The sequence below is a fragment of the Kitasatospora sp. NPDC048722 genome (genome assembly GCF_040650235.1).
Classification (GTDB): domain Bacteria; phylum Actinomycetota; class Actinomycetes; order Streptomycetales; family Streptomycetaceae; genus Kitasatospora.
Genome location: NZ_JBEZGX010000015.1, coordinates 57,672 through 115,342 on the forward strand (window position 1 = coordinate 57,672; position 57,671 = coordinate 115,342).

Annotated in this window: 47 protein-coding genes and 4 tRNA genes (1 of these 51 only partly in view); 29 read left to right on the forward strand and 22 right to left on the reverse strand. The window is 72.5% G+C overall.

The genetic code is table 11. The features are described from left to right. The 4 genes in view from yidC to rpmH are tightly spaced (at most 18 nt apart) and all read right to left on the reverse strand, a layout consistent with a single transcriptional unit that may run on beyond the window. Positions 1-485, reverse strand: partial view of a membrane protein insertase YidC gene (gene yidC, locus AB0C76_RS13900; protein ID WP_359964156.1) — the start only. 673 nt of this gene lie to the left of the window's left edge; only the first 485 of its 1,158 coding nucleotides appear in the window; its start codon is at positions 483-485; its stop codon lies off the left edge, out of view. Then, positions 482-853 (reverse strand): membrane protein insertion efficiency factor YidD, encoded by a 372-nt coding sequence (yidD, locus tag AB0C76_RS13905; RefSeq protein ID WP_359964158.1) that lies wholly within the window; start codon positions 851-853, stop codon positions 482-484. The genes yidC and yidD overlap by 4 nt, the downstream gene beginning before the upstream one ends. After that, positions 850-1,278, reverse strand: coding sequence for a ribonuclease P protein component (gene rnpA, locus AB0C76_RS13910; protein ID WP_359964159.1), 429 nt, complete (start codon positions 1,276-1,278; stop codon positions 850-852). The genes yidD and rnpA overlap by 4 nt, the downstream gene beginning before the upstream one ends. 18 nt (positions 1,279-1,296) lie before the next feature. Next, the gene (rpmH, locus tag AB0C76_RS13915; protein ID WP_030059672.1) at positions 1,297-1,434 is read right to left on the reverse strand and encodes a 50S ribosomal protein L34; all 138 of its coding nucleotides are present in this window, start codon (positions 1,432-1,434) and stop codon (positions 1,297-1,299) included. 365 nt (positions 1,435-1,799) lie between these two features. Here rpmH and dnaA point away from each other — a divergent pair, with 365 nt between their 5' ends. The 13 genes from dnaA (at position 1,800) to AB0C76_RS13980 (ending at position 17,000) form a co-directional block, all read left to right on the forward strand. Next, complete coding sequence (dnaA, locus tag AB0C76_RS13920) at positions 1,800-3,596, forward strand: chromosomal replication initiator protein DnaA (protein ID WP_359964161.1); 1,797 nt, start codon at positions 1,800-1,802, stop codon at positions 3,594-3,596. Between the two features lie 976 nt (positions 3,597-4,572). After that, the gene (dnaN, locus tag AB0C76_RS13925) at positions 4,573-5,703 is read left to right on the forward strand and encodes a DNA polymerase III subunit beta (protein ID WP_359964163.1); all 1,131 of its coding nucleotides are present in this window, start codon (positions 4,573-4,575) and stop codon (positions 5,701-5,703) included. Positions 5,704-5,863: 160 nt separating this feature from the next. Further along, the gene (gnd, locus tag AB0C76_RS13930) at positions 5,864-6,739 is read left to right on the forward strand and encodes a phosphogluconate dehydrogenase (NAD(+)-dependent, decarboxylating) (RefSeq protein WP_359964165.1); all 876 of its coding nucleotides are present in this window, start codon (positions 5,864-5,866) and stop codon (positions 6,737-6,739) included. Between the two features lie 37 nt (positions 6,740-6,776). Next, positions 6,777-7,910: a DNA replication/repair protein RecF gene (gene recF, locus AB0C76_RS13935; RefSeq protein ID WP_359964167.1), complete on the forward strand. Its 1,134-nt coding sequence runs from the start codon at positions 6,777-6,779 to the stop codon at positions 7,908-7,910. Between the two features lie 185 nt (positions 7,911-8,095). After that, entirely contained in the window at positions 8,096-8,635 is a 540-nt protein-coding gene (locus AB0C76_RS13940) for a DciA family protein (protein ID WP_359964169.1), read from the forward strand. Between the two features lie 262 nt (positions 8,636-8,897). Beyond that, the gene (gene gyrB, locus AB0C76_RS13945) at positions 8,898-10,922 is read left to right on the forward strand and encodes a DNA topoisomerase (ATP-hydrolyzing) subunit B (protein ID WP_359964171.1); all 2,025 of its coding nucleotides are present in this window, start codon (positions 8,898-8,900) and stop codon (positions 10,920-10,922) included. A 56-nt stretch (positions 10,923-10,978) separates the two neighbouring features. After that, positions 10,979-13,591 carry a DNA gyrase subunit A gene (gene gyrA / locus AB0C76_RS13950; protein ID WP_359964173.1) on the forward strand — a complete coding sequence of 871 codons (2,613 nt, stop codon included), beginning with the start codon at positions 10,979-10,981 and terminating at the stop codon, positions 13,589-13,591. A gap of 225 nt (positions 13,592-13,816) precedes the next feature. Then, positions 13,817-14,467: a DUF3566 domain-containing protein gene (locus AB0C76_RS13955; RefSeq protein ID WP_359964175.1), complete on the forward strand. Its 651-nt coding sequence runs from the start codon at positions 13,817-13,819 to the stop codon at positions 14,465-14,467. Positions 14,468-14,718: 251 nt separating this feature from the next. Further along, positions 14,719-16,113 (forward strand): cyclopropane-fatty-acyl-phospholipid synthase family protein, encoded by a 1,395-nt coding sequence (locus AB0C76_RS13960; RefSeq protein ID WP_359964177.1) that lies wholly within the window; start codon positions 14,719-14,721, stop codon positions 16,111-16,113. 16 nt (positions 16,114-16,129) lie between these two features. Then, a tRNA-Ile gene (locus tag AB0C76_RS13965) sits at positions 16,130-16,206 on the forward strand. A 93-nt stretch (positions 16,207-16,299) separates the two neighbouring features. Beyond that, a tRNA-Ile gene (locus AB0C76_RS13970) sits at positions 16,300-16,373 on the forward strand. 256 nt (positions 16,374-16,629) lie between these two features. Further along, positions 16,630-16,758: a DLW-39 family protein gene (locus AB0C76_RS13975; RefSeq protein WP_014137031.1), complete on the forward strand. Its 129-nt coding sequence runs from the start codon at positions 16,630-16,632 to the stop codon at positions 16,756-16,758. Positions 16,759-16,927: 169 nt separating this feature from the next. Further along, positions 16,928-17,000: transfer RNA gene (locus AB0C76_RS13980), tRNA-Ala, on the forward strand. 70 nt (positions 17,001-17,070) lie between these two features. On the opposite strand, the gene AB0C76_RS13985 is transcribed toward AB0C76_RS13980, so the two are convergent. Then, on the reverse strand, positions 17,071-17,808 hold the full coding sequence (locus tag AB0C76_RS13985; RefSeq protein WP_359964179.1) for a DUF5324 family protein: 738 nt from the start codon (positions 17,806-17,808) through the stop codon (positions 17,071-17,073). A gap of 229 nt (positions 17,809-18,037) precedes the next feature. On the opposite strand from AB0C76_RS13985, the gene AB0C76_RS13990 reads away from it, so the two are divergent. Further along, a complete protein-coding gene (locus tag AB0C76_RS13990; RefSeq protein WP_359964181.1) occupies positions 18,038-18,943 on the forward strand; it encodes a rhomboid family intramembrane serine protease in 906 nt (301 codons plus the stop codon). A 374-nt stretch (positions 18,944-19,317) separates the two neighbouring features. Here AB0C76_RS13990 and crgA read toward each other — a convergent pair whose 3' ends face one another. After that, positions 19,318-19,566 carry a cell division protein CrgA gene (gene crgA, locus AB0C76_RS13995; protein WP_196951174.1) on the reverse strand — a complete coding sequence of 83 codons (249 nt, stop codon included), beginning with the start codon at positions 19,564-19,566 and terminating at the stop codon, positions 19,318-19,320. 174 nt (positions 19,567-19,740) lie between these two features. Here crgA and AB0C76_RS14000 point away from each other — a divergent pair, with 174 nt between their 5' ends. The 5 genes from AB0C76_RS14000 to AB0C76_RS14020 all read left to right on the forward strand — a co-directional run bounded on the left by AB0C76_RS14000 (position 19,741) and on the right by AB0C76_RS14020 (position 23,527). Beyond that, positions 19,741-20,499 (forward strand): DUF881 domain-containing protein, encoded by a 759-nt coding sequence (locus AB0C76_RS14000; RefSeq protein WP_359964274.1) that lies wholly within the window; start codon positions 19,741-19,743, stop codon positions 20,497-20,499. Positions 20,500-20,567: 68 nt separating this feature from the next. Further along, positions 20,568-20,747, forward strand: a complete 180-nt coding sequence (locus AB0C76_RS14005; protein WP_359964183.1) for a hypothetical protein — start codon at positions 20,568-20,570, stop codon at positions 20,745-20,747. Between the two features lie 57 nt (positions 20,748-20,804). Continuing rightward, a complete protein-coding gene (locus tag AB0C76_RS14010; RefSeq protein WP_359964185.1) occupies positions 20,805-21,470 on the forward strand; it encodes an aminodeoxychorismate/anthranilate synthase component II in 666 nt (221 codons plus the stop codon). Between the two features lie 5 nt (positions 21,471-21,475). Continuing rightward, positions 21,476-22,684 carry a class E sortase gene (locus tag AB0C76_RS14015; RefSeq protein WP_359964187.1) on the forward strand — a complete coding sequence of 403 codons (1,209 nt, stop codon included), beginning with the start codon at positions 21,476-21,478 and terminating at the stop codon, positions 22,682-22,684. Between the two features lie 129 nt (positions 22,685-22,813). Then, positions 22,814-23,527: a class E sortase gene (locus AB0C76_RS14020; protein ID WP_359964276.1), complete on the forward strand. Its 714-nt coding sequence runs from the start codon at positions 22,814-22,816 to the stop codon at positions 23,525-23,527. Between the two features lie 129 nt (positions 23,528-23,656). On the opposite strand, the gene pknB is transcribed toward AB0C76_RS14020, so the two are convergent. The 6 genes from pknB to AB0C76_RS14050 form a co-directional block, all read right to left on the reverse strand. After that, the gene (pknB, locus tag AB0C76_RS14025; RefSeq protein WP_359964188.1) at positions 23,657-25,777 is read right to left on the reverse strand and encodes a Stk1 family PASTA domain-containing Ser/Thr kinase; all 2,121 of its coding nucleotides are present in this window, start codon (positions 25,775-25,777) and stop codon (positions 23,657-23,659) included. 260 nt (positions 25,778-26,037) lie between these two features. Further along, positions 26,038-27,495 carry a penicillin-binding protein 2 gene (locus AB0C76_RS14030; RefSeq protein WP_359964190.1) on the reverse strand — a complete coding sequence of 486 codons (1,458 nt, stop codon included), beginning with the start codon at positions 27,493-27,495 and terminating at the stop codon, positions 26,038-26,040. After that, positions 27,492-28,868 carry an FtsW/RodA/SpoVE family cell cycle protein gene (locus AB0C76_RS14035; protein WP_359964278.1) on the reverse strand — a complete coding sequence of 459 codons (1,377 nt, stop codon included), beginning with the start codon at positions 28,866-28,868 and terminating at the stop codon, positions 27,492-27,494. Before AB0C76_RS14035 ends, AB0C76_RS14030 begins: the two co-directional genes overlap by 4 nt. A gap of 160 nt (positions 28,869-29,028) precedes the next feature. Further along, entirely contained in the window at positions 29,029-30,699 is a 1,671-nt protein-coding gene (locus tag AB0C76_RS14040; protein ID WP_359964192.1) for a protein phosphatase 2C domain-containing protein, read from the reverse strand. A gap of 53 nt (positions 30,700-30,752) precedes the next feature. Then, a complete protein-coding gene (locus AB0C76_RS14045; RefSeq protein WP_359964194.1) occupies positions 30,753-31,307 on the reverse strand; it encodes an FHA domain-containing protein in 555 nt (184 codons plus the stop codon). A gap of 46 nt (positions 31,308-31,353) precedes the next feature. After that, positions 31,354-32,208 (reverse strand): DUF3662 and FHA domain-containing protein, encoded by an 855-nt coding sequence (locus tag AB0C76_RS14050; RefSeq protein ID WP_359964196.1) that lies wholly within the window; start codon positions 32,206-32,208, stop codon positions 31,354-31,356. Between the two features lie 436 nt (positions 32,209-32,644). Between AB0C76_RS14050 and AB0C76_RS14055 the strand changes: the two genes are divergently transcribed. Continuing rightward, positions 32,645-32,728: transfer RNA gene (locus AB0C76_RS14055), tRNA-Leu, on the forward strand. Between the two features lie 83 nt (positions 32,729-32,811). Here the strand turns inward: AB0C76_RS14055 and AB0C76_RS14060 are convergent. Together AB0C76_RS14060 and AB0C76_RS14065 are read right to left on the reverse strand one after the other, a co-directional pair. Beyond that, a complete protein-coding gene (locus AB0C76_RS14060; protein ID WP_359964198.1) occupies positions 32,812-33,969 on the reverse strand; it encodes a histidine kinase in 1,158 nt (385 codons plus the stop codon). Continuing rightward, a complete protein-coding gene (locus tag AB0C76_RS14065) occupies positions 33,966-34,619 on the reverse strand; it encodes a response regulator transcription factor (RefSeq protein ID WP_329931371.1) in 654 nt (217 codons plus the stop codon). The genes AB0C76_RS14060 and AB0C76_RS14065 overlap by 4 nt, the downstream gene beginning before the upstream one ends. Positions 34,620-35,018: 399 nt before the next feature. Here AB0C76_RS14065 and AB0C76_RS14070 point away from each other — a divergent pair, with 399 nt between their 5' ends. Both AB0C76_RS14070 and AB0C76_RS14075 read left to right on the forward strand, forming a co-directional pair. Beyond that, on the forward strand, positions 35,019-36,788 hold the full coding sequence (locus AB0C76_RS14070; RefSeq protein ID WP_359964280.1) for a phosphatidylglycerol lysyltransferase domain-containing protein: 1,770 nt from the start codon (positions 35,019-35,021) through the stop codon (positions 36,786-36,788). 281 nt (positions 36,789-37,069) lie between these two features. Continuing rightward, positions 37,070-37,783 (forward strand): hypothetical protein, encoded by a 714-nt coding sequence (locus tag AB0C76_RS14075; protein ID WP_359964200.1) that lies wholly within the window; start codon positions 37,070-37,072, stop codon positions 37,781-37,783. A gap of 59 nt (positions 37,784-37,842) precedes the next feature. Here the strand turns inward: AB0C76_RS14075 and AB0C76_RS14080 are convergent, their stop codons facing one another. Next, positions 37,843-40,608 carry a SpoIIE family protein phosphatase gene (locus tag AB0C76_RS14080; RefSeq protein ID WP_359964202.1) on the reverse strand — a complete coding sequence of 922 codons (2,766 nt, stop codon included), beginning with the start codon at positions 40,606-40,608 and terminating at the stop codon, positions 37,843-37,845. Positions 40,609-40,873: 265 nt separating this feature from the next. Between AB0C76_RS14080 and AB0C76_RS14085 the strand changes: the two genes are divergently transcribed. The 4 genes from AB0C76_RS14085 (at position 40,874) to AB0C76_RS14100 (ending at position 46,289) form a co-directional block, all read left to right on the forward strand. Next, the gene (locus tag AB0C76_RS14085; RefSeq protein WP_359964204.1) at positions 40,874-42,067 is read left to right on the forward strand and encodes a rhodanese-like domain-containing protein; all 1,194 of its coding nucleotides are present in this window, start codon (positions 40,874-40,876) and stop codon (positions 42,065-42,067) included. A 104-nt stretch (positions 42,068-42,171) separates the two neighbouring features. Then, on the forward strand, positions 42,172-42,831 hold the full coding sequence (locus AB0C76_RS14090) for a DUF5819 family protein (protein ID WP_359964206.1): 660 nt from the start codon (positions 42,172-42,174) through the stop codon (positions 42,829-42,831). Positions 42,832-42,974: 143 nt separating this feature from the next. After that, positions 42,975-44,150, forward strand: coding sequence for an HTTM domain-containing protein (locus AB0C76_RS14095; protein ID WP_359964282.1), 1,176 nt, complete (start codon positions 42,975-42,977; stop codon positions 44,148-44,150). A gap of 9 nt (positions 44,151-44,159) precedes the next feature. Then, positions 44,160-46,289, forward strand: a complete 2,130-nt coding sequence (locus AB0C76_RS14100; protein WP_359964208.1) for an FUSC family protein — start codon at positions 44,160-44,162, stop codon at positions 46,287-46,289. A gap of 42 nt (positions 46,290-46,331) precedes the next feature. Here AB0C76_RS14100 and AB0C76_RS14105 read toward each other — a convergent pair whose 3' ends face one another. Beyond that, on the reverse strand, positions 46,332-47,000 hold the full coding sequence (locus AB0C76_RS14105) for a hypothetical protein (RefSeq protein WP_359964210.1): 669 nt from the start codon (positions 46,998-47,000) through the stop codon (positions 46,332-46,334). A 115-nt stretch (positions 47,001-47,115) separates the two neighbouring features. On the opposite strand from AB0C76_RS14105, the gene AB0C76_RS14110 reads away from it, so the two are divergent. Further along, on the forward strand, positions 47,116-47,766 hold the full coding sequence (locus AB0C76_RS14110; RefSeq protein ID WP_359964212.1) for a helix-turn-helix domain-containing protein: 651 nt from the start codon (positions 47,116-47,118) through the stop codon (positions 47,764-47,766). A gap of 14 nt (positions 47,767-47,780) precedes the next feature. Then, complete coding sequence (locus tag AB0C76_RS14115) at positions 47,781-48,539, forward strand: RNA methyltransferase (RefSeq protein WP_359964284.1); 759 nt, start codon at positions 47,781-47,783, stop codon at positions 48,537-48,539. Between the two features lie 19 nt (positions 48,540-48,558). Here the strand turns inward: AB0C76_RS14115 and AB0C76_RS14120 are convergent, their stop codons facing one another. From AB0C76_RS14120 to AB0C76_RS14140, 5 genes are all read right to left on the reverse strand, one after another. Then, entirely contained in the window at positions 48,559-49,884 is a 1,326-nt protein-coding gene (locus AB0C76_RS14120) for a peptidoglycan-binding protein (RefSeq protein ID WP_359964213.1), read from the reverse strand. A 219-nt stretch (positions 49,885-50,103) separates the two neighbouring features. Then, positions 50,104-51,024, reverse strand: a complete 921-nt coding sequence (locus tag AB0C76_RS14125) for a pyridoxamine 5'-phosphate oxidase family protein (RefSeq protein ID WP_359964215.1) — start codon at positions 51,022-51,024, stop codon at positions 50,104-50,106. Between the two features lie 13 nt (positions 51,025-51,037). Continuing rightward, entirely contained in the window at positions 51,038-51,508 is a 471-nt protein-coding gene (locus AB0C76_RS14130) for a VOC family protein (RefSeq protein ID WP_359964217.1), read from the reverse strand. 257 nt (positions 51,509-51,765) lie between these two features. Then, complete coding sequence (locus tag AB0C76_RS14135) at positions 51,766-52,803, reverse strand: hypothetical protein (protein WP_359964219.1); 1,038 nt, start codon at positions 52,801-52,803, stop codon at positions 51,766-51,768. Between the two features lie 274 nt (positions 52,804-53,077). Continuing rightward, positions 53,078-55,243 (reverse strand): protease pro-enzyme activation domain-containing protein, encoded by a 2,166-nt coding sequence (locus AB0C76_RS14140; protein ID WP_359964221.1) that lies wholly within the window; start codon positions 55,241-55,243, stop codon positions 53,078-53,080. Positions 55,244-55,498: 255 nt separating this feature from the next. On the opposite strand from AB0C76_RS14140, the gene AB0C76_RS14145 reads away from it, so the two are divergent. After that, positions 55,499-56,065 (forward strand): CGNR zinc finger domain-containing protein, encoded by a 567-nt coding sequence (locus AB0C76_RS14145; RefSeq protein WP_359964223.1) that lies wholly within the window; start codon positions 55,499-55,501, stop codon positions 56,063-56,065. A gap of 64 nt (positions 56,066-56,129) precedes the next feature. Here the strand turns inward: AB0C76_RS14145 and AB0C76_RS14150 are convergent, their stop codons facing one another. After that, positions 56,130-57,623: an FAD-dependent monooxygenase gene (locus AB0C76_RS14150; RefSeq protein ID WP_359964225.1), complete on the reverse strand. Its 1,494-nt coding sequence runs from the start codon at positions 57,621-57,623 to the stop codon at positions 56,130-56,132. Positions 57,624-57,671: the final 48 nt, after the last annotated feature.

Below are 57,671 nucleotides of genomic sequence, written 5' to 3' on the forward strand. Positions count from 1 at the left end.
GTCTCACTGCTGCTGACGAAGGTCGCGGAGAGCGGGGCACCGAAGATGTGCGCCTTGCCGGCGCTCAGCAGCAGGTCACCGTGGATGACGCCGATGTCGTGGCCCTTGGCCACGTTGGCGAGCACACCGTAGAGAGCGGTGAAGAACGGCGCCTGGACGATGATGGGAAGGCAGCTGGAGAACGGGTTGGTACCCGCATCCTTGTACAGCTTCATCATCTCTTCGGACTGGCGCTGCCGGTCGTTCTTGTAGCGCTCCTGGATGGCCTTCATCTTCGGCTGGATCGCCTGCATGGCCCGGGTCGCCTTGATCTGCTTCACGAAGAGCGGGATCAGGCAGATCCGGATGACGACCACCATCGAGGCGATGGACAGACCCCAGGCCCAGCCACCGTCCGGGTCGAAGACGTTGCTGTACAGCGTGTGGAACTGGACGATGATCCAGGACACCGCTGTGTACAAGGGGTTCAGGAAGGAGAAGGTCACCGGTCAGGCTCCTTGGACATGAGGATCGGCCGCTCGGGGCCAATGGTCGCCGGGCCCTCGGGGGCCGGACCGGCGGGGGTGGTGGCCACCGGCGCCCCGGTGGCGGACCGGCTGCTCAGCCGGTCTCGCAACCGGCGGTGCCACACCGGGTGCTTGCGCGGCGGGACGTGATCGACCCCGCCGGGGCTCCACGGATTGCAGCGCAGGATGCGCCAGACGGTCAGCCCGCCGCCCTTGACCGCCCCGTGCACCTTCACGGCCTCGAAGCCGTAGTGCGAACAGGAGGGGTAGTAGCGGCAGACCGGACCGAGCAGTGGGCTGATCGTCCACTGGTAGACCCTGATCAGACCCATCAGCAGGTACTTCATCGCCCTGCTCCCGTCGGCGCCGTCGTGGCGGGCTCCGCCTTCAGCAACCGCTTGAGCGCCGCGTCCAGGTCGCGTTCGAGGTCCTGGTACGAGGCGGACGCGGCCTGGGGCAGCGCACGCACCACTATCAGGCTACCGGCGGGCAGCCTGGACAGACGATCACGTACGAGGTGGCGCAACCGGCGCTTGACCAGGTTGCGAACGACCGCCGGGCCAACGGCCTTGCTCACGACGAAACCCGCACGCGCCGAAGGAGTCCCCTCGGCGACGTGCGGGCGGGAGTCGCTGGTCCGGTCGGCCTGGCCCTTGGGGTCACCGTCTCTGCTGAGATGGACGACCAACAGGGGCCGGCCGGCCCGACGACCGCGTTTCACCGCGGTCGCGAAGTCCTGGCGCCGCCGCAGCCGATTCTCGGAGGGCAGCACAACAGACTCTGTCGTGGATCAGGCGGACAGACTGGCGCGGCCCTTGCCACGGCGGGCGGCCAGGATGGCGCGGCCGGCGCGGGTACGCATACGCAGCCGGAAGCCGTGGGTCTTCGCGCGACGACGGTTGTTCGGCTGGAAGGTGCGCTTGCTCACTCGGGGGCTCCTGAGGTGAATCGTAGGATGACGGGGAGTCGCTTGGCCGTCACCGTGCGTCCGCGTGATCTCCCCTGATTCGGAAATCCGGCCCGTTTCCCCAGTTCGGCTGGGGTTTGAGGCAATCCACGGCGCCCGTGCTGCGCGCCTTATGGAGCGGGTGGACCCGCGGACATGCGGCAGCGGCCATCGACAACTCGACCTGGTTACGGTACGCGGGACGGGGCACGAGGGTCAAACCAGCCGTCCCGGACGGCCCGGCTCGTCCGGTTTGCCCACAGCCTGTGGACAACGACTTGATCCGGCTCTGTTCGCTGACTACCGTTGCAGGACTTGTCTGGTTTGTTCTTGGAAAGCGTGCACCAGTGGCTGATGTCAACAGCGACCTCGTCCCGGTCTGGGCGAGGGTCGTCGAGCGGCTGGTCAACGACCCGGACGTCGGGGAGATGGACAAGCAGTGGGTGCAGCGCACCCAGCCGATGTGGATGATGCACGACACCGCCCTGCTGGCGACCCCGAACGAGCGGGCCAAGCAGGTGCTGGAGGGCCGGCTGCTGCCGCAGCTGACCGAGGCCCTCAGCCGTGAACTCAGCCGCCCGGTGCGCATCGCCGTGATGGTCGATGCCAACGCCGTCCCCACGCCCCCCGCGCCGGCCCCCCACGCCCCCGCGGAGCCCTACCCGGGCCCCGTCCAGGACGACGGCTACGGCGGCCAGGGCTACCAGCAGCCGTACGAGCAGGACTACGACCGCCCCCGGTACGACACCGGCGGCTACGAGCATCGCCCCGCGCCCTACGGCGGTCCGGCGCCCCGCTCGTGGTCCGGCTACCAGGACCACGACGGCCAGTACCACGACGTCGAGGACGAGCCCGCGCCCCGTGCGGCGCCGCGCCCGATGCCCGGCCCGCCCGCGACCACCCAGGGCGACCTCTTCGGCGGCGCCTACGGCCCCGGCCCGAACGAGCAGCCCCGCACCACCGGTGGCCGCCGCTCCCCCGGCGCACGCCCCGGTGGCGGGCGCCCGTCCGACAAGCCCACACCGGAGCGCGCCACCGAGCGCCCCGCGGTGCCCGGCGTGCCCGCGCCCCCCGGGGCTCCCCCGGCCGGCGGCTCGCGCAAGGACGAGCCGGCCGCCCGGCTGAACCCCAAGTACCTGTTCGACACCTTCGTCATCGGCGCGAGCAACCGCTTCGCGCACGCGGCGGCGGTCGCGGTCGCCGAGGCCCCGGCCAAGGCGTACAACCCGCTCTTCATCTACGGCGAGTCCGGGCTGGGCAAGACCCACCTGCTGCACGCCATCGGGCACTACTCGCGCAGCCTCTTCCCGGGCACCCGCGTGCGGTACGTGTCCTCGGAGGAGTTCACCAACGAGTTCATCAACTCGATCCGGGACGGCAAGGCGGACACCTTCCGCAAGCGCTACCGGGACATGGACATCCTGCTCGTGGACGACGTGCAGTTCCTCGCACAGAAGGAGTCCACGCAGGAGGAGTTCTTCCACACCTTCAACACCCTGCACAACGCGAACAAGCAGATCGTCCTCTCGTCGGACCGGCCGCCCAAGCTGCTGACCACGCTGGAGGACCGGCTGCGCAACCGCTTCGAGTGGGGCCTGATCACCGACGTCACACCACCGGAGCTGGAGACCCGGATCGCGATCCTCCGCAAGAAGGCGATCCAGGAGCAACTCAACGCCCCGGCCGACGTGTTGGAGTTCATCGCGTCCCGGATCACCCGCAACATCCGGGAGTTGGAGGGCGCCCTCATCCGGGTCACCGCCTTCGCCAACCTCAACCGGGCGCCGGTGGACCTGGAGTTGGCCGGCATCGTCCTCAAGGACCTGATCCCGGGCGGGGACGAGGACGCGGGCCCCGAGATCACCGCGCAGGTCATCATGCAGCAGACCGCCGCCTACTTCGGGCTGGGCGTGGACGACCTCTGCGGATCCTCGCGCAGCCGTGTGCTGGTGACCGCGCGTCAGATCGCGATGTACCTGTGCCGGGAGCTCACCGACCTGTCCCTGCCGAAGATCGGCGCGCAGTTCGGCGGTCGCGACCACACCACGGTGATGCACGCGGACCGCAAGATCCGCTCGCTGATGGCGGAGCGGCGCTCGATCTACAACCAGGTCACCGAGCTCACCAACCGCATCAAGAGCTAGTCCTTCCGCGGCCGTTGGGGCCGCCGCCGGCACTGCCGCGGAAGGCCGGCCGCGGCACGACCCGCCGAGGGCGTCAGGAGCGATCCTGACGCCCTCTTGGCATATCCACAGGTGTGCGTCACCCGAATGCGGGGCAGAGATGCCTCGACGGATGCTCCGCCAGTCCACAGCCGGCGTCGAACATCTGACCGGCGATTCGAAAACCGGCTGCGTACGGGGCGCTCGTCCACAGGTGACGGGCTTTCTCCACCGTCCACAGGGTGCGACGCCCGGAGTTATCCAGAATTCCTCCACAGGCGGGCCGCCGCTACGCTCTTCCGCGCAGGTCAGGTGCCTGTGGACTTGTGCACAAGCGTTATCCACAGGGTGTGGACAATTGACGGGCCGCCAGTGGGCCGTTCGGGTTATCCACCGCTCGTCCCCAGGGGTTGGGCGGTTATCCCCAGGTTGTCCACAGCCGCGTCCACAGTTCGACAACTTTGGGGTACCGTTCATGCCCTGGTGTGAAAGGCGTCACGAAAAGTTGACCGGGCCCCGTGGATAAGCGGGTCCGGATCTGGGGACGGCGCTGGGGAAAACCTGTGGATACGTTCGGTGCCCTGTGGGTAACGCTCCGCCGTCCACAGCGGGCCCTGTCCGTCCACAGTCGCCATCCACACCCACTGTGGACAAAATTCTGGGGCTGACCTGCGGAAACGGGGTTATCCACGGTTTCCACAGGCCCTACTACTACCACTACACAGTTAGACCCATCGATGCGTTTCCAAGCAGGTGGGCCCGAAATCTGTGGACAACCGTCGCCCGACATCTGTTCGGGCTGCTTCCGCCCGTCTGCCCCGTCTGTCGGCGGAGTACGTCAGACTGTCCTCGGCAACTGGAAGCGGAGTGGCAGAGCTCGGCGGACAGCCAGACCGACGATCAAGATCAGACGAACCAGAGTGCGAGCGGGAGCGCTCGATCCAGGAGGCGGTTACCGGTGAAGTTCCGGGTGGAGCGTGACGTCCTCGCGGAGGCGGTGGCCTGGGCTGCCCGCAGCCTCCCGGCACGGCCGCCGGTGCCGGTGCTGGCCGGCCTGCTGCTGACGGCACAGGACGGCAGCCTGGCCCTGTCCGGCTTCGACTACGAGGTCTCGGCCCGGGTCGAACTGGAGGCCGACATCGAGGAGGCCGGCACCGTCCTGGTCTCCGGTCGCCTGCTGAACGACATCTCGCGCAACCTCCCCAACAGGCCTGTGGAGATCTCCACCGACGGCCAGCGGGTCAGCGTGGTCTGCGGCAGCTCCCGGTTCACCCTCCCCACCCTCCCGGTGGACGAGTACCCGGCGCTGCCCCAGATGCCCACCGCCACCGGCACCGTCTCGGGCGACGTCTTCGCCTCCGCGGTCAGCCAGGCCGCCGTGGCCGCCGGCCGCGACGACACCCTCCCGGTGCTGACCGGCGTCCGGGTCGAGATCGAGGGCGACCGGATCACCCTGGCCGCCACCGACCGCTACCGCTTCGCCGTGCGCGAGCTGCTGTGGAAGCCCGAGCAGTCGGACATCTCCGCCGTCGCCCTGGTCCCGGCCAAGACCCTGCAGGACATCGCGAAGTCCCTGGGCAGCGGCGACAACGTCTCGATCGCGCTGTCCTCGGGCGGCGCGGGCGAGGGCCTGATCGGTTTCGAGGGCGCCGGCCGCCGCACCACCACGCGGCTGCTGGAGGGCGAGTTCCCCAAGTTCCGCAGCCTCTTCCCGACCGAGTTCAGCGCCGTCGCCGCGATCCAGACCCAGCCGTTCCTGGAGGCGCTCAAGCGCGTCTCGCTGGTCGCCGAGCGCAACACCCCGGTCCGGCTCAGCTTCGAGCAGGGCGTGCTGACCCTGGAGGCCGGTTCGGGTGACGACGCCCAGGCCACCGAGCGGGTCGACGCCGACCTCGAGGGCGACGACATCTCGATCGCCTTCAACCCGGGCTACCTGGAGGAGGGCCTCAAGGCCATCGACTCCGCCTACGCCCAGCTGAGCTTCACCACCCCGACCAAGCCCGCCCTCCTGAGCGGCAAGGCCTCGGTGGACGCCGAGGAGGACAAGGCGTACCAGTACCTGATCATGCCGGTCCGCCTCTCCGGCTGACCCGCACGAGCGATACCCACAGGCCGTACCCACAGCCTGTGGACGGCCTCCCCCGGTCGGCCCGGACCGGGGGAGGCCCTGTGCGTTCAGCGCGTAGGCTCAGGGGGTGTGCGGCAACGGCGCCGCCGGCAGGCACGTCACCACAGGTAAGGACTTGGTCATGGAGCTCGGCCTCATCGGTCTCGGCAAGATGGGCGGCAACATGCGCGAGCGGATCCGCCGCGCCGGCCACACCGTCATCGGCTACGACCGCAACCCGGACGTCTCCGACGTCGAGAGCCTGCAGGAACTCGTCACCAAGCTCCAGGGCCCGCGCGTGGTCTGGGTGATGGTCCCGGCCGGCGCCGCCACCCAGGCGACCGTCGACGAGCTCGGCGAGCTGCTGTCCCCGGGGGACGTCGTGGTCGACGGCGGCAACTCCCGCTGGACGGACGACATCAAGCACGCCGAGGCGCTGGCGGCCAAGGGCATCGGCTTCGTCGACTGCGGCGTCTCCGGCGGCGTGTGGGGCCTGGAGAACGGCTACGCCCTGATGTACGGCGGCGACGCCGAGCACGTCGCGCGGGTCCAGCCGGTCTTCGACGCACTCAAGCCCGAGGGGGACTTCGGCTCGGTCCACGCGGGCGCCGTGGGCGCCGGCCACTTCGCCAAGATGGTCCACAACGGCATCGAGTACGCGATGATGCAGGCCTTCGCCGAGGGCTGGGAGCTGCTGGAGGCCGCCCCCGAGGTCACCGACGTGCGCGAGGTCTTCCGCAGCTGGCAGGAGGGCACCGTCATCCGCTCCTGGCTGCTGGACCTGGCCGTCCGCGCCCTGGACGACGACGAGCACCTGGAGAAGCTGCGCGGCTGGGCCGCCGACTCCGGCGAGGGCCGCTGGACCGTCGAGGCCGCGATCGACCACGCCGTGCCGCTGCCGGCGATCACCGCCTCGCTGTTCGCCCGCTTCGCCTCGCGCCAGGACGACTCGCCGCAGATGAAGATGATCGCCGCGCTGCGCAACCAGTTCGGCGGCCACGCGGTCGAGTCCAAGTAGCCCCCTCCCCACCAGAAGGCGAGCGCAGTCCACAGCCATGCACGTCGCGCACCTGTCGCTCGCCGACTTCCGGTCGTACGCCCGGGCCGAGGTGCCCCTCGACCCGGGCGTGACGGCCTTCGTCGGTCCCAACGGCCAGGGCAAGACCAACCTGGTCGAGGCGATCGGCTACGTCGCCACCCTGGGCAGCCACCGGGTGGCGACCGACGCGCCGCTGATCCGGCTGGGCGCCGAGCGCGCGGTGATCCGCACCTCCGTGGTGGACCGCGGCCGCTCCACCCTGGTCGAACTGGAGCTCACCCCCGGCAAGGCGAACCGGGCCAGGATCAACCGCTCCGACAACGTCCGCCCGCGCGACGTGCTGGGCCTGCTGCGCACCGTGCTGTTCGCCCCCGAGGACCTCAGCCTGGTCAAGGGCGACCCCGGTGAGCGCCGCCGCTTCCTCGACGAGCTGTTGACCGCCCGCGCCCCCCGCCTGGCCGGCGTCCGGCAGGACTACGAACGGGTGCTCAAGCAGCGCAACGCGCTGCTGAAGACCGCCGCGATGGCCCGCCGGGCCGGTGGCGGCAAGGGCGCCGACCTCTCCACCCTGGAGGTGTGGGACGGTCACCTCGCCCGGGCCGGAGCCGAGTTGACGGCCTTCCGGATCCAGCTGGTGGCCGCCCTGCAGCCGTTGGTGACGGCCGCGTACGGGCAGCTGGCGCCCGGGGGAGGCGACACCGCGCTGGAGTACCGCAGTTCCTTCGAGGGCGAGCTGCCGACCAGCCGCGAGCAGGCCGAGGAACAGCTCCTCCAGGCCCTGCAGGCGGTGCGCAGGCAGGAGGTCGAACGCGGGATCACCCTGGTCGGCCCGCACCGCGACGAGCTCGGGCTCAAGCTGGGCCCGCTGCCCGCCAAGGGCTACGCGAGCCACGGCGAGTCCTGGTCGTTCGCGCTCGCGCTGAGGCTGGCCTCGTACGAGCTGCTGCGAGGCGACGGCGGCGAGCCGGTGCTGATCCTGGACGACGTCTTCGCGGAGCTCGACGCGGCCCGCCGGGACCGGCTGGCCGAGCTGGTGGCCGGCGGCGAGCAGGTCCTGGTGACCGCCGCGGTCGCCGAGGACGTGCCGAAGGCGCTGGCCGGCGCCCGCTTCGCCGTGGCCGACGGCGCCGTGCGTCGCGTCGACGCCTGATCCCCGGGCGATCTCCCCCCACGAGATTCCCGCGCCCGCACACGGCCACGCAGTGCGCCTGACCTTCACGATTCCTCCGTAGAGCCCCCCGGTCGCCCCGCCGGTGGGCGGATCCCGACCGTCCCACCGCTCCCGTACGCTGGACCGCTCGACCGTTGTCCACAGGCTGGGGAAAGGAGATCGCCGTGAGCGAGTCCGCGGAGACCTCCCCGCAGCCCGGCGCCGCCCAGCCGACCGGTGCCGACCTCGCCCGTTCGGCGCTGCGGGCGGCCCGGGCGCAGGCGCGCCAGCGCGGCGAGCAGGTCCAGCAGAAGCGCGAGGCGAAGCGGCACGGCCTGCGCAGCGGGGCCCGTTCGGACGGCCGCGACCCGGTGCCGCTGGGCGCGGCGCTGAACCGGCTGCTGACCGAGCGGGGCTGGGAGTCCTCGGCCGCGGTCGGCGGGGTGATGGGCCGGTGGCCGCAGATCGTCGGCCCGGACATCGCCGCGCACTGCCACCCGTCCTCCTACGACGACCAGGCCGCGGTGCTCACCGTGCAGTGCGACTCGACCGCCTGGGCCACCCAACTTCGCTGGCTGGCGCGGCAGTTGGTGGCCCGTCTGAACCACGAGCTGGGCCACGGCACGGTCCGCACCATCAAGGTGCTCGGCCCGGCCGCACCGGCCCGGGGCTACGGCCGGCTGCGCGCCCCGGGCAGCAAGGGGCCGGGCGACACCTGGGGCTGATCGCGGGTGCGGGCCCGTCCTCGGAAGGGGACGACCGGACCACGATCTTCCGGAACCCCTGACGGCCCTTCCAGGCGCTCTGGGCCCCCGGGTCGAGTATCGGGACATGTGCAGAGGGGATTCAGGGCGGCATATCTGCCCTCAAGGGCTGCCAAACGCCCATCTCTGTCAGTCGTACCGGTAGACTGAGAGCCAAACACTGTTGCTAGTGGCAACCGAGTCGAAACGCCGTGGTCGCACGCCCGCCCACACGGGGTGGGGGATGCGGCCCGCGCTGTGCCAGAGAGGGCGCTTCGTGGCCGATTCCGGCAACCCCAGCCAGACCCCAGACCAGACCGACCAGGCTTCCTACACCGGTAGCAACATCCAGGTGCTGGAAGGCCTCGACGCCGTCCGCAAGCGCCCCGGCATGTACATCGGTTCGACCGGTGAGCGCGGCCTGCACCACCTGGTGCAGGAGGTCGTGGACAACTCCGTCGACGAGGCGATGGCCGGGTACGCCGACACCATCGATGTCACGATCATGGCCGACGGCGCGATCCGCTGCGTCGACAACGGCCGCGGCATCCCGGTCGACATCGTCCCGGGCCAGGACAAGCCGGCCGTCGAGGTCGTGCTCACCGTCCTGCACGCGGGCGGCAAGTTCGGTGGCGGCGGCTACGCGGTCTCCGGCGGTCTGCACGGCGTCGGCGTCTCCGTGGTCAACGCGCTGTCCACCCGGCTCTCGGTGGAGATCCACAAGGACGGCCACCGCTGGACCCAGGACTACAAGATGGGCGCGCCGACCGCCCCCCTGGTCAAGGGCGAGACCACCGACAAGACCGGTACGACCGTCACCTTCTGGGCCGACCCGGACATCTTCGAGACCACCGTCTACTCCTTCGAGACGCTCTCCCGGCGCTTCCAGGAGATGGCGTTCCTCAACAAGGGCCTGTCGATCTCGCTGACCGACGAGCGCCCCGAGCACGTGGACGAGGAGGGCAAGCCGCTCACCGTCACGTACAAGTACGACGGCGGCATCGCCGACTTCGTCGCCCACCTCAACTCCCGCAAGGGCGAGGTCATCCACCCCTCGGTGATCGACTTCGAGGCGGAGGACAAGGACAAGGCGATCTCGGTGGAGATCGCGATGCAGTGGAACACCTCCTACACCGAGGGCGTCTACAGCTTCGCGAACACCATCCACACCCACGGCGGCGGCACCCACGAGGAGGGCTTCCGTTCGGCGCTGACCGGCCTGGTCAACCGCTACGCGCGCGACAAGAAGCTGCTCCGCGAGAAGGACGACAACCTCTCCGGCGAGGACATCCGCGAGGGCCTGACCGCGATCATCTCGGTCAAGCTCGGCGAGCCGCAGTTCGAGGGCCAGACCAAGGACAAGCTCGGCAACACCGAGGCCAAGACCTTCGTCCAGAAGGTGGTCCACGAGCACCTGAACGACTGGCTGGACCGCAACCCCAACGAGGCCGCGGACATCATCCGCAAGTCCATCCAGGCCGCCACGGCGCGCGTCGCCGCCCGCAAGGCCCGCGACCTCACCCGTCGCAAGGGCCTGCTGGAGTCCGCCTCGTTGCCCGGCAAGCTGTCGGACTGCCAGTCCAAGGACCCGTCCGAGTGCGAGATCTTCATCGTCGAGGGTGACTCCGCCGGCGGCTCGGCCAAGCAGGGCCGTGACCCGCGCACCCAGGCCATCCTGCCGATCCGCGGCAAGATCCTGAACGTCGAGAAGGCCCGGATCGACAAGGTGCTGCAGAACACCGAGGTCCAGGCGCTGATCTCGGCCTTCGGCTGCGGCATCCAGGAGGACTACGACGAGTCCAAGCTCCGGTACCACAAGATCGTCCTGATGGCCGACGCCGACGTCGACGGTCAGCACATCCGCACCCTGCTGCTGACCCTGCTGTTCCGCTTCATGCGGCCGCTGGTCGAGGCCGGGTACGTCTACCTGGCCATGCCCCCGCTGTACAAGATCAAGTGGGGCAAGGACGACTTCGAGTACGCCTACTCCGACCGCGAGCGCGACGCGCTGATCGCGGCCGGCGTGGAGGCCGGGCGCCGGCTCCCCAAGGACGACGCGATCCAGCGCTTCAAGGGTCTCGGCGAGATGAACGCCGAGGAGCTCCGGGTCACCACCATGGACGCCGAGCACCGGCTGCTGCTCCAGGTCACCCTGGAGGACGCCGCCCGCGCCGACGAGCTGTTCTCCGTGCTGATGGGCGAGGACGTCGAGGCCCGCCGCTCCTTCATCCAGCGCAACGCCAAGGACGTCCGCTTCCTGGACGTGTGACGCCGCCCGACCGGCAGCCGCACGTACCAGTCCGCGTGAAAGGAAACTGACCACCAGTGGTCGACGACAACCGTCCCGACGGCGAACAGCCCGAGACCCCCGCACCCGCCGAGGCCACCGCCCAGGTGACCATGCGGATCGAGCCGGTCGAGCTCGAGACCGAGATGCAGCGCTCCTACCTCGACTACGCGATGAGCGTGATCGTCAGCCGGGCGCTCCCCGAGGTCCGCGACGGCCTCAAGCCGGTGCACCGCCGCGTGCTCTACGCGATGTACGACGGCGGGTACCGGCCCGAGAAGGGCTACTACAAGTGCGCCCGCGTCGTCGGCGACGTCATGGGCAACTACCACCCCCACGGCGACACCTCCATCTACGACACCGTGGTCCGCCTGGCCCAGCCGTGGTCGCTGCGGATGCCGCTGGTGGACGGCAACGGCAACTTCGGCTCCCCGGGCAACGACCCGGCCGCGGCCATGCGCTACACCGAGTGCAAGATGATGCCGCTGGCCATGGAGATGATGCGCGACATCGACGAGGAGACCGTCGACTTCGCCGCCAACTACGACGGCCGCTCGCAGGAGCCCACCGTCCTGCCCGCGCGCATCCCCAACCTGCTGGTCAACGGTGCCACCGGCATCGCGGTCGGCATGGCCACCAACATCCCGCCGCACAACCTCCGCGAGGTCGCCTCCGGCGCGCTCTGGGCGCTGGAGCACCCGGACGCCTCCAACGAGGAGCTGCTGGAGGCCCTGATCGAGCGGATCAAGGGCCCGGACTTCCCGACCGGTGCGCTGATCGTCGGTCACCGCGGGATCGACGACGCCTACCGCACCGGTCGCGGCTCGATCACCATGCGCGCCGTCGTCGAGGTCGAGGAGATCCAGGGCCGCCAGTGCCTGGTGATCACCGAGCTGCCGTACCAGGTCAACCCGGACAACCTCGCGCTGAAGATCGCCGACCTGGTCAAGGACGGCAAGGTCGCCGGCATCGCCGACGTCCGCGACGAGTCCTCGTCGCGCACCGGCACCCGTCTGGTGGTCGTGCTCAAGCGTGACGCGGTCGCCAAGGTCGTGCTGAACAACCTGTACAAGCACACCGAGCTGCAGACCAACTTCGGCGCCAACATGCTGGCCCTGGTCGACGGAGTGCCGCGCACGCTGTCGCTCGACGCCTTCATCCGGCACTGGGTCAACCACCAGGTCGAGGTCATCGTCCGGCGCACCCGGTTCCGCCTGCGCAAGGCCGAGGAGCGCGCCCACATCCTGCGTGCGCTGCTCCGCGCGCTCGACGTGATCGACGACGTCATCGCGCTGATCCGGGCCTCGGCCAGCGCCGACGCGGCCCGCACCGGCCTGATGGAGCTGCTGTCCATCGACGAGCTCCAGGCCAACGCCATCCTGGAGATGCAGCTGCGCCGCCTGGCCGCCCTGGAGCGCCAGCGGATCACCGACGAGCACGACGAGCTCCAGCGCAAGATCGACGAGTACAACGCGATCCTGGCCTCGCCGACCCGCCAGCGGGAGATCATCTCCGAGGAGCTCACCGCGATCGTCGAGAAGTACGGCGACGAGCGGCGCTCGACCCTCATCCCGTCCGACGGCGACCTCTCCATCGAGGACCTCATCGCCGAGGAGGACATCGTCGTCACGATCACCCGTGGCGGCTACGTGAAGCGGACCCGCTCCGACCTCTACCGCTCGCAGAAGCGCGGCGGCAAGGGCGTGCGCGGTGCCCAGCTCAAGCAGGACGACATCGTCGACCACTTCTTCGTGACGACGACCCACAACTGGATCCTGTTCTTCACCAACAAGGGCCGGGTCTACCGTGCCAAGGGCTACGAGCTGCCGGACGCCGGGCGCGACGCCCGCGGCCAGCACGTGGCCAACCTGCTGGCCTTCCAGCCGGAGGAGCACATCACCCAGGTGATGGCCGTCCGCACCTACGAGGACAAGCCGTACCTGGTGCTCGCCACCCGGGCCGGCCTGGTCAAGAAGTCCGCGCTGAAGGACTACGACTCCCCGCGCTCCGGCGGCCTGATCGCGATCAACCTGCGCCAGGACGAGGCCGGCCGGGACGACGAGCTGATCGGCGCCGAGCTGGTCTCCCCCGAGGACGACCTGCTGCTCGTCTCCAAGAAGGCCCAGTCGATCCGCTTCACCGCGACCGACGACGCCCTGCGGCCCACCGGCCGCGCCACCTCGGGCGTCAAGGGCATGGCCTTCCGCGAGGACGACGAGCTGCTCTCGATGAACGTCGTCCGCCCGGGCACGTTCGTCTTCACCGCCACTGACGGCGGGTACGCCAAGCGCACGGCGGTGGACGAGTACCGTGTTCAGGGACGCGGCGGCTACGGCACCAAGGCGGCGAAGATCGTCGAGGGCCGGGGTTCGCTGGTCGGCGCGCTGGTGGTCGACGACACCGACGAGATCATGGCGATCACCCTGTCGGGTGGGGTGATCCGCACGAGGGTTTCCGAGGTTCGTGAAACCGGACGTGACACCATGGGCGTCCAACTGATCAACCTCGGGAAGCGCGATGCGGTCGTGGGCATGGCCCGCAACGCGGAGGCCGAGGACGAGGAGACGTCGGAGGACGAGGTCGAGGGCACCGAGTCCACCGAGATGGCCGAGGGTACGGAGACGGCCGCCGGCGACGAAGCCGGCGCCTGACCGAACCGTTGGCCGGTGCCGTCGCGTCCTCTGTGAGGGGATGCGGCGGCACCGGCCGCCGACCAGTTCCGGGCAATCCCGCCGGGCGCTGGATGTCGAGTGACGAGCAGGGCGGTTCCCCCGTCCTGGCGGGAAGTGCGGGAGGACCAGGTGAGTGGAGCCACGGGTGCTGCGGGAGGAGCCTCCGGCGGCCGTCCGGGCGCGCAGGGCGGGGGTGGGTACGGCGTGCCGCAGCCGCCGGCCGAACACCCGGCCGCGTCCACCTCGCTGATGCCACCGGTCGGCGCGGCGGGCCAGAGCGGTGCCACGTACGGCGGTCAGACGCCGGCGCAGGGCGCCCAGGGCGGGGCCGGCGGGTTCTCCCAGCCGACCACCTACGCCAAGGGGCAGCCGACCCCGGCCCGGGGCACCCGGACGGGCAACACCCCGCCCGGCGGCACGCCCGTCCCCGGGGCCGCGCGCCGTCCCGGCACCGGAGCCCCGGCCGCCGGCCCGGGCCTCGGCCGCACGCGCAAGGCCCGCCTGCGGGTGACCAAGGCCGACCCGTGGTCCGTGATGAAGGTCAGCTTCCTGCTGTCGCTGGCGGTCGGGATCATCGTCATCGTGGCCGCGGCCGTGCTGTGGATGACGCTGGACTCGCTCGGCGTCTTCGACTCCCTGTCCAAGACCCTGAAGGACGTCACGGGTTCGGACAGCAACGGCGGCATCAACATCATGGACTACATCGGCTTCGGCAAGGTGATGACCTTCACCTCGCTGATCGCCGTGGTGGACGTCGTGCTGCTGACCGCGCTGTCCACGCTCTCCGCGTTCATCTACAACGCCGCGGCCGGCTTCACCGGCGGCGTCGAGCTGACCCTCGCCGAGGAGGACTGACCCGGCCGGATCCTGACCCAGGGTCAGAACTCCGTCCGCGGACGGAATGGACGGGCCCCGGAGGCTGTTTCAGCCTCCGGGGCCCGTCGGCATTTCGGGTGACAGCCGGCCGCCCGCGGCGTGCCGCCCGGATTCGGGCCGGCCGCGGTGGGATTTGCTGGATGCCGCCCGTTCCGCGCCAGGGAGTGCCGCAGGCCGCCCCCGGTCCGCCCGATCGGGTCGTGCAGGACGACTGGACGGAGGCGCGCTCGATGGCACAGCTCGCAGGTCAACTGGTCGAGGCCCTGGAAGGGCTGCTGGAGGTCCCGGTCCCGCTGCGGGTCCAGGCCTGGGACGGCAGCGTCGCCGGCCCGCCCGCCGCCCCCACCATCGTCCTGCGCAACCGCCGCGCGCTGCGCCGCCTGCTCTGGGCCCCCGGCGAGCTCGGCCTGGCCCGCGCCTACGTCTCGGGGGACCTCGAGGTCGCCCCCGGCGGCGACCTCTACGAGGTGCTCGACGCCGTCGGCCGGTTCTCCGAGCTGCCGCGGATCCGCACCCTGAGACTCGGCCCGGGCGACGTCGTCGGCCCCCAGGGCCGCCGGGTGCTCGCCGCCGCCCTGCGGGCCGGCGCGGTCGGCCCCCGGCCCACGCCGCCCCCCGAGGAGGCCGGGACGGCCCGGGGAAGGCTGCACAGCCGCAGCAGGGACCGCGCCGCCATCAGCCACCACTACGACGTCGGCAACGACTTCTACGGGCTCGTCCTGGGCTCCTCGATGGTCTACTCGTGCGCCTACTGGACGCCGGACTCGAAGAGCCTGGAGGACGCCCAGGCGGCCAAGCTCGACCTGATCTGCCGCAAGCTCGGCCTGCGGCCCGGGATGCGCCTGCTGGACGTCGGCTGCGGCTGGGGCTCGCTGCTGCTGCACGCGGTCCGGCACTACGGCGTCACGGCGGTCGGCGTCTCCATCTCGAAGGAGCAGGTCGCGCTGGCCCGCCGGCGGGTCGAGGAGGCCGGGCTGACCGACCGGGTGGAGGTCAGGCTCCAGGACTACCGGGAGATCGCCGACGGCCCCTTCGACGCGATCTCCAGCGTCGGCATGGCCGAGCACGTCGGCGAGGAGCAGTACCGGGTGTACGCCGAGGGCCTGTACCGGCTGCTGGCGCCCGGCGGCCGGCTGCTCAACCACCAGATCGCGCGCCGCCCCGACCACCCCGGCGAGAAGCACCGCACCAGCCCGTTCATCGACCGCTACGTCTTCCCGGACGGCGAGCTCTCGCCGGTCGGTTCCACCGTGGCCCGGCTGGAGGAGGCCGGCTTCGAGGTCCGCGACGTCGAGTCGCTGCGCGAGCACTACGCGCTGACGCTGCGCGAATGGGTGGCCAACCTGGAGGCGCACTGGACGGAGGCGGTCCGGCTGGTCGGCGTCGGCCGGGCCAGGGTGTGGCGGCTGTACATGGCGGCCTCCGCGCTCGCCTTCGAGCAGAACCGGATCGGGATCAACCAGGTCCTCGCCGTCCGCAGCACCGAGGACGGCGCCGCCGGCCTGCCGGCGACCCGGGAGGAGTGGCTGCTGCGGCGCTCCGCCGGGGCGCCGCGGCTCGGTGCCGGGGTCCCCGCCGCGCCCCCCGCCGGAACGGATTTGGGGGATCGGCGGTCGGTCCGCTAATCTTTCAGTGCGGCGAGGGCCTATAGCTCAGACGGTTAGAGCGCTTCCCTGATAAGGAAGAGGCCACAGGTTCAAGTCCTGTTAGGCCCACCACCGCGAAGGGCCCGGAGTGGATCACTCCGGGCCCTTCGGCGTTCCCCGGTTTTCGTTCCACGGCCAGGTTCCGGTAACCTCTGCGTGTGGCGAGGGCCTATAGCTCAGACGGTTAGAGCGCTTCCCTGATAAGGAAGAGGCCACAGGTTCAAGTCCTGTTAGGCCCACCTCCCCGAAGGGCCCGGAGTGGATCACTCCGGGCCCTTCGGCGTTTCCCGGCGTCAATCCCGCGGTCCGGGCGCGGGGTTGACGGCAGCGGTGGCTGGTCACGATTGGGACACCGGTGTGTATCATCGGCCGCAAGGGCAGTCTGGCACCCGGCGGCCCCGTAGGCGTTCGAAAAGAACTGGACTCGTCGGCCCGGTCACTCCGGCCGGAACTCGGCTCTTGAGTCCACTTATGCAAGAAGGACGAGGTCCCGCGGTGAAGAAGCTTCTCCTGGTCGCCCTGGTCGCCCTCGGCGGCTTCTTTGTCTACCGTCAGGTCCAGGCGGACCGCGCCGAGCAGGACCTGTGGACCGAGGCCACCGACCCGGTTCCGGCCGGTCGCTGACCTCCGGGCGATCTGACGATCGACGGTCTTCGGGGGCGCTCCGCGCGCCTCCTCGGGTCGGTCGGTCCGGTTCCAGACCGGGCCGGCCGACTCCCCCCTGGGGGGACGGCACCGGTGGGCCGCCGGAACCCGGTACGCTAGTGCCCGTCGGCACCGGCGGTGCCGTAGAGGGGCATTAGCTCAGTTGGTAGAGCGCTGCCTTTGCAAGGCAGATGTCAGGAGTTCGAGTCTCCTATGCTCCACAGTTCGCAGTACCAGCCGATCGGCCGTTGACCTGATTCCGGGTCAACGGCCGATTCGCGTTTCCCGGCGTCAGTGCGGCTTGCGCGGGTCGTGCGGCTTGGGGTGCTCGTCGGCCGGGGGAGCGGGCTCGGCGGCCTCCTCCTCGGGGCCCGTGCCGTTGACCGGCGCGGCCGAGGAACCGGTCGTGTGGGCGCCGGCCGGCTCCTCGGCCTGTGGCGCCGGGGGCTCGACCAGCCACTCCGGGTTGCTGTGCCGGCGCCACCACTGCCAGGCGAGGAGCCCGCCGCCGATCGCCACCGCGCCCGCCACGGCGAGGGCGGCGGCCCAGCGGTTGTGCTGTTCCTTCCGGGCGTTGCGGGCGGCGAGGTCGCTGATCTCGGCGGAGCTGACGTGGCCCTGGAGGGCGGTGAGCGCGGCGGCTCCCCTGGCCTGGGCCTCCTGCGCGACCGGGACGACCGCGGCGCGGGCGTCCCCGACCGCCTGGACGACCCTGGGAGCGACCGTGGAGCGCGCCTGGTCGGCGGCGCGGGCGGCGGAGAGACGGGCGGCCAGCGCGGCCTCCTGGGCCCGGTGGAAGGCCCTCAGGGCGCTCTCCTGGGCGTCCGGCGGGAGGCTGGCGAAGGCGTGGCCGACCTGGGGGGCGAGGTGCCGGTCGTACTGGACGCGGAGGCTCTGGGCGGCCTGGGAGGCCTTCGGCCCGAGCGCGTCGAGGGCGGGGCCCAGGCGCTGCTTGGCGCCGTCCGCGAGGTGCGCGGCGGTGTCCCGGGTCCTGGCGGCCGTCTCACGAGCTGAGTCCAAACGGGTCACGGGTTCTCTCCTCCTGGGTGGCGTCCTATATGCACATATCCACCTGAATGCTGATCATGCATCCTGATTTGTCCGACGGCACCCCGGGGTGGGCCGTCTGCGGGTGTCGCGGGTGCTTGGGGAGGGGCACCGGCGGGGCAGGATCGAGAGTGGGGACGACGTCCGCCGCCGGGGCGGCCGCAGTAGGCTGGCGGCTCCGGTGGTCTTGTACGGGAAGGGGAAACCGCTGATGCTCCCGGACGAGCCGAGGCCGCCGGCCGATGGGGTCCCGGCGTCCACGCCCGAGGCCGTTCCGCCCGGGTGCTACCGCCATCCGCAGACGCCGACCGGCATCTCGTGCACCCGCTGCGGGCGCCCGATCTGCCCGTCGTGCATGGTGCCCGCTTCGGTGGGCTTCCAGTGCCCCGAGTGCGTCAGCGGCGCGCACGCCCAGGTGCGGAGGCCGACCACCCGCTACGGCGGGGCGCTGACGGCCGACGGCGCGCTCGTCACCAAGGTCCTGATCGGGATCAACCTCGCGGTCTTCGTGCTCGCCGCCTACGTCTTCTCGCCGTGGCTGGTCCAGGACTGGTCGCTGTTCAGCGCCGGGCGGGCGATCCCGGGCGGCCCCGGGGGCGTCGCCGACGGCCCGGGCCAGTGGTACCGGCTGCTGACCGCGACCTTCCTGCACGTCCAGGTCTGGCACATCGGATTCAACATGCTGGCGCTCTGGTGGACGGGACCGGTGCTGGAGGCGGTGCTCGGGCGGGCGCGCTTCCTCGGCCTCTACCTGCTCTCGGGCCTCGCCGGCAGCGCCTTCGCGTTCCTGGTGGCCGGCAACCTGATGAACTCGGTCGGGGCCTCCGGGGCGATCTACGGCCTCTTCGGGGCGACGCTCGTGCTGCAGATCAGGACCCGCAGCCCGATCGGTCCGGTGATGGCCCTGCTGGTCTTCAACCTGATCCTCACCTTCTCGATGGCGGGGATCGACTGGCGCGCGCACGTGGGCGGGCTCGCGGTGGGTGCGCTGACCGCGGTTGGCCTGATGTTCGCCCCGCGCGAGCGCCGCGGGCCGGTCCAGGCGCTGACGATGGTGGGCGCGCTGGCCGTCATCCTGGCGATGGTGTTGATCGGGATGGCCCGCTACGGCGCCTGACGCCGCGGGGCGTTGTCCACAACGGGTGCGGGGTTGTGCACAGCCCGTGTGGTGCACCGGGTGTGGACAGCTGTTCTACGCGTGTCCTCCTGTGCGGTTCGCGCTCCCACGACGTGCTGTCCACAGCTGTGGACAGCACGTGGCGCCCAAGTTATCCACAGGCTGGGGACACTTTTCCCCAGTGTGGATAACCATGTGGATAAAGGCGACAGTGCGATTGTGGGGATAACCGCCCGGCCGATCGGCCGGCGTCGGGCATGCCTCGACGCCGTCCCGGGTCGAGCTGTCCGGGACGGCGGAGGGGCCGTGTCAGGGGGTCGGAAGGGCCGAGCGGCGGCGTGATCCGGCCAGGGCGGGGGCGTGGGCCCCGGCCGTCACTTCCACTGGGTGGAGACGCCGAAGCCCGCCGCGATGAAGCCGAAGCCGACCAGGATGTTCCAGTTCCGCCAGCTCTCGACCGGGTAGTTCCCGCTCGTCACGTAGTAGGTGACGATCCACACCAGCCCGATCAGGAACAGTGCCAGCATCAGGGGCGCGACCCACCCGCGGCCCGAACTGATCTTCACCGCGGCCGTCGTCGGCGGGGTGTAGTCGGACTTCTTGCGGAGTCGAGACTTCGGCACGAGGAGCTCTCCTGTCGATGCGCTGTGAGACCGCGCAGGGTGCAGCGGGGGGCGAGTCGGCCGGCGTCGCTCGTGGAGAACGCTGGGGACGGCTCCCGCACGTGCCACCGGCGTCCGTTAGCGTAGTGGCTCGGCGGGTCTTAAGGAGATAAGGGTACGGTGCCTAATTTGTCGATTCCCCCTCGGCCGACCCGTACCCGTCGATCCGGCATCCGAATTGTCGGCCGTGCCCTGACCTGCGCCGTCTTCGCGCTCGCCGGTCTGCTTTTCTACATCAGCGCACAGACCGCCCGCGGGACCGACCTGCGGACCGACAACTCGCTCCTCAGCCTCGGCGACGTGATACGCCAGCGCAGCGCCCAGAACCAGCAGGCGCAGGCCCAGCTCGCCGACCTCCAGGCCCGCGCCCAGGCGCTCACCGAGCAAGGGAGCCAGAACCCGGCCGACACCGCCCGGCTGGACGGCCTCCGGCTCGGCGCCGCGCTGGAACCGCTCCAGGGCGGCGGCCTGACCGTCACCCTCAACGACGCCCCGCCGAACGCCACCGCCCGCATCCCCGGCGTCCCCGAGCCGGGCGTCAACGACCTGGTCATCCACCAGCAGGACATCCAGGCCGTGGTCAACGCGCTGTGGCGGGGCGGTGCCGAGGGGGTGCAGGTCATGGACCAGCGGCTGATCTCCACCAGTGCCGTCCGCTGCGTCGGCAACACCCTGCTGCTCCAGGGCCGGGTCTACTCGCCGCCCTACGTCGTCAAGGCCGTGGGGAAGACCGACGACCTGCGCGCGGCAGTGGACGGGGACCCGACGATCCGCAACTACCTGCGCTACGTCCAGGCGTACGGACTTGGCTGGAAGGTCCAGGAGAGCGGCGACCTCACCCTGCCCGGCTACTCGGGCACCACCGACCTCCGTTCGGCGGGCGGCCAGCAGTAGCGGACCGGCCTGGACGCCGTGGACTGCGGGTCTACTCTTGACCCAGTCTGCTACGTCGAGGGAGCACCATGTACGGCTGGATCTGGCGTCACCTCCCGGGGAACACCCTGGTCAAGGCCGTCGTCTCGCTGCTCCTCATCCTCGGGGTGGTCTACCTCCTGTTCACTTACGTCTTCCCGTGGGCGGAACCGCTACTCCCCTTCGGTGACGTCACAGTGGACGGCGGCGACGGTGCCGCGGCCGGCTGAGCCGGCCGGCCCCGCTCTTCCCCTCAAGTCCCCGCGAGCCACGGAGATAGCGCGCGAATGACCACCCAGCGGACCCAGCCCCGGATCCTGGTCGTCGACAACTACGACAGCTTCGTCTTCAACCTGGTCCAGTACCTGTACCAGCTCGGCGCCACGTGCGAGGTGGTGCGCAACGACGCGGTGACCGTCGAGCACGCCGTCCGCCGCGGCAGCGGCGACGAGGGCTTCGACGGGGTGCTGCTCTCCCCCGGCCCCGGTGCGCCGGAGGAGGCCGGGGTCTGCATCGAGATGGTCCACCACTGCGCGCGGATCGCACTGCCGGTCTTTGGCGTCTGCCTGGGCCTGCAGTCGATCGCCGTCGCGTACGGCGCGGTGGTCGGCCGGGCGCCGGAGCTGCTGCACGGCAAGACCTCACTGGTCGAGCACGAGGACGGCGGGGTGTTCGAGGGCCTGCCCTCGCCGCTCACCGCCACCCGGTACCACTCGCTGGCGGTCGACCCGGCGACGGTGCCGGACGACCTGGTGGTCACCGCCCGCACCGAGAGCGGCGTGATCATGGGCCTGCGGCACCGCGAACTGCCGGTCGAGGGTGTGCAGTTCCACCCCGAGTCGGTGCTCACCGAGGGCGGGCACCGGATGCTCGCGAACTGGCTGGCGGAGTGCGGCCACCCGCAGGCCGTGGACCGGTCGGCCGGGCTCGCCCCGGTGATCGGCCGGGGCTGAGCGGCGTGACCGCACTGCGTCCCGAGGGGCGTTACCAGCCGGAGGCGGGACCGTACGGGGACGGGCGGCAGCCCGCGGACCAGTACGGCCAGGCCGAGTACGGCGAAGGCCATCAGGTCAACGGCCATCAGGTCAACGGCCAGTACGGCTACGGGCAGTACGGCGGCGGCCGGCAGGCCGGCGGCCAGTACGGCGACCAGTACCAGGGCGCCCACCAGGCCCCGCCCGCCCAGCCGGTCCAGCCCGCCCCGTCCGGACAGGCGGGTGCGGAGGACGGCTGGGGCGTCTACGAGCAGGCCGAGCAGGCCGCCGACACGTCCGAGTACCCCTGGCTGCCCGACCAGACCGTGCAGCTCCGGCTGCCCGCCGGGGAGGGACCGGCCGCCGCCGAGGCGGCCCCGCCGACCGGCGGACGGGCCGAGCGCCGGCGGGCCGCCCAGGGGCGCACCTCGGTGCGCCCGGGCAGCGGGCGGCGCCGGGCCTCCGGCAAGGGCGCGGGGCCGCGGGTGCGGCCCAAGGAGTCCCCGGTCGTGATCGCGGCGCGCCTGGTCGGCGAACTGTGCATCACGCTCGGCGTGGTGATGCTGCTCTTCGTCTCGTACCAGCTGTGGTGGACCAACGTGCAGGCCGACGCGGCCGCCGACGGTGCCCGCAGCCAGCTGGAGAAGCAGTTCGACGCGGCGCAGCCCGGCCAGCCGGGACAGCCGGCACCGGATCCGGCGAAACCCGAGACGTTCGAGCCCGGCAAGGGCTTCGCGATCATCTACCTGCCCAAGCTCGGGCTGAAGTTCCCGATCGCCGAGGGCACTTCGAAGTCGGCGGTGCTCGACAACGGCCTGGTCGGCCACTACACCGGCACCGGCATGCCGGCCGACAAGGCGGGCAACTTCGCGCTCGCCGCGCACCGCAACACCCACGGCGAGCCGTTCCGGTACATCAACAAGCTCGGCAAGGGCGACCAGGTCGTGGTGGAGACCGCCACCGCGTACTACACGTACGAGATCACCGGCGGCATCCCGGAGACCTCCCCCAACAACGTCAGCGTGATCAAGCCCGTCCCGAACGGCTCCGGCTACACCGGCCCCGGCCGGTACATCACCCTCACCACCTGCACCCCGGAGTTCACCTCCAAGTTCCGCCTCATCCTGTTTGGCAAGATGACCGAGGAACGGCCGCGCAGCCAGGGCAAGCCGGCCGTGATCGCGGGCGGGTAGTCACCCGGCCGCAGGCGACGGAGGGGAGCACCGGTGACGCAGGACGAGACGGCCGTGGAGGCCTTCCCGCAACCCGGTCCGGGCGGTGCGCCCGGACCGGAGCCGGCGCGGCGCGGGAGGGGCCGGGCGCTGGCCGTCCTCGGGGTCTTCGGCGAGCTCCTGATCACCCTGGGCCTGGTGCTCGGCCTGTTCGTCGCCTACTCGCTCTGGTGGACCAACGTCGAGGCGGACCGCTCGGCGTCCGAGGCCTCCGACAAGCTGCGCAGCGCCTGGGCCGCGGGCCCCACCGGCACGCCCTCGGCGACGCCCGGTGCGACGCCCGGTGCGACGGCCGCCGCGCCCGTCTACGCGGCCGGGGACGGGGTCGGCTTCCTGCACGTCCCCGCGATGGGCAGGGACTACCAGGTGCTGATCCGGATGGGCACCGACACCGACACCCTGGCCGAGGGCGTCGCCGGGGTGTACGAGCAGCCGTACCGCGCCGCGATGCCCTGGGACACGACCGGCAACTTCGCGCTGGCCGCCCACCGGGACGGCCACGGCGCCAAGTTCCACGACCTGGACGCCGTCCACAAGGGCGACGCGGTCGTCGTCGAGACCAAGGACGAGTGGTACGTCTACAAGGTCGACAGCACCCTGCCGGAGACGTCCAAGTACGACACCGGCATCGTCGCGCCCGTCCCGACCGGCTCCGGCTACACCACCCCGGGCCGGTACATCACGCTGACCACCTGCACGCCGGTCTACACCTCGCGCTACCGGATGGCGGTGTGGGGGAGCCTGGTCCGGGTGGACCCCGTGGACGCCGAGCGGACCCCGCCGCCCGAGCTGCGGCACTCCTGAGCCGCTCCTGCCCGCCACCTCGCCGGAGAACGCCCGGGGGCCCGCCGCAGTCGCTGCGACGGGCCCCCGGTGCTGTCGTGACAACCCCCACCAAGCCTCGGGTCCCCTCAGAACCAGGGGAAGAAGGGCTTAGTTGTTGTTCCCCCCTTTGGGGTTGGAGGGTGAGGGGACGGGGTCGCCCCCTTTGGGCGGATCAGCCGGCTTCGTGACCAGGTTCACCTGGGTGTTCGGGTCCAGCATGGTGCCGGCCGGCGGGTTGGTCATGATGACCACGGCGTTCGGGTCCGACGGGCCGGTCACGGCGTAGCCGAGGCCGAGCTTCTGCAGCTGGCTGACGGCGTCCGACAGCTTGACGTTCTGCAGCGGCGGCACCTGGGCCTTTTCCGGCGCCTTGTAGATGACCAGCTGGATCTTCGTGTTGGCCGGGGCCTTGGTGTTGGCCCCCGGGGTCTGCGACGCGACGGTGTCGACCTTGGTCGGGTCGGTCGTCGCCACCGTCTTCGACATGTCGACCTGGAAGCCGGCGCCCTGCAGCTGGGCCGCCGCGGCGTCCTTCTGCATGCCGACCACGGGCGGGACGGCGATCTTGCTCTTGCCCTGCGAGATCGTCAGCTTGATCGGGGCGCTCGGGTCGGCCGGGGTGTTGGCGGCCGGGTCCTGGGCGGTGACGGTGTCCTGCGGGGCGGTGTCGTCGTCCTTGTACTCGGTGGTGACGTTGGTGAAGCCGGCCGCGCTGAGGGCCTGCGTCGCCTGGTCCTTGGTCTTGCCGGTCACCGGCGGGACGTTCGCCTTGGCCGGGCCGGAGGAGACCTGCACGGTGATCGTGCCGTTCTCCGCGACCGGGATGCCGGCCGCCGGGTTCTGGGTGCAGACCTGGTCCTTCTTCACGTTGGCGTCCGGGCAGGCGATCTTGTCGCCCTCGGTCACCACGAGCTTGGGACCGGCCTGCGCGGCCGCCGACTTCGCGTCGGCCAGGCTCTTGCCGACCAGGCTCGGCGCGGCGAGCTTCGCGGGCTCCTTGCTGGCGCCACTGCCGTTGAACATCGCCTGGGCGACGAAGAAGGTGCCGACCAGGACCAGCACCGCGGCGACCGCCAGCACGATCCAGGAGGTGTTGCTCTTCTTCGGCCGGTCGCCGCGCCGACCGCCCTCGGAGCCGTAGCCGTCGTCGTGGCCGCCGCCCGCCGGGGTGCCGGCGTAGGTCTGGCCGTAGCCGTCGTCCGGGTAGCCGCCCTGCTGTCCGTAGCCGGGCTGGCCGACCTGCGGCAGGACGGTGGTCGGACCGCCGGGCTGCTGCGGCAGCACGTTGGTCTGGCCGTACGGGTCGTGCTGCGGGTAGCCGTTCTGGTCGTAGCCGTACCCGGCGGCGCCCATGCCGTAGGCGGCGGCCTGCTGGGCGGCGGCGACCGGGAGGCCGTCGAGGAAGCGCTCGATGTCGTCGCGCATCTCGTCGGCGCTCTGGTAGCGGTAGTCGCGCTCCTTGGCGAGGGCCTTCAGCACGATCGCGTCGACCTCGGGGCGCACCTCGGGGTCGAAGACCGACGGCGGCTGCGGCTCCTCCCGGACGTGCTGGTAGGCCACGGCCACCGGGGAGTCGCCGACGAACGGCGGGCGGACGGTCAGCAGTTCGTACAGCAGGCAGCCGGTGGAGTACAGGTCGGACCGGGCGTCGACCTGCTCGCCCTTGGCCTGTTCGGGGGAGAGGTACTGGGCGGTGCCGATGACGGCCGAGGTCTGCGTCATGGTCATCCCGGCGTCGCCCATCGCGCGGGCGATGCCGAAGTCCATGACCTTGACGTTGCCCTGCCGGGTCAGCATCACGTTGGCGGGCTTGATGTCGCGGTGGACGATGCCCGCCCGGTGCGAGTACTCCAGCGCCTGCAGGATGCCGATGGTCATCTCCAGCGCGCGCTCGGGCAGCAGCCGGCGCCCGGAGTGCAGCAGCTCGCGCAGGGTGGACCCCTCGACGTACTCCATCACGATGTACGGGATGGAGATGCCGTCGATGTAGTCCTCGCCGGTGTCGTACACGGCGACGATCGCGGGGTGGTTCAGGGACGCCGCCGACTGCGCCTCGCGGCGGAAGCGGGCCTGGAACGACGGATCCCGGGCCATGTCGGCCCGGAGCGTCTTCACTGCGACGGAACGGCCGAGCCGGGTGTCATGGCCGAGGTACACCTCGGCCATGCCGCCGCGTCCGAGGACGCCGCCGAGCTCGTACCTGCCGCCGAGGCGACGAGGCTCTTCCATAGTTCCGACCCTCTCCCTCACCCGCCGGTGAGGTTGTGACGTAGGTGTCCCCGCACGCTCTGGGTGACGCCGCGCGGCCCGCGACCGGTTCTCCGGCCGGGTCGTGCGCCGCCTCGCGGGCGGCAACGGGCACACCCGCTGCTGGCGGATACGCTACCGGTCGTACCACGTCGGACCGGAGTCACCCGTGGGCCGATACCAGACCGGTATCCGAACGGGGGTGCCGATCGTGACATTCCACTCACCCGCGGCCCCGCCCGTCACTTGCCGAGCACGGCCTGCATCACCGCCTTGGCGATCGGGGCGGCGAGGCGGCCGCCGCTGATGCCGTCGCGGTTCTGCGAGCCGTCCTCGACCACGACCGCGACCGCGACCGACTGGCCGTCCGAGGTCTTGGCCCAGGACGTGAACCAGGCGAACGGCAGGCCGGCGTTGTCCTCGCCGTGCTGGGCGGTGCCGGTCTTGCCGCCGACCTGGACGCCGGGGATCTTGGCGTTCGTGCCGGTGCCGTTCTCGACCACCGAGACCATCAGGTCCTGCATCTTCTGCGCGGTGGTCGGGCTCATGGCCTGGGAGAACTGCTTCTCGGTGTGCTTGGAGATGGTGGTCAGCGAGGCCGAGCGCTCCTGGTCGACCAGGTACGGCGTCATCAGGCTGCCGTTGTTGGCGATGGCCGCGGAGACCATGGCCATCTGCAGCGGGGTGGCGCGGGTGTCGTGCTGGCCGATCGAGTCCTGGGCGGTGCCGTCCAGGCTCGCGCTGTTCGGGAAGATGCTCTTCTCGGAGCGCACGGGGGTGTCGACGGTGCTGTTGAAGCCGAACTTCTCGGCCTGCGCCCGCATCTTGTCCTTGCCGAGGTCGGCGCCCATCTTGGCGAAGACCGTGTTGCAGGACTGGTCCATGCCGGACTTGACGGTGGCGTTCTCGCACTTCTCGTTCGGGCTCTCGTTCTTGAGAACGGTGCTGGTGCCCGGCAGGGTGTACGGGTCCGGCGTGCTCGTCGCGTCGTCGACGTTCTGGTACAGGCCGTTCTCGAACGCGGCGGTCGCGGTGACCAGCTTGAAGGTCGAGCCGGGCGGATAGGTCTCCTTCAGCGCCCGGTTGAGCATCGGCTTGTTCGGGTCGGCGTTGAGGTCCGTCCAGGACTTGGAGTCGGAGTCCTCGCTGCCGGAGATGGTGCCCGGGTCGTAGGACGGGGTGGAGACCAGGGCGAGGATCGCGCCGGTCTTCGGGTCGAGCGCGACGGCCGCGCCCTTCTTGTTGCCGAGCCCGTCCCAGGCGGCCTTCTGGGCCTTGGCGTTGATCGTCGTGACGACGTCGCCGCCCTTCTTCTGCTCACCGGTCAGCATGTCCAGGGTGTTGCGGAAGAACAGCCGGTCGTCGGTGCCGGAGAGGATGCCGTCCTCCAGGTTCTCCAGCCCGTTGGAGCCGTAGACCTGGGAGGAGTAGCCGGTGACCGGGGCGTACATCGGGCCGTCGACCCAGGAGCGCTTGTACTTGTAGCGCAGGCCGTTGACGAAGTCGGACTTCGTGACCGGCTGGCCGCCGACGATGATGTTGCCGCGCGGGTGGGCGTAGCGGTCGAACTGCTGGCGCTTGTTGTTGACGTTGCTGGCCCAGGCGTCGGCCTGGACGCCCTGCACCCAGTTGGTGCGCAGCATCAGGGCCAGGATCAGCACGAGGCAGAAGATCGAGACCCGGCGGATCGGCTTGTTCATCTGGCGGGGCCTCCCTGGCCCTCGGTGGCGGGGGCGGGTTCGACCCCGGGTCGGCGGGCACTGTCGCTGATCTTCAGCAGGATCGCGATCAGTGCCCAGTTGGCGACCACTGACGAACCGCCCTGGGCGAGGAACGGCATGGTCATACCGGTCAGCGGGATCAGTCCGGTGACCCCTCCGGCGACGACGAAGACCTGCAGCGCCATGGCGGAGGCGAGGCCGACGGCGAACAGCTTGCCGAACGGGTCGCGGGCGGCGAGCGCGGTGCGCAGGCCGCGCTGCACCAGCAGCGCGTAGAGCAGGAAGATCGCCATCAGGCCGGCGAGGCCGAGCTCCTCGCCGAAGGAGCCCAGGATGAAGTCGCTCTTGGCGGCGAAGTTGATCAGCCAGGACCTCCCCTGGCCGAGGCCGGAGCCGGTCACCCCGCCGGAGCCGAGCGCCATCAGCGACTGGCCGATCTGCTCGGTGGAGCCCTTGGGCGGGTGCGGGGCGAAGGCGGCCATCGGGTCGAGCCAGGCGTCGATCCGGGTCTTCACGTGGCTGGTGGTCATGGCGACGGCGGTGGCGCCGCCGACCGACATCAGCAGGCCGAACAGGATCCAGCTGGTGCGCTCGGTGGCGACGTAGAGCATCACCACGAACAGGCCGAAGAACAGGAAGGACGTGCCGAGGTCGTTCTCGAAGACCAGGATCAACAGGCTGAGCAGCCAGATCACCACGATCGGTCCGAGGTCGCGCCCGCGCGGCAGGTAGAGGCCGGCGAAGCGGCGGCTGGCCAGGGCCAGGGCGTCCCGCTTGACCATCAGGTACCCGGCGAAGAAGACGGTGAGGATGATCTTGGCGAACTCGCCGGGCTGGATGGAGAAGCCGCCCATCCGGATCCAGATCTTGGCGCCGAAGTCCTCCGCGCGGGCCGGGAAGAACGCCGGCGCGGCGAGCAGGACGAGGGCCACGACCATCGAGATGTAGGTGTAGCGCTGGAGCACGCGGTGGTCCTTGAGGAACACCATGACGCCGATGAACAGCGCGACGCCGAGGCCGGACCACATCAGCTGGTTCTCGGCGGCCTTGAAGTTGCCGGTGAGCAGCTTGCCCGCCTTGTCGAGCCGCCAGATCATGACCACGCCGAGCCCGTTCAGCAGGGTGGCGATCGGCAGCATCAGCGGGTCCGCGTACGGCGCGAAGCGGCGGACCAGCAGGTGCGCGACGAGGGCGAGCGAGCCCATTCCGAGGCCGTAGCCGAGCATGCCGCGGGGCAGCTCGGAGTCCATGGCGAGGCCCACGTTGGCGTAGGCGAGGACCGGGAGCAGGACGGCGAAGACCAGCAGGGCCAGCTCGGTGTTGCGCCGGTTGGGCGCTTCCTGCGGGGTGATGGTGGTGTTGCCCCGGCGCCGGGTGCCGGGCCGGGCGTCCGGTGTCCGGCGCCGGCCGGGTCGGCCCGCGCCGCTGCTCAGGTCGTAGGTGCTCACTGGTCGGCCGCTCCCTGCCGGCCGGTGGGCCGGCCGGGGGCGGGCCTATGTCGGGTCACGGGGGTCACTGCTTCGGGCAGGACTCGGCACGCTGCCGGTCCTCGTCGCTCAGGCCGGGCACGTCGCCCGCGGCGCCGGGGGCCGGTGCGGGGGTGGTGGCGGGCGGCGGGGTGGCCGGGGCGCTCGGGGCGGCCGAGGAGGTGGCCGAGGAGGTGGGCGTCGGGGTGGGCACCGCGGCCACGGGGGCGCGGTTCCTCTCGCTCGGCTTCTCGCTCGGCGTGGGCGCGGGCGCGGCCACGAACCCGGCGGGGTCGGCGTACGTCGTCTGGGTGGCCTGGGTGCCCGCGGGCTGTCCGGCGGTACCGGCCTTCGCGTCGCTGACCTTCTTGCAGAGCTTGGCCCAGCCGTCGAGCTCCTTGATGGTCGCGTCGGCGTCGTTCAGGCTGTTCACCGAGATGGTCTTGGTGACGTGTGCCTGCTGGTCCGTCGGCAGGTACTTGAGCGCGATGTCCTTGTACTCGGTGTGCACCGAGGAGAGGCTCAGGCCGGCCAGGCTCTGGTTGATGCCCTGGTAGACGGCCACGTGCCCGTCCTGCGCGCCGACGTAGTACTGGCCCTGCGTCCACTGGTAGCCGAAGTACCCGCCGCCGCCGAGCACGCCGAGGGCGACCAGGACGGCCAGCGAGACCTTGAGCCCCTTGCGCTTGCGCTTCGGCGGCTCGTCCTCGTCGAAGTCCTCGGTGCCGTAGACCGAGGGCTCGGCGCCGTTGTAGCCGCCGTACTCGCCCTCGTAGCCCTCGGCGGGGCCGAAGCCGCCCGGCGCGTCGTAGCCGCCGTCGTAGCCCTCGGCGGGGCCGAAGGCGCCCTGGGGCGCGCGGCCGAGGCCGGCGGCGCGGCCGGCCGGGGTGTCGGCGATGGAACGGTCGGTGGCGGCCGAGGACGGCGGGGCGTCGGCGACCGCGCCGACCACCACCGGGACGTCGTTGAACTGGCCGCTCATGGTGTCCGTGGCGCCGACGTCGATGACGTCCGCCACGATGCAGGTGATGTTGTCCGGGCCGCCGCCGCGCAGCGCGAGCTGGATCAGCTCCTGCACGGTCTGCTCGGGCGCGTAGTAGCTGCCGAGGGTGGCTTCGAGCGTCTGGTGGCTGACCGGGCCGGAGAGGCCGTCGGAGCAGATCAGGTAGCGGTCGCCGGCCCGGACCTCGCGGATCGACAGGTCGGGCTCGACCTGGCCGCGGCCGTCCAGGGCCCGCATCAGCAGCGAGCGCTGCGGGTGGGTCTCGGCCTCCTCGGGCGTGATCCGGCCCTCGTCGACCAGGCGCTGCACCCAGGTGTGGTCCTGGGTGATCTGCACCAGGGAACCGTCGCGCAGCAGGTAGGCGCGGGAGTCGCCGACGTGCACGAGGCCCATCCGCTGGCCCGTCCAGAGCATGGCGGTGAGCGTGCAGCCCATGCCCTCCAGCTGGGGGTCGTCCTCGACCATCTGCCGGAGCCGGTCGTTGGCGCCCTGGACGGCGTCACCGAGCAGGGTCAGCAGATCGGCGCCCGGCACGTCCTCGTCCAGACGGACGATGGAGCCGAGCACCTCGGAGGACGCGACCTCGCCGGCCGCGGCGCCGCCCATGCCGTCGGCCACGGCCAGCAGCCGCGGCCCGGCGTAGCCGGAGTCCTCGTTCCCCTCCCGGATCAGTCCCTTGTGGGAGCCGGCGGCGAAGCGCAGCACCAGGGTCATGCGACCTGTGCCCCCCTCTGGGTCATGGACGGGATGCTGTCCCTCATGCGCTACTACTTCCGCAGTTCGATGACGGTCCTGCCGATACGGATCGGCATGCCCGGCTGGAGCGGGGTCGGCGCGGTCAGGCGCTGCCGGTCCAGATAGGTGCCGTTGGTGGAGCCTAGATCCTCGACCGTCCACTGCCCAGTCTGGTCGGGATAGATCCTGGCATGCCGGGAGGACGCGTAGTCGTCGTCCAGCACGATGGTGGAGTCGTGCGCCCGGCCCAGGGTGATGGTCTGGCCCTGCAGCGCGACGGTGGTCCCGGCCAGGGAGCCCTGGACCACGACGAGCTGCGTCGGGGCGCCGCGGCGCCGGCCGCCGCCCGCGGTCGGGGCGGCGGTGTTGGCACCCGGGCCCGGGGTCGGCGCGGGGCGTCCGGCGGCGGCGGGCGCGGTGGCCGCACCGGCTCCGGACGCGGGCGCGGGACCGCCGCGGCGCGAGGAGCGGGGGTTCACCTTGGTCCCGAAGAGGTCGCTGCGGATCACCTGGATCGCGACGATGACGAACAGCCACAGCACGGCCAGGAAGCCCAGCCGCATCACCGTCAGGGTCAGTTCGGACATGGCCGCCCCGCGTGTGGGTGAGCGAAGCGAGCGAACAAATCGGACACTACCCTTCGACCTGTCGGTAGACGATGGTGGTGGAGCCCACGACGATTCGCGAGCCGTCGCGGAGCGTAGCGCGCTGGGTGTGCTGTCCGTCCACCACGATGCCGTTGGTGGAGCCCAGGTCGAGGACCATCGAAGGGTTGCCGGGGCGGATCTCGGCGTGCTTGCGGGAGACGCCCGGGTCGTCGATCCGGACGTCCGCCTCGGTCGAGCGGCCCAGCACGCACGCGCCGCCGGAGATCTGGTGGCGGGCGCCGTTCACCTCGATCCAGGTGCGGACCGAGGCGCCGTGGCCGGAGCCGGGGAACGCGCGGACGTTGCCGCCCGCGGTCGGCGGGGCCGGGGGCATGGCGGGGGGCGCGGCCGGCGGCGGGGGCGCGCTGTACTGGTCGGCTCCCGGCTGCTGCCACGGCGCGCCGGGGGCCGGGGCGACCGGCGGGCGGTCGTAGCCGGGCTGCGGCGGGGCGTACTGCTGGGGCTCCTCGGCCGCCAGGGTGCGGCTGCGCACCCGGTACAGGCCGGTGTCGAGGTCGTCGGCCTTCTCCAGGTTCACCTGGAGGGGGCCCATGAAGCTGTACCGCTGGGCCTCGGCGTACTCGCGGACCATGCCGGCGAGCTCGTTGCCGAGCTGCCCGGAGTAGGGGCTCAGGCGCTCGTGGTCGTGCGGGCTCAGCTCGACGATGAAGTCGTTCGGCACGACGGTGCGGTCGCGGTTCCAGATGCTCGCGTTGTTGTCGCACTCGCGCTGCAGCGCCCCGGCGATCTCCACGGGCTGGACCTCGGACTTGAACACCTTGGCGAAGGTGCCGTTGACGAGACCCTCAAGTCGCTGCTCGAACTTCTTCAGCACTCCCATGGGGCACCCCCTTCCAGGGTTCGTTCGCCTGCCTGCCGACCGGGCCCCGGAGAGCCGGTCGTGCCTACTTGCGGTACTTCCGTACTGATCGTATCCACGCCGGGCCCATCCGTACGGTTCCCGGGACGCGTCGTGCCCGGGGGTGGGCTCGGACACACAGGGTGACGCATATCGGGTACGGCACGCCAGGTGTGCCCGTCGGAAGGGGGTTCCACGCTTCGCCCGGACGTTCGGGGCGCATCCGTTCGGACGCGCTCGGGTGGCGGACCGGGGGGTGGAACCGTCCCGGCGGAACGGATTCGGAGGACTCCCCCAGGTCGTGCTACTGTTTTCCACGTCGGAAGGGCCGCCCGAGAGGGAGGCCGGGACGAAGAACCACGAGGGCCGCGAGGTGCTGGTGGATCGGGGATCCGGTCGGCACGGAAGACGCACCCATGCGCGGGTGGCGGAATAGGCAGACGCGCTGGATTCAGGTTCCAGTGCCCGAAAGGGCGTGGGGGTTCAACTCCCCCCTCGCGCACAGCGAAGCCCCGCAGATCTTCGGATCTGCGGGGCTTTCTCGTTCTCCGGAGGGACCGCCCGGGGGCCGTCCCTCCGGCCGGCTCAGGCGCGGGAGGCGGGGAGTTCGGCGCGGACCTCGAACCCGCCCTCCTGGGTGGGGCCCGCGGTCAGCGTGCCGCCGAGGAGCTGGGCGCGCTCGCGCAGGCCGACCAGTCCGTGACCACCGCCCGGCAGGGTCAGGGCGTCCGGCCGGGCCGGTCGCACCGGCGGGGGGTCGTTGCGCACCTCGACCCGCAGCCGCCGGCCCTTCGCCCGCACCTTCACGTGCACGGCCGCGTCGGGGGCGTACTTGGTGATGTTGGTGAGCGCCTCCTGGACCGTCCGGTAGGCGGCCCGCTCCACCGCCTCCGGCCACGGGCGGTCGCCGGGCGCCAGCTCGGCGGCGGCGGCCAGGCCGCTCTCCTCGATCAGCCGGGGCAGGTCGGCCAGCCGCGGCTGCGGGGCGAGCGGGGTGTTGTGGCGCGGGTCGCCGGTGCGCAGCACGCCGACCATCTGGCGCAGCTCGTCGAGGGTGCGCACGGAGAGCTCGCGGATGGTGCGGGCGGTGGCCGCCGCGGCCGGGTCGGGGGTGCTCACCTGGAGCGCGCCGGCCTGGATGCTGATCAGGCTGACCTGGTGCGAGACGACGTCGTGCATCTCGCGGGCGAGCCGGCCGCGCTCGCTGATCAGCACCCGCTCGGCGAGCAGCCTGGTCTCCCGCTCCTGGCCGCGGGTCAGCTCCTCGACCCGGGCCGCCAGCTCCCGCCGGGTGCGGGCGAGCAGGCCGGTGGCGGCGGGGCCGGCGGCGAGCATGATCGACTGGATGGCGTAGAGCGCGGTGTCGCGGCTCAGCCAGACGGTCTGGTCGGAGATCGGCCAGTGGAAGAACTCGACGAGGGTGAAGAGGGTGCCGAGGGGGATGACCAGACGGGGGTTGGGGCGTTCGGCCGCCAGTGTGTAGACGGCCGTGATCGGGGCCAGCCAGATGTCGGCGACGTAGCTGCCTGGCATGGTGAGGAGCAGCACGAGGACCGGGAAGCGGCGGCGCCAGAGCAGCGTCACGGCGGCCAGCACCGACAGCGCCACCTGCCACCACTGGGCGTCCCGGGCGACCAGGGCCGCGTCCATCAGGGAGTACAGCGCGGGCAGCAGCAGCATCAGCCAGGGCGCGGTGCACCAGGCCGGCAGCCGTCTCGACGGCAGCTGGTCGGCGGCGGTCATGCTCCGTCGCCGGGTTTCGGCCGGACCAGTCCGGCCCGGTGGGCGACGACGGCGGCCTGGACGCGGTTGGCGGCGCCGAGCTTGCCGAGGATCGCGCTGATGTGGTCCTTGACGGTGCCGGTGCCGAGGAACAGCCGGTCGGCGATCTCCGCGTTCGACAGGCCCTCGCCGAGCAGGGCCAGGACGTCCAGCTCCCGGCCGGTGAGGGTGCGGGTGAGCGCGGAGGCCTCGGCGTCCGGTCCGCCGCCGTCCACGTAGCCGCCGATCACGGTACGGGTGACGGTCGGGGAGAGGATGTTGCCGCCGGCCGCGAGCACCCGGACGGCGTGCACCAACTGCTCGGGGGCGGTGTCCTTGAGGAGGAAGCCGGAGGCGCCGGCCCGCAGCGCGGTGCCGATGTACTCGTCGGTGTCGAAGGTGGTCAGCATCGCGACGGCCGGCGGGTCGGGCAGGGCGCGGACCCGGCGCAGCACCGAGATGCCGTCGAGGTCGGGCATCCGGATGTCGAGCAGCACGACGTGCGGGCGCAGCCGCTGGACGTGCTCCTCGGCCTGGCCGCCGGAGCAGTCGCCGACCACCTCCAGGTCGTGGGCGGAACCGACGATGAGGCCGAGGCCGGAGCGGACCAGGATCTCGTCGTCCACGATCAGCACGCGGGTGGTGGTGATGGTGCCTCCTCGGTTGGGGCGGCCGGGTGGTGGCGGTCCGCGCGGGTCGATGTCGAGGGTAGGGGTAGCCGGGTCGGGCCGCCGAACGCATGGCGGGTCCGCACCCCCGCCGTTCGGCGGGGGTTGGAATCCGCTACCCGGTTCACGCGATTCTCACGTGAGGTGGGGAACCATGTTGGTGGCTGCCCTTTCGTCGGCCCGCTCCCTGCTGCGGGGGCCGGTGGGCCCGGGGCCGCCGGTCAGTCCGTCGGGCCCGTGCGGGCGCCCGGCGCCGGGCCGTGTGCGGATGCGCCCCACCATCTGATCGTTTGGAATTGAGCTGTGTCGTCCACTGTGAAGTCGGAGCCGTCCGCCACGTCCACCGGGCCCCGGCCCGTCGGCCTGCTCGACCGCTGGCGCCCGCGGGCCGCCGCGGCCTCCGTCTGGTACCTGCGGCTGATCGCGCTGCTGAACGTGGCGACGGTACTCCTGGTGCCGTTCCGCGACCAGGTCAGCGAGCACAACGAGGGTGAGTACTTCACCCCGTACCTGATGACCTCGGGCCTGGCCAGCGCGGTGCTGTCGGTGTTCCTGGCGGTCGCGATGCGGCGGCGCAAGCGGGCCGCGTGGATCTTCAACGCGGCGCTGGCCGGGATGTTCGCGCTGCTCTACCTGGCGGCCATGCTGCTGCCCGACGAGCGCTTCAACCGGCACCCGCTGAACTACGTCTCCACGGTGCTGACCTGCCTGTTCGTGCTGGCGCTGCTGGTCGGGCGCAAGGAGTTCACGTCCAAGGGCGACCAGTCCAACCCGAAGACCGCCGCCGCGACCTTCGTCGGCGGGCTGCTGTTCGGCGGCGGGGTGGGCGCACTGCTGGTGTGGCTGACCAACGAGCTGGGCGGCGCCGACTTCTGGGACCTCTTCCGCTACTCCGTCGGCCGGATGATCACCATCACCCCGTCCGAGCACCTGCGCTCCGTGATCAACGTGCCGACCTGGGTGAACGCGGTGATCAACGCGATGGGCGCGGTGCTGTTCCTGCTCGTGCTGTACGTCGCCTTCCGCAGCCCGCGCGGCAAGGAACTGCTGAACCCCGAGGACGAGGCCAAGCTGCGGACCCTGCTCGACAGGCAGGGCGAGCGGGACTCGCTCGGCTACTTCGCGCTGCGCCGGGACAAGGCCGTGATCTTCTCCCCCAGCGGCAAGGCGGCCGTCACCTACCGGGTGATCGGCGGGGTGTCGCTCGCCTCGGGCGACCCGATCGGCGACCCGGAGGCATGGCCGGGGGCGATCGACGCCTGGCTCGCCGAGGCCCGCGAGCACGCCTGGGCGCCGGCCGTCATGGGCGCCTCCGAGGAGGCCGGCGTGATCTACGCCCGGCACGGGCTGGACGCGCTGGAGCTGGGCGACGAGGCGATCGTCGAGCTGGACGAGTTCTCGTTGGAGGGCCGGGCGATGCGGGTCGTCCGGCAGGCGTACAACCGGGTCAAGCGGGCCGGGTACACCGTGCGGATCCGCCGTCACGAGGACATCTCCGAGGCGGAGATGGAGCGGCTGGTGGCCAAGGCCGACGAGTGGCGCGACGGCGCGACCGAGCGCGGTTTCTCGATGGCGCTCGGCCGCCTCGGCGACCCGGCCGACGGCCGCTGCGTGATGCTGGAGTGCCACGACGGCGACGGCGAGCTCAAGGCGCTGCTGAGCTTCGTGCCGTGGGGCCCGGACGGGCTCTCGCTGGACCTGATGCGCCGGGCCCGGGACACCGAGAACGGCCTGGTCGAGTTCATGGTGATCGAACTCCTCCAGCGCGCCGACGAGGTGGGGCTTAAGCGGGTTTCGTTGAACTTCGCGATGTTCCGTTCCGTTTTCGAGCGCGGTTCGCGGCTCGGCGCCGGCCCGGTGTTGCGGCTGTGGCGCTCCGTGCTCGGTTTCTTCTCCCGCTGGTGGCAGATCGAGTCGCTGTACCGCGCCAACGCCAAGTACCGGCCGATCTGGGAACCGCGTTACCTGCTCTTCGAGAAGAGCAGCGAGATTCCGCGGATCGGCATCGCGAGCGCCCGTGCCGAGGGCTTCATCGTCGCGCCGAGCATGCCCGCCCTGTTCCGGCGCCGGCACTCCGGGTCCGCCGTGGTGGCGCCCCGGGTGCCCGTGAGCGCGCAGCAGGGCGAGGAGTAGTCCTCCGCCCGCTCTCCGCCGGGGGGCGGGGGGTGGCGGACGGCCGGATGGGGGTGCCCTAGGGGGGATCCCCTCCCCCCTGAGGATGACCCTTATCCCCATCCATGCCGATGTGGATTTGTTAAGAGGCTTCTAATGTTGAGGTAGCTGAGAAAAGACTCAACGGTTCGGGGATTCGGGAGAGGACGGCTGTGATTCACAGGACCCACGCGGGGGGCGTGCGAAAGGGGCCGCTGGCGACAGCCAGAGCGGCCGCTGTCGCCGAGTGGGGGACGTTGTTCGTGACGGTCCGCGACCAGGTGGTGCGCAAGAAGTTCGCCGCCGTTCCGCTGGCCACCACGGCGACGTTTCTGATCCTGCTGTTCAGCATCGTGCAGCACCTGCCCGGGGGCGAGCGCTTCGTCAACCACATCGGTGTGGTGAAGGCCGCGCTGCCGCTGGACGTCTCGCTGCTGCGCACCCCGCTTTCGCTGTACGTCCCGGCGCTGGACCTGCCGGTCTGGGGGGCGCTGGCCCAGGTCTTCCTGGTCTTCGGCATCGCCGAGATCGTGCTCGGCCGGCGGATGACGCTGGTGGTGGCCTACGCCTGCACGCTGGCGGGCACGCTGTTCGCCCGGTTCGGCGTGGCGATCGGGCCGGACCACCTGTTCGGCTTCCCGAAGTGGGTCGCCTACGTGCGGGACACCGGGCCGTCGGCCGCGGTCGTGGCGCTGGCGATCTGCATCGCGTTCCGCTGCCGGGCCTGGTTCACCGCCGGGCTGGTGGTGGTCATGATGGTCGGCGAGGCGGTCGTCCTGCCGAACCTGGCCGGTCTGGAGCACGTCGTCGCGGTGATCACCGCGCTGCTGATCGCCGTCTCGGTCGAGGTGTTCGGCGACTTCTGGCCGCGGGTGCTGGCCGGGGTCGGGGCCGCCACCTCGGTGGCCACGGTGGCCTCCCGCGAGGTCGCGGTGGAGGCCCGGCGGCGGACCTCGGCGGGCGCCGTCATCCCGTAGGCAGCGTGGTTTCGGCCTGAGCGGCCGGGTACCGGGCAGCACGCCCGGTACCCGGCCGCTCAGGCCTTCCGGGGGTGGTGGGGCAGCGGGAGCTCGAACCAGACGACCTTGCCGACCGCCTTGCGGGCGGTGCCCCAGCGCTCGGCGAGCTTGGTCACCAGGGTGAGGCCGCGGCCGGTCTCGCCGAGCTGCTCGGCGGGCTCCAGCGAGGGCAGGTTGTGGTTGTCGTCGCTGACCTCGACCAGGAGCTTGTCCACCCGGATCAGCTGCAGCCGGACCCGGTCCCGGGCCACCCGGACGGCGTTCGTGACCAGCTCGCTGACCAGCAGCTCGGTGGTGTCGCTGAGCGCCTCCAGGTGCCAGGCGGCCAGCTGCTCGCGGACCAGGGCGCGGGCCCGGCGGACCTCGCGGTGGTCGACGGTGAGGTCCCAGGTGGCCACCTCGGACGGGGCGACCCCGTCGAAGCGGGCCACCAGGAGGGCGACGTCGTCCTTGCGGTCGTCCGAGTGCAGGCGCTCCAGCACCACGTCGCAGGCCTGCTCGGGGCTCTGCTGCGGGTCGATCAGGTTGCCGCAGAGCGCGGCCAGGCCCGCTCCTATGTCGCCGCCCCTGACCTCGACCAGGCCGTCGGTGCAGAGCACCAGCATCGAGCCGTCCGACACGTCGATGGTCTTGGCGACGAACGGCACCCCGCCGACCCCGATCGGCGCGCCGGCCGGGATCTCCAACAGCTCGCCGCTGCCGTCCGGGTGCACCAGGACCGGCGGGACGTGGCCGGCGCTGGCCAGCTCGCAGGTCCGGTTGATCGGGTCGTACACCGCGTACAGGCAGGTGGCGAGGTGGTCGTCGCCGAGTTTGTGGGCCAGGTTGTCGAGGTGGCGCAGCAGCTGGCCGGGCGGCAGGTCGAGCGCGGCGAGGGTCTGCATCGCGGTGCGGAAGCGGCCCATCGCGGCGGCCGAGTGCAGGCCGTGCCCCATCACGTCGCCGACCACCAGGGCGACCCGGCTGCCGGGCAGCTGGATCGCGTCGAACCAGTCGCCGCCGACCTCGGCCTTCGGGTCGCCGGGCAGGTAGCGGTGGGCGATCTGCACACCGGGGATCTGCGGCGGGCGGGTCGGGATCATCGAGCGCTGCAGGGTGGTGGCGACCCGGGACTCGGCGCGGTGCAGCCTGGCGTTGTCGAGCGACAGGGCGGCGCGGACGGCCAGTTCCTTGAGGGTCGCGGCGTCGCTCTCGTCGAAGCGGGTGCGGTCGGGCAGTCTGAGCAGCTTGAGGATGCCGAGCACGGTGCCCCGGGCGGAGAGCGGGACGACCAGCATCGAGCGGCCGGAGACCACCTGGGCCAGCCGGGCGCCGCCGAGCGCGATGGCGTAGTCGACCGCGACGTCGTCGCTGACCACCGGGACGAGGACCGGCTGGTTCAGCTGGAGGGCCATCCCGGGCGGGGTGCGGCGGGGCATGCTGACCAGCGCTCCCTCGGACAGGACGTGGTCCCAGGCGCCGCCGGTCTCGTTGTAGACCAGGGCGACCCGGCGGAGCATGGTGTCGTCGTCCGGCCGGGCGGCGGGCAGCTCGGAGTCGGAGATCAGTCCGTCCACGAGGTCCACGCAGGCGAAGTCGGCGACCCGGGGGACCAGCACCTGGCAGAGCTCGTGGGCCGTGAAGCCGAGGTCCAGGGTGGTGCCGACCTTGCCGCCGACCTCGTTCAGCAGGGCCAGCTGCTCGCCGGCGTGGCCGTTGGTCAGGAACGGGCCGAGGCGGCCGCCGTGGGGCGGGCCGTCGGCGCCGCCGGGGGCGGGGACGGACGGGGTGGTGTCCGGGGACTGGTCGCCGCGGGCGCACCGCCCGACCGGGGCCGGGGCGAGGGCCTGGTGGCCGTTGGCGGACGATTCGACGGCGGCCGGCTCGATGGCGGCGCCTCCTCCGGTGGGGGACGGGACGGACAGGGTGGCCGGCCTGGCGGCAGGCCGCTCGGCGCAATCGCGCTGGCCGGGCAGCGGGCCGGCCGGGCGGCCGCGGACGGTCCGGGACGCGGCGGCCTGCTCGGGCTGCGGCGGCGGGCCGACCCGGGCGGCGCGCTGCTGGGCGGTGGGGTAGCGGCGGCCGATCCCGGCGGCGGCGTGCGCGGTGCCGCACTGCGGGTCGGACGGCAGCACCGGGAGCACGGTGGCCGCGTCCAGCCGCAGGGCGGGCAGCCCGGCGACCTCCAGGGCCGCCAGCAGTGGTGCGCGGTGGGCGGCGGGCAGGAGCCGGGCCAGCGCCGGAGCGGAACCGGCGGGGGTTCCGCCGGGCGGGGTGAGCGCGGCGCCCAGTCCGTGGAAGCCGCCCCGGGCTGCGGCGGCGGGCGCGAACGGCAGCAGCCGCTCGCCCAGCGCGAGGCGCGGTCCCGAGGTGCGCAGCGGGCGGGCGTCCGCGGCCAGGGCGAGCAGGCCGCCGGACGGGCCGGGCAGCGGGTAGGCCCACCACAGCACGTCGCGCAGGTGGTCCTCGCGGTCGGTGACGGGCATCTGACCGGCCCAGGGACTGCCGTCGGCGGTCAGTGCGGCCAGGGTGTCGAGGGCGTCGCAGCGGCGGCGGGCACAGGTGGCGCCGGCGGCACCGCGGGGCTCCACGGCGGGCAGCAGGCCCGAGGCGGGGCGGTCGCGGGCGACCTCGGCCCGGTGGCCGAAGAGCTCCTCGGCGGCTCGGCTCCACTGGGCGATCCGTCCGGCCCGGTCGACCAGGACGAGGGCGAGCCGGACCAGGGCGGCGACACCCGCCGGGTGGCCTCCCGGAACGGCCTCGGCGCCCGCCGGACGCGGTGTGGAGTTGGGCTCGTCCACCATGGATACGGTCTGCTCCCGCCTGGCCGCCACGCCTGGAGGCGGCCGTCTCTCTGGAGGAAGGCACGCTGTGCGGATACCAGCGAAGCACGGACCGGGCCGGGCTCGATAGCGAAACGGGGAGATTCATCAGGATCGGTTGCACACCGCTTGCCTCGCGCCGGTTCGTACCCCCCTTCCGCCCGGTTGACGCTTTCCGCGCGGGGGTAGGGTGGCAGGCCGGGCCGCCCGGCGGCCGAACGCAGTAGGGACGAGACAGAGGCGAGAAGTGACCGCGCAGATCCCCGTCCGCTGGACGGACCCGGAGCAGCAGGAGCTGGAGGAGCGGGTCGCCGCCGCCGAACTCGCCTGGCTGAGCATGGACGTCGACGTGCAGACGCTGCGGGTCGAGATCGACAACTTCGCGCTGATCCACCATCAGCTGCTCGGCCCGCTCTACGCCCGGCTCGACGAGCTGGACGCCCTGGTCGCCGAGGCCGTCGCGGCCACGACCGGGCGCCCCGAGGACGTCCGGCGGGCCGCCGAGGCCAGGCAGCAGGTCGAGGAACTCCCCGACCTGGACGCGCTGTTCGACTCCGTCCAGGCGGTCCGCGAGGAGCGCGGCGGCGAGGAGGAGGCCGTCCCGGCCCCGCCCGCCGCCCCGGCCAAGGTCCGCCCCGGGCGGGAGGCCCAGCGCATCTACCGCGACCTCGTGCGCCGCGCCCACCCCGACCTCACCACCGACCCGGCCGAGCAGGAGCGCCGGGCCGCGTTCCTCGTGCGGGTCAACGAGGCCTACGCGTTCGGCGACGCCGGCGCGCTGGCCGGCCTGGCCGCCGAGTGGTCCACCGCGCCCGAGGCGGCGCCCGCGCCGGATGCGCCGGACCGGCTGGAGTGGCTGCGCCGCCGACTGGAATGGCTCACCGCGAAGATCGCCGAGACCGCCGCCGAGCAGGTCCGGCTGGAGCGCACCCCGATGGGGCAGCTCCTCGCGCTCGCGCCGCAGGACCCGGACGGGCTGCTGGAACAGCTCGCCGAGGAGCTGCTGGCCAAGGCCGCGGACCGGCAGGCCGAGCTGGCCCGGCTGCTCGGCGACACCCAGCCCCCGGTGGGCGACAATGGCACGGACCCGATCGATCCCCAGGAGAGCCACACGATGTTCCCGCAGATCCCCTCCGCCGACGCCGCCTCCGTGCCCGCCGACGCCGTCCTCCTGGACGTCCGCGAGCAGGACGAGTGGGACGCGGGCCACGTGGACGGCGCGCTGCACATCCCGCTCGGGCAGGTCATCGCCCGGCTCGGCGAACTGCCGGACGACAAGCTGTACGTGCTGTGCCGTGTCGGCGGCCGCTCGGCGCAGGTCGTCCAGTACCTGGTGCAGCAGGGCCGGGACGCGGTGAACGTGGACGGCGGCATGTACGCCTGGGAGGGCGCGGGCCGTCCCATGGTCAGCAGCACCGGCCAGGACGCGTACGTCCTCTGATCCCTGCTCCGACCCGTACGCACCCTTCGGCCCGGTAGGGCAGGATGGGCGCGCGACCGACCCGGGACGGGCCCGGCGGCGCCCGTCCGGCAGGGGGAGTGCGCATGGCCGACAGCACGGACACACCGGCCGGCGGGCGGGTCTGGTCGCGGCCCGCGCAGCTGGTGCTGGGCCTGGCCGCCGTGGTGCTGCTCACCGGGACGGGACTGTTCCTCGGTGCGGTGTTCCTGCACGTCGCGCCCGCCAACACGGTGTCCCGGCAGTACCGGGAGCAGATCGACGGGGTGGTCTACCCCGAGTTCGAGCAGAACTGGAAGCTCTTCGCGCCCAACCCGCTCCAGCAGAACGTCGGCCTGGACGCCCGGGTGCGGACCGTCGCCGACGGCGGCGCCACCGAGACCCGCGACTGGCTCGGGCTGACCGCCCGGGACATCGCCGCGATAAGGGGCAACCCGGCGCCCAGCCACGTCGACCAGAACCTGCTGCGGCGGGCCTGGGACTTCTACGACGGCTCGCACAACCCGCAGGACGAGACGCTGACCAACAGCCGCGGCAAGCTCGCCGAGGAGTACCTGAAGCGCATCGCGCTCCAGCGGATCGGCCGGAGCGTGGACGGCGAGCGGATCCTGGAGATCCAGTTCCGGGTGACCTCGGCGACCGTCCCGCCGCCGTCCTGGAGCGGGGAGGCCCCGCCGCCCGGTCCCAAGGTGCGGGAGCTGCCCTGGTGGCCGGTGGACGACGAGGACTACCGGGGGCTCGGGTGAACGAGGTGTCGCAGCCGGAGGCCTCGCCGGCCGGGCTCGAACAGCCGCGGTTGGACGGGATCCCGCGTCAGGGCGGGCAGCAGGTCGTGCCCGTGTCCGCACCCGAGTCCGTGCCCACGTCGGTGCCGGGTCCGCTCGCACGCGTGGGCCGGGCGCTGGAGGCGTTCACCGGGCGGGTGCTCGGCCGCCACCAGGCGGCGGTGGTGCGGATCGGCTTCGGGCTGGTCTGGCTCGCCTACCTGTTGCGCGAGTGGCCGAACCGGCGGGTGCTGTACGGCGACCGGTCGCCCTGGTCGATGGACCTCGCCCAGCAGCTCCTCGCCGACAACGGGGCCTTCACCGTGCTGCCCTGGTTCCACGGGCGGCTCTGGTTCGAGGCGGTCTACCACCTGGCGGTGCTCGCCGCCCTCGCCGTGGTGCTCGGCTGGCGGACCCGGGCGAGCACGGTGCTCTTCCTGGTCACCGTGCTGTCGCTGCAGAACCGGGACGTCTTCCTCGGCGACGGCGGCGACAACGTCGTCCACCTGATGGCCGTCTACCTGGTCTTCACCCGCTGCGCCGAGGTGTGGTCGCTCGACGCCCGCCGGGGCCGTCCCGGGTGGGGCGGCGTCGTGCTCTGGGCCGCCCTCGGGGCCGTCCTGGTGGCCTGTCAGTTCGGGGACTTCTCCGGGGACAGCCTGACCTGGACCTCCGCCTCGTTCCCGTACCTCGGGTGGGCGCCGCTGTCCTGGGGGCTCTGGGCGGTGGCCGGGCTCTGGTGGGCGCTCGGCCGGCTGCGGCCCGACGGCGAGGTGCGGGCGGTGCTCGACGGGCTCGCGACCATGGTGCACAACTGCGCGATGCTGGTGATCGCCGCCGAGGTGGTGCTGATCTACGCGACGGCCGGCTGGTACAAGGTGCAGGGCACGCGCTGGCAGGACGGCACCGCGCTGTACTACCCGCTCCACCTGGACTACTTCGCGCCCTGGCCGGCGCTGTCCGCGCTGGTCGGCTCGGCGCTGGTGCCGGTGTTCCTGATCTCCTACGGCACGGTGATCGTGCAGGTCGCGTTCCCGTTCACGCTGCTCAACCGGCGGGTCAAGAACGTCCTGTTGGCGATCATGATGGCGGAGCACCTCGGGATCGCGGTGGTGCTCGGGCTGCCGGTCTTCTCGCTCGCGATGGTCGCGGCGGACGCGGTGTTCCTGCCGACCGGCGCGCTGCTCTGGGCGGAGCGGCGGGTGCGGTGGGTGCGGCGGGTGCGGCGGGTGCGGCCGAGCCGGCGGGGCGGTGCGGTGCGGCGGGAACGGGTGCCGGTGGGAGCGGACGAGCCGCTCTAGGATGGCGCTATGTCCTGGTTTGCCGCGCTACGTGACACCGCGCGAACCGGACTCACCCTCGACCGGGCGCTGACCGACCCCAAACGGGCGGCGCGCGGGGCCGGCGCCGTGGGGCTCGTGCTGTTCCCCACCCTCGCGCTCGGCGGGCCCTCGCTGGCGACCTCGGCCGCGATGGGCGCGTTCATCGCCGGGACGGCCACCTTCCAGCGCAGCTTCCGGCCCCGGGCCAGCCTCGCCGTCGCCGCCGGGATCGGGCTCGGCACCAGCACCTTCCTCGGGTACCTGGCCGTCGGCGTCCTCGGGCTGTTCCCCGCGCTGCTGGCGGTGTGGGCCTTCGCCGCCGGACTCGCCTGGGCGGTCGGGCCGACCGCGGGGGTGGTCGCGGCCAACACCGTCTCGGTGATGCTGGTCGTCGTCCAGCTCCCGGTCGGCGTGCCCGCCGCGCTCGGCCACGGACTCGTCGCGGCCCTCGGCGGCGTCGTCCAGGCCGCCGTCATCACCCTGTGGCCGATCGGCAGTTGGACCGCCCAGCGGGCGGCCCTCGCCGACACCTACGCCGAACTCGGCGACTATGCCCGGCGGTTGCGGCAGGACCCGACCGCGCACGTCGACCCCGCGCCGTTCATGACCGCCCGGCACGCCGCTGCCCTCACCCCCTGGCAGGACCGCCACCGGCCGCCCGAACTGCGCGGCCTGCGCGGCATCGCCGAACGCATCCGCCCCACCCTGGCCGCGCTCGCCGACCCCAAGGTCGGCGCGCCGGAGGAAGGGCCGCAGCGGGACCGCGCCCGGGAGGTCCTCGCCGCGTCAGCCGAGGCCATGGACGCCCTCGCCCGGGCCATCAGGACCGGCGATCCCGTCCGGCTCCCCCGCACCGCGCCCGTCTACGCGCTGGCGGCACCCGTCCCGCTGGCCGCGCCCGAGGCGGACGCGCGGCTGCAGGGCGCGGCCAAGCGCTCGGCGCGGCGGCTCGGCGGGTTGCTGCGCAAGGCCGCCGACGCGCTGGACCGCGGCGACGTGGACACCGTCACCGTGCCCGTCGTCGGGGCGGGCGGCGCGCTGCACAAGCCGCCGCTGTTCCGGATGCTGCCCGCCGCGCTGCGGGCGGTGCGGCGGCAGGTCCGGCCGCGCTCGGCGGTGTTCCAGCACGCCGTCCGGCTCACCGGGGTCGTCACGGCCGCGTACCTGCTGGCGCGGGCCGCCGGGTTCGAGCACGGGTACTGGGCGCCGATGACCGCCGCGATGGTCATGCGGCCCGACTTCGCCCAGACCTACAGCCGGGGCGTCGCCCGGCTCGCCGGGACGGTCGTCGGGGTCGCCGTCTCGACCCTCGTGGTCCAGCTGGCGCACCCGGGCGAGTGGGTGCTCGCGGCGCTGGCGGTGCTCTGCATCGGCGGGGCCTACCTGACGCTGCGGACCGGGTACGCGCTGATGACCGTCGGCATCTCGTCGTACGTCGTCTTCCTGCTCGGACTTCAGCCGGGCAACCCGCTGACGACCGCCTTCGAGCGGGTCGGGCTGACCCTGCTCGGCGGATCCGTCGCGCTCGTCACGTACGCGCTCTTCCCGACGTGGCAGACCGCCCGGCTCGGCGAGCGGCTCGCGGAGTGGCTGGCCGCCGCCGGGCGGTACGCGGCGGCGGTGATCGACGGCTACGAGGACCCGGCTGCACCGCGCGGACGGGATGTGCGGACGGCGCTGCTGGACTCCCGGGAGGCGCGGTCCGAACTGCTCCAGGCGATGGAACGGGCCGATGCCGAACCGGGACGGCACGCGTCCGGACTGCCCGGAGTGGGTCGGCGCCAGATCGACCGGGCCAGGGCCGCGGTCGGGCGCCTCGGGCGGGCGGCCGTCCTGCTGGAGGCCCACCTGCCGGCGGGCGACGCCGAACCGGTGCCGGGGGCGGCGGGGTTCGCCGAGGAACTGCGGCTCGGGACGGCGCTCGCGGCGGGGGCGCTGCTGACCGGGCGGCCGGTGGACTTCGGGGCGGTGCGGGAGGCGCAGGCGCGGTTGGAGAACCGGCTGGCGCAGGCGCCGGAGGGGGTGCAGCGGGACGTGCTGTGGGCGGGGGTGCGGCTGCTGATGCACGCGTTGAAGGACCTGGAGCGGGCTCTGCGGGGGCGGGAGGACGTGGGCTGAGACGGCGGGGCCGGATCGGAGGAGTGCCTGGGAGGCTGGGGGTCAGGCGCGGGTGGCGGCTTCCAGCCAGTTGGTGAACTCGCAGGCGAAGTGCCACTGGTGGCCGGTGGCGAGCCCGGCGGGGGCGGCTTCGGGGAACTGGACGGTGAGGCGGATCCGCAGGCCGTCCGGAGTGTCGGCGAACTCGTGCATGACGCGCAGGACCTCGGTGCCGTCGGCGAGGGTGCCGGTGCCGCCGATGCGGACCGGGAAGGTCTCGTGGCCGGGGCCCGAGATCGGGACGCCGTCGTGGAAGCGGAGGAAGAAGCGGGCCGGGCCGGCGCCGATGGTCTCGATGATCTCGACCCGTTCGCCGGTGGAGTCGGCGAGGTAGTGCTCGGGGTTGGCGGTGAGCAGGGCCTCGCGGTCGGGGGCGTGGAGCCGGCCCTGCCACCAGGTGAGGAAGCCGGCCGCGTCGACGCCGGTGGCGGCGAGTTCGGTGACGGCGGTGCGCCACCTGCCCTCGGAGGCGTGCGCCCAGGCGGTCAGGGCGTTGTCGGCGGCGCTGGTGTCGGGGGCGAGGAGTTCGCGCATCCGGTCGTCGCCGAGGCGCTGCTTGAGCAGGTGCAGGGCGGCGCGGGCGCGGTCGAGTTCCCAGGCGAGGACGGTCTCGCGGGGGTGGGCGGTGCCGTCGATGTCGGTGCGGACGGTGAGTGCGGTGGTGGTCGTCATGGCGTCGCTCCTCGAACAGGACGGGTGAGAGGACGAATAGGCGGAGAGATTCTCTCCGCTTAGTGAGGTGACGGTAGCATAGGGGGAGAGAAGTTCTCCGGTTAGGGAGTGATGGATGAGGGCCGACGCGGAACGCAGCCGGCGCAGGATCCTGGACGCCGCGTGCGAGGTGTTCCTGGAGCGGGGCCCGGACGCCCCGCTGGACGCCGTGGTCCGGCGGGCCGGGGTCGGCCCCGCGACGCTCTACCGGCGCTTCCCCGACCGCGAGGCCCTGGTCCGCGCCCTCGTCACCGACCTGCTGGCCCGGCTCACCGCGGCCGCCGACGAGGCGCGCCGGGCCGAGGCCGATCCGTACCGGGCGCTGCGCCGCTTCGTCCACGCCGCCGCCGACCTGCGGATGGGCGCCGCGATCGTGGTGCTGCTCGACGAGCTGGTGGTGGACGACGAGTTGGTGGCCGTCCGCCGGGGCGCGGTCACCGCCGTCGAGGCCCTGCTGTGCGGTGCCCAGGAGGCCGGCCGGCTGCGCGCCGACGTCGGGATGGGCGACCTCGTGCTGCTGTGCGTCCGGGCGTCCCGTCCGCTCCCGGGCGGGCTGGCCGCGCTCGACGCGGACGGCTCCCTGGTGCACCGGCACCTGGACCTCGCGCTGGCCGGGCTGGCGGTGGCCGATCCCGACGGTCCCGCGGGCGCGCCGCTCGGCTTCGACGAGGTGATCGCGGCCGCCGGACGCCCCGGTGAGCCCGTGGACGGCGGGGTGGAAGCATGAACGCCGTGAACAGCATGGACGACGTGGTGCGCGGCTGGCGGGCGGCGGAGCGGGAGCCGGGGACGGTCCTGCTGGACGGGTTCCACCCGCTGAAGCACGCGTTGCGCTTCGGCGGGGAGGTCCGGCAGGTGCTGACCGCCGACCGGGCCGCGCTGCTGGCGCTCGCCGCCGAGCTGGCCGAGGACGTCGGGCCGGCACTGGCCGGGATCGCGGTGGAGGTGCCGGAGGCCGCGCTGCGGACGCTGGCGCCCCGGCTGCACCCGACCGGGGTGATCGCGCTGGCGGTGCGGCCGTCCGCCGGGGCGAACCGGGCCGCGCTCGGCCACCGGCCCCGCCGCGCGCCGGTCGTACTGCTGGAGAACCCGCGCAACCTGGGCAACGTCGGCGCTGTGATCCGGCTCGCGGCGGGCTTCGGCGCCACCGGGGTCGTCACCACCGGCGACCTCGACCCCTGGCACCCGACCGTCGTGCGCGGCAGCGCGGGCCTGCACTTCGCGACCGCGGTCGAGCGGCTGGCCCTGCCGGAACTGCCCGCCGGGCCGCTCTACGTGCTGGACCCCGAGGGCGCGGACATCCGCACGCTGGCGTTCCCGGACGACGCGCTGCTGGCGTTCGGCACCGAGCGGCACGGCGTCTCGGCGGAGCTCAAGGCGCGCGCGGACCACCTGGTCGCGGTGCCGATGCAACCGGGGGTGTCCAGCTTCAACCTCGCGACGAGCGTCGCGATGGGGCTCTTCCACTGGATGTCCGGACGCCCGCCCGGCCGCGCCTGAGCGGACGGGCGCCGGGACGTCAGGAGAACAGCCGCCGCCACGTCTCCGGGCCCGGGTAGCCGTCGGCGTCGGTGCCGCTCCAGCCCTGGTCCTGCTGGAAGGACTGGACGCCGGCACGGTCGGCCTCGCCCCACTGCGGGCCGGGGCCGACGGTGTAGGCGCCGCCGAAGCCCTTGCGGACGAGCTGCTCGCCGAGCTGACGGACGTGGTCGTTGTTCGCGCCGGGCCCGAACCGGTCGGCGCCCGGGTACGCGGGTGCGCCGCTCGCGGGCGCGGGCGGGGGCGGCAGCGGGGTGCCGGCGTCGATGTTCCGGCCCTTGCCGTCGACCAGGTAGTCCCAGGTGTCCTTGCCCGGGATGCCGTCGGCCTCGCTGCCGCGCCAGCCCTGGGCGAGCTGGAAGGCCTCGGTGGCCTTGCGGTCGGCCTCGCCCCACTGCGGCCCGGGGCCCGCGGAGTAGAACCGGGAGCCGCCGCGCTGCACGAGCATCTGGCCGAGCTTGGTGACGTACGCGTTGTTCGCACCGGGGCCGAACTTGTCGGCGCCGGGGAAGGCCGTCGACGGGGCGCCGTCGTTGCTGCCGCCGGAGAGGCCGGTGTAGCGGTACGGGACGTACGAGCCGGAGTTGTTCCAGTACGAGTACGGCGTGCTGCGCTTCGTCGTGCCGGGCGCGGTCTGCTCGTAGGCGATGTAGCGGGTGCGGGTGGAGTCGGTCCAGCCGCCGAAGATCGTCACGTGCGAACCAGCCTGCGGGTTGGCCGAGTTGTTGTAGATCAGGACGTCGCCGGGCTGGAGGTCGGCTTTGCCGATCCGCTCGGCGAAGTTCGGCAGGGTCCAGGTGGTCTGGCTGCTGTCCAGGCCCCAGGCCATCGAGACGAAGCCGGAGCAGTCCTGCCGGTAGCCGTCCGACCAGTAGCGGCCCATGCCGTACGGCACCTGCTGGTCGACCCAGCTCTGCGCGCGCTGGATGACCTGGGCCCTCGTCACCGGCTGGGCGAGGGTGCGCGGGGTGGTGCCGGTGCCGCCGTCGTCCTCGCCGTAGAGGCTGCTGACCTCGCCCTGCGGGTTCTGCGGGGTGGCGCTGCTGCCGCCGCCCGGGCTGGGGGCGGGGGCGGCGACGGCCGCCGTGGCCGCGGCCGTGCCGCCGCCCATCGCGGTGCCGACGGCGGCCACCAGGACCGCCGCGCGACGGCGGATGCTGCGGGCCGCGGCGTGCCCGCCCTCGTGCACCGGGGCGGCGTGCAGCCGGGCGCGGCGGCGGGCGTTGCAGCCCCCGCATATGCAGTCGTCGCCGGGTTCGACCTCGACGAACTCCAGCAGCGGGGACGGGCGGTCGGCACCGGTCATGGTCCACCTCTTCCTGGTCGGTCTGACGGTGCGGCAGGACTGACCTTCCCGGGCCGGTTCCGCGTGGTACCGGGACCAAGGTCCCAAAGCGGGCGGGCCGCGGCGCGGCGGGTTGGGCCGCGCGGGTGACGGCCGTTCGGCGGCCCGGGCGTGGCGGGGGTGGAGGGGAGGCGGTAGTGCCGGCACCGGCGCCGATGGCGGGTCGGCCGGTCGGCGGGGTCAGTCGGCGGGGTGCGGGTTGGCCGGGGAGTACTCGGGGTCGGTCCAGGACAGCGGGGTGGCGTCGGCGAGTTCGACGACGCCGGTGACGGCCAGTTCGACCATCCGCTGGGCGCCGGGCACGCCCGCGCGGGCCCCGGGGGACCAGTCGGTGCGGGCCTCGCCGGTGACGAGCAGGGCGCCGCCGGTCTCCCAGTCGGGCAGGAGGAGGCCGGCCCGCGGGTCGAGCTCCAGGTTGCCGAGCGTCATGAACATGCTGTTGCCCTGGTACTCCGGCCAGACCAGCCGGTCGGGGGCGGCGGCCCGCAGGAAGCCGGGGAAGCCGCCCCGGTGGGACGCGTCCACGCCGCCGTCCGGGCCGACGGTGGCGACGAAGAACGTGTCGGCGGTGGCGGCGGTCAGCCGCTGCGCGGTGGAGAGCGCCGGCCCGGCGGACACGGCACGCGGGGCGCCGGCGGACGGGCGGTCGTGCGGCGTGCGGCGCTGGATGTACTTCGGGCAGTTGGAGACGACCTGGTCTGCGGTGATCACCAGGCCGCCCCGGCGGTCCGGCACCGAGCGGCCGTTGAGCCGCATCCGGCGCCGCCCGGCCGGGTCGAGGGCGATGGTGCCGACCCGGGCGGGGCCGGCCAGGGCGGCGGCCAGCGGGTCGTCCCCGGCGGGGCGGGCGGCGACCGTCATGGTCCGCTCGTCGCCGGCCTGGAGGAAGCCCGGGGCGCCGGCGAGCTGGGTGGCCCAGACCCGGCCGTCCGGGTCGGCGGCGCCGACCACGAGCGTCCGGCGCTCGGTGAGGAAGCGGGCGGCGACCGGCGGGATGGTGCCGCGGATCGCCCGGCCGGCGTGGTCGGCGCGCTCCCGCACGCCGGCCAGCGCCTGGGCGGCGAGCTCGCCGCGGTGGTAGGGCGTGACGGGGGTGGCCACGGCGGTCTCCGGCCTAGAAGAAGCCGCAGGTCGGGGCAGCCGCCGTGGGCGCTGCGGCGCCCGTCGCGGCGACTCCGGTGCGAGCGTAGATCTCCAGCCGGATGCCGTCGGGGTCCGTGAAGAAGATGCCGCCCGAGTCCGAGCCCTCGCCGTGCGGCACGACCCCGTCGTATGCGAACTCGGCTCCGAGCTCGCGCAGTTGACGCTCGGTGGCGCGGATCTCGTCGAGGCTCTCGACCTCGAAGGACAGGTGGTGCAGGCCGGGGGAGGCGGTGGCGAAGCTGCCGGTGCTCTGCTGCCAGAGGGTCACCACCAGGCGGCCGTCGCGGCCCATCAGGGCGTAGCGGCGCTCGGCGTCGGTGCCCTCGTGCGTCACCTGGACGCCGAGCACGGCACGGTAGAACGCGATCGAGCGCTCCAGGTCGGTGACGTTGAGGCCGACGTGGCCGGTCTTCAGGGTGTGGATCAGGGCGGGACTGGACATGCCTGGACGCTCCCGTGGCTGGCTGGTCCGGAGGGCTCGTGCCTAACCGGTACTCATGAAATTAGTGGTTAGATGATGGGGCGTCAACCGGTATCTGGGCATGAAGGGGTTAGGTGGTGGCGGTACGGCGGTACGGCGGTACGGCGGTACGGCGGCGCGAGGGCGCGACTGAACGCGAGGGCGCGAGGGCGCGAGGGCGCGAGGGCGCGGCTGAACGGGAGGGGTGGAACGGGGAGGGGCGGGGAGCCGCGGGGCGGTTACTCCCACTCCCACCGGATGCCGATGTGGCCCGGCTGCTGGTCCGGGGCGAGCACGTGGGCGCTCGCGGAGGCGCCGATCCACAGCTGCTCGCGGCGGCTGTCGACGTCCTCTCCCGGGTCGCGGTCGTACCGCTCGCAGTGCACCGGGACGGCCGCGGGGTCGAAGTGGACCTGGAGCACGTACTCGCGCACCTGGGTCGCGAAGCGGCGGCTGTACTCCAGCGTCGGGCCGCCGGGCGGGATCTCCACCTCGTACTCGAAGACCGTGCTGTCGCCCAGGCCGAGCGGGCGGTCCAACATGATCTCGCCGACGGTCAGCCCGGCCTCCGGGCGGCGGCGGACGCGGCCGAGCCGGCCGTGCCGGACCGAGGTGATCTCGGGGCAGCCGGTGGCCTCCTCGTCGGCCTTGTGCACGACCAGGCAGCGGCCGACGCCGGCGACGGTGGCCCGCACCACCTGGCGCATCCGGAGCAGGTTGCCGCGGCGATGGGCGTCGACGTAGTACGAGTCGTGGATGCTCAGCCGCTCCAGCTCGCCGGCCGGCGGGGCGTCCAGCTCGGCGAAGATGTCGGCGATCTCCTGCTCGCCGGGCCAGACGTCCTCCAGCCCGAGGTGGCAGGTGTTGGCGGCGGCGGCCCAGCGGCCGCGCGGGCGCGGCGGGCCGAGCAGCGAGGTCAGCGAGCTGTGCGGCAGCCCGAGCAGTTCCTCCAGCAGGTGGACGGCGCGCAGCGAGCTGGCCCGCTCGGGCTGGCTGCGGCCGCGTCGCCAGTAACTCAGCGTCGTGACGCTGACCCTGACGCCGCGTTGGGTGAGCGCCGCCCGGATCCGGTCCAGGCTGAGGCCGCTGGCCTCGATCGCCAGGTGCAGGGTGTCCGCGAAGCCGCCCGCGGCGGCGGGCCGGCCGGCGGCCGGCGACCCGGCGGGCGGCAGTGCCGCCGGTACCGGCGCCGGCGCGAGTACGGGCGGGCCGGTGCGCTCCGGGCGCTGTTCGACCAGCCGGAGTCGCGCGGCGTCCTGGGGCTGCTGTGCGGCCATGCGGTAACCCTCCCCACCAGGTGAGTTCGGCGGGACCGGGCCGGCGCCGGGGCGCGCCGCCAGCGGCTTCACCGAGCTTTGGGGAACCCTATGCACGGTCGAGAGGCTACGTCATCCGTCGTGCGTATGACAGTGGTCACGGCAGGTGAACCGCAGGGTTAGCGATCTTGAAACATTGCGGAAACACGCATCGTCCCAGGTGGTGACGTGTAACACACCGCCGGGGCGGGCCCTGTCGGCGCCGCCCCGGCGGGGTTCGGTTACCAGAAGGTGATCAGCCGACGTTCAGGGCGACGTCGTCGATCACGAAGCTGGTCTGGTTCGAGCCGTCCTCGGTGCCGGTGAACTTGAGGGTCACGGTCTGGCCGGCGAAGGAGGTCAGGTCGACGGTGCGCTGCACGTAGCCGGCGGCCGCGTCCACGTTGGACCAGGTCTTCAGCGTGGTCGAGTTCGCCTTCAGGGTCAGCGTGTCGTACGCGGTGCTGCCGCTCTCGGCGGTGTCGACGTGCAGCCAGAACGTCAGCGACGCGGACTTGCAGCCGGCCGGGATCGAGACGGTCTGCGACACGGTGTCGGTGTGCGAGCTGCCGTAGCCGTCCATCCAGGCCTTCCAGCTGCCGCCGTGGGCCGGCTGCGAGCTGCTGTTGTCGACCACGCCGCTCGACGTCGTCCACGGGGCCGCGGTGCCGGACTCGAAGCCGCCGTTGCCGATCAGCTGGGCCGCGGTGCAGCCGCCGGTCGGGGGCGGGGTCGGGGTGCCGCCGCCGCCGAGCAGGGCGGTGGTCAGGGCGTCCGCGACCGGGGAGCCCCAGCCGGTGACCTGGTCGTAGCCGGTCTTGGCCGGGAAGTCCTGGTTCGAGCCGGTCTTCACGTCGTGGAACGTGCTGCCGTAGCTGCTGCTGTTGGCGACGGCGTACAGGCGCGGGCTGGCCTCGCCGAGGGCGGACTGCCCGGCCGCCTTGGCCTTCTGGTTGAACTGGGCGGCGTAGCCGGACCACAGCGGGGCGGCCGCGCTGGTGCCGCCGTAGACCTGCCAGGCGCCGGCGGTGTAGATCGCGAAGCCGCTCGCCGGGTCGGCGTTGGAGGCGACGTCCGGGACGGTGCGCATGGTGCCGTTGACGCCGGTGCCGGTCTGCCAGGTCGGCTTGCTGAAGACGGTGGACACGCCGCCGCCCGCGGTGCTCCAGGCGCTCTCCGAGGAGTAGGCGTTGCCGGAGACCTTGAGGTTGGTGCCGCCGACACCGGTCTGGTGCGGGCTGGAGGCCGGGAAGTCGACGGCCTTGACGGTCGAGCCGCTGGTCGAGCGGGTGCAGTCGCGCGAGCCGTCGTCGCCGGAGGCGGAGAAGATCGAGATGCCCTGTGCGGCGGCCTGCTTGAAGGCGTTGTCGACGGCGGTCATCGAGGCGGCCGTGGTGTCCGGCTCGCAGGAGCCCCAGGAGATCGAGATGACCGAGGCCTTGTTGTCGGCCACGATCTTGTTGGCCATGTCGATCTCGCCCTGGTCCGAGTTCGGGGCCTCGTAGATCAGCTGGGTCGCCTTGGGGGCGGCACCTCGGACGATCTCGCTGTCCAGCTCGACCTCGCCCTGGCCCTGGCCGGGGGCGGAGTCGTAGTTGGCGCCGTCGACCGAGACCGTGGAGACGGCCGGGCCGGAGAGGCCGTACTGGCTGTCGTAGGTGGTCAGGTCCGAGGACGTGTAGCCGTCGAACTCCCAGAGGGCGACGGTGACTCCGGTGCCGTCGGCGCCGGTCTTGTCCAGGTTGTAGGCGCCGTCGTACTGGGCCGGGCCCACGCCGTTCGGGGTGGCCGAGGCCGCGTTCGGGGTGACCGCGTGCGGGGTCGCCAGGCGGTTCTTGCGGACCGCGTGGTTGTCCAGGCCGTGCACGCCCTGGACGACGTCGGCGAGGTCGGCCGGGACGGAGGCGGCCGCGTCGTTCGCGTAGAACGCGCGCTGCAGCTGCGGGTCGACGTAGGAGCTCTCGTGGGTGCCGAAGGCCTTCGAGACCTGGTCGTTGGTGCCGCGGGCGCTGACGACCTGGCGGTTGGCGCTCACCTCGGTGACCGTCAGACCCTGGCCGGCGAGGTAGGCCTTGACCTGGTCGACGGCGGCCTGGGTCGGGCCGAACCGCTGGTTGAACTGCTCCGGCGTCAGGTAGTGGCCGTACTCCGGGGTGCCCGGGGTGGTGACCGCCGCGAGGAAGCGGTCCAGCTCGTCGGCGTTGCGCAGCTTCAGGCTGACGGCGACCGAGATCTGCTGCTCGGCGGGCACGTCGCCCTTCTTCTCCGAGTGGGCCACCGCGGGGTTCACGGTGTTCGGCAGCTCGATGCGGGGAGCGGCGTGGGGGGTGGACGCGGCCTGCGCGGTCGTGACGCCGAGCGAGACGGCGGTCAGCGGCAGCACGGCTATGGCGGCCGCGAGGGCAAGGGTGCGGGGGCGCAACGGATCCTCCTCTGGCCGGATGTGGGGTCCGGCAAGGGGCACTTGACGCTCTGGGGTAGAACGCTGGCTAGAACATGACAGAACAACTCCTGGGATTGGCTCATGGTCAGGCAATTGGTTGCTAAAAAACAGTCAAGTGTGGAATGGCCGAACGGCAGGTGTTTCATACAGTGAATGATCGGAAATCCGGCTGTGGTCCACACCAGTTGGGGCTTCCGGGGCGGACGTAGAATCGCGTGGAGCCGAGGGAGAACGATGACTGACGTGAAGGCGGACCCGAGGGACCCCCGCCCGCTGATCGGCGAGCCGCTGGCGCTCGACCTGCTCAACACGCGCTGGGCCGGCACCCCCGTCAACGACCTGCTCGGCGAGCCCGACGGGTACGGGATCTGGCTCTCCTCCGCCGGGTTGGGCGAGCGCTGCGAGGCCGACGGAGCCGGGCTGGCCGCGGTGCTCAGGGCCCGTGAGGCGCTCGGGGCCGCGGTGCGGTCGCTCGGTGAGAACGGGGAGTTGGGCGGGGCGGCGCGCGCCGGGCTGGACGAGGTGCTCGCCCACGGGCGGATCCGGCGGACGGCCGGCGCGAGCGGCGCGGAGGACCGGATCGAGGTCGACGAGCCGCAGTGGCTGGCGGCCTGGCTCGCGGTCGACGACTTCCTCGGGCTGGTCGCGCAGGGGGCGCACCGGGTGCGGCAGTGTGCGCACGACGCCTGCATCCTGCACTTCTTCGACGCGTCGCAGAACGGGCGGCGGCGGTGGTGCCGGATGGCGGTGTGCGGGAACCGGGCGAAGGCGGCCCGGCACTACGTGAAGGCGAAGGGCTAGCGCCACGGCAGTGGCACGGCGTTCCTCGCGCCCCTTGTGGGGTGCGAGGAACGCGCGGGAGGGATCAGGCCGACGTCGGGGCGCCGAGGTGGGCGGTGAGGGCCTCGGTGACGTCGCGGTGGCCGGGGTCGACGGCGGCCCAGGCGGCGTAGCCGTCGGGGCGGATCAGTAGGACGGTGTCGCGCAGCTTGCCGTGCGGGTCGGCGGGGGCGGCGGTGACGAGCCGGTCGGTCCAGGGCGCGGCGGCGCTCTGGACGTCGTTGCTGACCAGGACGAACTTCCCGGCGCGCAGCGCCTCGTAGAGCCGCTCGGGTGCGGCGGGCTCGTCGTCGCGGGGCTTCTCGATCGCGGTCAGCCGCAGGTCGGGGACGCGCTTGCCGACCAGTGGGTGGGCGTCCTTCGGGGCGGGGTAGGCGATGTCGATCCCGGAGACCATCCGGGCGCCGCGCTCGGTGACCGGGTCGAGGTGGCCGCCGAGCGCGGTGAGCGCGCCGCGCAGGGCGCGGGTGGGCGCGGACTCGGCGAGGGCGAGCCGGATCAGGGCGCCGGAGGTGCGCAGGACCGTCTTCCCGACCGGGTGGCGCTCGGTCTGGTAGCTGTCGAGCAGCGCGTCGGTGGCGTGGCCGCGCAGCACGGCGGCGAGCTTCCAGGAGAGGTTGGCGGCGTCCTGGAGGCCGGTGTTCATGCCCTGGCCGCCGGCCGGGGAGTGGCAGTGCGCGGCGTCACCGGCCAGGAAGACCCGGCCGGAGCGGTAGTTGGGCACCTGGCGCTCGTCGCTGTGGAAGGTGGAGGCCCAGCGGGCCTCGTGCATGCCGAAGTCCTCGCCGATGGCGGCCTCGGTGATGGCGGCGATCCGCTCCAGCGAGGGGGTGGTGCCGTCCGGGACGCGCTCGGTGCGGTCCCAGGCGATGACGCGGTGGTAGCCGTCGCCGAAGGGGGCGAGGAAGGCGAAGCCCGCGCTGCCGGCGCCGACGGTGATGGTGCTCTCGGGCTCGCGCTCCAGCCGGACGTCGGCGAGCAGGACGGAGTCGACCACGGACTCGCCGGGGTACGGGACGCCGAGCAGCTCGCGGACGGTGGAGCGGACGCCGTCGGTGCCGACCGCGTAGCGGGCGCGGTGGGCGGTGCCGTCGGCGGTCTCCAGCGTGACGCCCTCGGCGTCCTGCCGCAGGCCGGTGACCTCGCTGCCGCGCAGGATCGTCGCACCGGCCTCGACCGCGCGCTCGTGCAGCAGCCGTTCGACGTTGTACTGCGGGGTGATCAGGACGAACGGGAAGCGGGTCGGCAGGTTGCCGAGCTCGACGCCGAAGCGGTTGAACATCTTCAGCGAGGTGAGCGGCCGGCCGGTGGCGATGAGGTCGTCGGCGAGGCCGCGGGCGTCGAGCATTTCGAGCGTGCGGGCGTGCACGGCGAAGGCCCGGGTGAGGTTGGACTCGGCGCCGCGCTTCTCCAGGAGGGTGACGGCGAGGCCGGCGGCGGCGAGGTCGCCGGCCAGCAGCAGGCCGGTCGGTCCGGCGCCGACGATCAGGACGTCGGTGACGGTCTGCTTCGCGGTCATGTGTCAGCTCCCGGTGGTCGGAGGGTGGTTGGACGCGTCGTTCGGCGT

What these genes read in the sequence shown, in the direction of transcription:
- yidD (WP_359964158.1), bottom strand. Translation starts at nt 853, where the DNA reads ATGAAGTACCTGCTGATGGGTCTGATCAGGGTCTACCAGTGGACGATC.
- gnd (WP_359964165.1), top strand. Translation starts at nt 5,864, where the DNA reads ATGGAGCTCGGCCTCATCGGTCTCGGCAAGATGGGCGGCAACATGCGC.
- recF (WP_359964167.1), top strand. Translation starts at nt 6,777, where the DNA reads ATGCACGTCGCGCACCTGTCGCTCGCCGACTTCCGGTCGTACGCCCGG.
- gyrB (WP_359964171.1), top strand. Translation starts at nt 8,898, where the DNA reads ATGCGGCCCGCGCTGTGCCAGAGAGGGCGCTTCGTGGCCGATTCCGGC.
- AB0C76_RS13960 (WP_359964177.1), top strand. Translation starts at nt 14,719, where the DNA reads ATGGCACAGCTCGCAGGTCAACTGGTCGAGGCCCTGGAAGGGCTGCTG.
- AB0C76_RS13990 (WP_359964181.1), top strand. Translation starts at nt 18,038, where the DNA reads ATGCTCCCGGACGAGCCGAGGCCGCCGGCCGATGGGGTCCCGGCGTCC.
- AB0C76_RS14005 (WP_359964183.1), top strand. Translation starts at nt 20,568, where the DNA reads ATGTACGGCTGGATCTGGCGTCACCTCCCGGGGAACACCCTGGTCAAG.
- AB0C76_RS14010 (WP_359964185.1), top strand. Translation starts at nt 20,805, where the DNA reads ATGACCACCCAGCGGACCCAGCCCCGGATCCTGGTCGTCGACAACTAC.
- pknB (WP_359964188.1), bottom strand. Translation starts at nt 25,777, where the DNA reads ATGGAAGAGCCTCGTCGCCTCGGCGGCAGGTACGAGCTCGGCGGCGTC.
- AB0C76_RS14030 (WP_359964190.1), bottom strand. Translation starts at nt 27,495, where the DNA reads ATGAACAAGCCGATCCGCCGGGTCTCGATCTTCTGCCTCGTGCTGATC.
- AB0C76_RS14040 (WP_359964192.1), bottom strand. Translation starts at nt 30,699, where the DNA reads ATGACCCTGGTGCTGCGCTTCGCCGCCGGCTCCCACAAGGGACTGATC.
- AB0C76_RS14045 (WP_359964194.1), bottom strand. Translation starts at nt 31,307, where the DNA reads ATGTCCGAACTGACCCTGACGGTGATGCGGCTGGGCTTCCTGGCCGTG.
- AB0C76_RS14050 (WP_359964196.1), bottom strand. Translation starts at nt 32,208, where the DNA reads ATGGGAGTGCTGAAGAAGTTCGAGCAGCGACTTGAGGGTCTCGTCAAC.
- AB0C76_RS14060 (WP_359964198.1), bottom strand. Translation starts at nt 33,969, where the DNA reads ATGACCGCCGCCGACCAGCTGCCGTCGAGACGGCTGCCGGCCTGGTGC.
- AB0C76_RS14080 (WP_359964202.1), bottom strand. Translation starts at nt 40,608, where the DNA reads ATGGTGGACGAGCCCAACTCCACACCGCGTCCGGCGGGCGCCGAGGCC.
- AB0C76_RS14090 (WP_359964206.1), top strand. Translation starts at nt 42,172, where the DNA reads ATGGCCGACAGCACGGACACACCGGCCGGCGGGCGGGTCTGGTCGCGG.
- AB0C76_RS14100 (WP_359964208.1), top strand. Translation starts at nt 44,160, where the DNA reads ATGTCCTGGTTTGCCGCGCTACGTGACACCGCGCGAACCGGACTCACC.
- AB0C76_RS14105 (WP_359964210.1), bottom strand. Translation starts at nt 47,000, where the DNA reads ATGACGACCACCACCGCACTCACCGTCCGCACCGACATCGACGGCACC.
- AB0C76_RS14110 (WP_359964212.1), top strand. Translation starts at nt 47,116, where the DNA reads ATGAGGGCCGACGCGGAACGCAGCCGGCGCAGGATCCTGGACGCCGCG.
- AB0C76_RS14115 (WP_359964284.1), top strand. Translation starts at nt 47,781, where the DNA reads ATGGACGACGTGGTGCGCGGCTGGCGGGCGGCGGAGCGGGAGCCGGGG.
- AB0C76_RS14120 (WP_359964213.1), bottom strand. Translation starts at nt 49,884, where the DNA reads ATGACCGGTGCCGACCGCCCGTCCCCGCTGCTGGAGTTCGTCGAGGTC.
- AB0C76_RS14130 (WP_359964217.1), bottom strand. Translation starts at nt 51,508, where the DNA reads ATGTCCAGTCCCGCCCTGATCCACACCCTGAAGACCGGCCACGTCGGC.
- AB0C76_RS14135 (WP_359964219.1), bottom strand. Translation starts at nt 52,803, where the DNA reads ATGGCCGCACAGCAGCCCCAGGACGCCGCGCGACTCCGGCTGGTCGAA.
- AB0C76_RS14145 (WP_359964223.1), top strand. Translation starts at nt 55,499, where the DNA reads ATGACTGACGTGAAGGCGGACCCGAGGGACCCCCGCCCGCTGATCGGC.
- AB0C76_RS14150 (WP_359964225.1), bottom strand. Translation starts at nt 57,623, where the DNA reads ATGACCGCGAAGCAGACCGTCACCGACGTCCTGATCGTCGGCGCCGGA.